This is a genomic window from Listeria aquatica, assembly GCF_014223975.1.
GTDB lineage: Bacteria > Bacillota > Bacilli > Lactobacillales > Listeriaceae > Listeria > Listeria aquatica.
This window is the reverse complement of sequence record NZ_JAARRM010000002.1, coordinates 285930-343600: the sequence shown is the minus strand read 5'-3', so window position 1 is coordinate 343600 and position 57671 is coordinate 285930. Positions and strand designations below refer to the sequence as shown.

The following is a 57671-nucleotide window of genomic DNA, read 5'->3' as shown; positions in this document are numbered from 1 at the left end:
GAGGAGCGAGAATGCTTAGAAAAGATGATGGATCACGGGGTTGACGGCTTAATTGTCGAACCAACGAAAAGTGCGCTTTATAATCCAAATCTTGCGCTTTACGTTCGTTTGCGAGAACGGGGGATTCCGCTTGTTATGATTAATGCGGTTTATGAGGAATTAAACGTTCCTTCAATTTGTGTGGATGACGTAAAAGGTGGCTATTTGGGAACGGAGTTTATGATTCAAAATGGGCATCGGAATTTACTTTTCGTGACGAAAACGGATGACTTGCAAGGAAAATATCGCTTGAAAGGGTTCATTGAGGCATGCGAAGAAAATGAAATTCAGTTTTCTGCAAATGATGTGATTACGTATACAACTGAATCATTTGGACAAGTCATTCAAGAGATTGTCGCACGCCTTCAAAAAGGAGATGTGACGGGGATTATTTGTTATAACGACCAAATTGCTAATTTGCTGACAGTTGAACTTGTGGGGCGTGGCTATAAAATTCCAGATGATTTCTCGATTATTGGGAACGATGATTCGGTGCTCAGCCGGATTGGGAGTGTCAAATTGACAACGCTCAGCCACCCCAAAGAACAAATGGGGACGGATGCGGCGAGTTGGATTGTTCGAACGATTGAAACGGGGAAAGCGGAAGAGGATATTCTTTATGAGCCGAAACTAATTGAGCGAGATTCGGTGAAGAAAATATAGAATGATTATAAAAAGCAAAAATGGGTCTAGCATGAACAAACTTGTTCACGCTAGACCCGTTTTTTTATTTATGAGATTTTGCAGCAGCTTGTTGTTCGATTTCTTCAAGCGTATGTCCACGTGTTTCGGGTACACAGAAACGGATGAACAGCACCCCAAGAAAACAAATAATCCCGAAGATGGCAAACACCATTTCTTGTGGCATGGATGCGGTCATGATGGGGAACAGAAGTCCAACAAGGAATGAGCCAATCCAGTTGAAGGAAGAAGCAAGACCAGATGCACGACCGCGAATTGCGAGTGGGAAGATTTCCCCGACGATTACCCAAGTAAGGGGTGCCCACGTACAAGAGTAAAAAGCAACGTAGATGCAAAGAAACACGATGATCAACATTGGATTTGCATCTGTCTTCATAAAGGTGTTTAAGATGGCAGGCAAGATGAAAGATAGCCCCATCACGGTTCCGCCAACGGTTAATAAGGTACGGCGGTTGAATTTATCCGCAATGATAAGGAAGAATAAGGCGCCGAGAACAAGGATGATCCCTTGGATGATTGGCCACATTAGGGCTTCGCTTGCGGCATGTCCGGTTGCTTTTTCCACGATGAGTGGAATGTAGTAGAAAATGGCGTTGGCACCTTGGAATTGCTGGAAGGCTGCGACGCCAATTCCGGCGATGACAAGGTGACGATAGCGACCGGTGAGGAGGGTTCCCCAATTTGTTGTATGCGCCACTTGCTTTTCTTGCTCAGCGGTTTTAAGAATTTGGTCGAGTTCTTTGTCCACTTCTTCGGGTTTACGGATATAGCTCAGTACTTTTTTCGCTTCGTCTAATTTTTTTGATTTAACGAGGAAGCGAGGAGATTCGGGTAGTGCTAGGACGCCAAAGAAGAGGATAAGTGCTGGTAATGCGGCCATGCCAAGCATTAAACGCCATGCCCATTCTTCTGGTAATCCTTTTAAGAGAAAGTCAACGATATAAGATAGTAACATCCCAGAAACAATCATTACTTGGTTAATACCAGATAAGCGGCCCCGAAGTTTAGCGGGCGCCATTTCTGACATGTAAGATGGAACAAGTGCTGATGCAGCACCGACAGCGAGTCCGAGTAAAACACGAACCGCGATTAAGTAGTATTGTCCATTATGTGGGGAGATCCCACAAAGAATGGAACCGATTACAAATATGATAGCAGAAATCAAGATCATTTTGCGACGCCCAAGTTTATCGGAAAGCATCCCAGCCATTGCTCCACCGAAAATCGCGCCAAGCATGACGGAAGAGGTGATCCAACCGATTAGACCAGCGTGTCCAGCTAGGTTCCAGTCGTTCTGTAAAAATGGTAATGCTCCTGTCATAACCCCGATGTCATAACCAAAAAGGATTCCCCCGAATGCTCCAAAGAAGTAAATGAATGAAGCGGAGATTTTCTTTTCTTTTTTCATTTTTTGCCAACCCCTTATTTTTGAGAATAGATTTGCAATAATTCGACCAGTATTTCTGTAAGCGCTTTTATTGTACAATATTTGTACGTACATAACAAGGCTTTTTTGATATTTTTTTCATTTTTGGTTGACATGTACGGACAAAAAAGTTAAATTAAGAATGTAAGCGCTACACATAAGCGATGATTTGATCACATGTTTTTAGGGAGGTTTTTCCGATTAAAACGACAGAAGAAGTAAAAGCTCAAGAAATGTTGGATGTAATAGACAACCGTACATCTTTAGGGATTGAATTTGGTTCGACTCGAATTAAAGCCGTGTTGATTGATTCAAAATTTAAACCTATCGCTTCCGGTAGCTATGAATGGGAAAATCAATTGGAAAATGGAATTTGGACGTATTCTCTAGATGATATTTGGAAGGGCTTACGCATGAGTTATCGAAAGCTCGCTTCTGAGGTGTTTGAAAAATATGGTGAAACGCTTCGATCGGTCGGTTCAATAGGATTTAGCGCAATGATGCATGGTTATATGGCTTTTAATCAAGAAGGACAATTACTCGTTCCTTTTAGAACTTGGCGAAATTCAATTACAGAAGAAGCTGAAAAAAAATTAACGCAAGCTTTTGAATATAATATTCCCCAGCGCTGGAGTATTGCTCATTTGTATCAGGCGATTTTGAATCAAGAAGCACACGTTGAACAAGTGGATTTTTTGACAACGCTCGCAGGATACGTGCACTGGCAGTTAACGGGCGAAAAAGTGATTGGAATTGGAGATGCTTCTGGCATGTTTCCAATTGATCTTGAGACAAAAAACTACCATCCGAAAAAGGTTGAATTATTTGATTCACTTGCAAAAGAATCAGGCATCTCACTTTCACTTAAAAAAATTCTACCTAAAGTTTTGCTAGCAGGAGAGCAAGCTGGAAAACTCACACAGGAAGGCGCCTATCTGCTCGATCCCACTGGAAATCTTGAAAAAGGGATTCCGTTTTGCCCTCCAGAAGGCGATGCCGGAACGGGGATGGTTGCGACGAATAGTGTGGCGAAGCGAACGGGAAATATATCCGTTGGCACATCGGCGTTTGCGATGATCGTGCTTTCTGAGGAATTAAAAAAAGTACATCCAGAAATTGACATGGTGACAACGCCATCCGGGGATTTAGTGGGGATGGTTCACACGAACAATTGCTCTTCGGACATTAATGCTTGGATGAAACTTTTTCAAGAAATGACAGAGGCGCTTGGCCTTGAAGTGCGTACGGAGCGACTATTTTCCGTGCTGTTTAAAGAAGCGCTTAAAGGCGATCCGGATTGTGGTGGGCTCCTTTCTTATGGCTACTATTCTGGTGAAAATATTACAGGAGTGAATGAAGGAAGACCTCTTTTTGTTCGCTCGCCAGAAAGCAAATTTAACTTGGCGAATTTTATGCGTGTTCATTTAGCAAGTGCGTTTGGAGCGATGCGTATCGGCCTAGATATCTTAAAAGAAGAGAACGTTCAAATTGATAAACTTGTCGGGCACGGTGGGATTTTCAAAACGCCAGAAGTTGGGCAACGAATTTTAGCAGCTGCGATGGAGGCTCCTGTTACGGTTATGGAAACAGCGAGTGAAGGCGGCGCTTGGGGAATTGCCCTTCTTGCTGCCTATTTAGAAAGTGGCGATGCGGATTTAAGCGACTTCCTTGAGCAAAAGGTGTTTGGCGAAGATGAAGGTGTAACGATTGCGCCAACAGAAGTAGACATGGAAGGATATCGTGTGTTCATGGAACGCTACCAGGAAGGAATCGAAATTGAAAAAATGGCCATCCAGAAATTGATTTAAGAAATGGGGAATGTGAAATGCTAGAACATTTGAAAGAAGAGGTTTTTCGAGCCAATCTAGAACTGCCAGAACGGGGCTTGATTCAATACACTTGGGGAAATGTTAGTGCATTTGATCCGGAGTCGGGTTACTTTGTTATCAAGCCAAGTGGGGTGAGCTACGAAGAAATGAAAGCTTCGGATATGGTTGTCGTTGATCTCGAAAATCACGTGATCGAAGGTGAATTAGATCCTTCTTCAGATACGCCGACACATGCAGTGCTGTATCAAACTTTTCCTGGCTTAGGGGGAATCGTACACACGCACTCACCTTGGGCAACTATTTGGGCGCAGGCTGGTCAAGAAGTTCCTGCGATGGGGACAACACATGCAGATACATTTTACGGAACAGTTCCATGCGCGCGTTTTCTGTCACAAAAAGAAATTGATGCAGGTTATGAGCACGAGACAGGAAATGTCATTGTGGAAACTTTTCAAGAACGAAATATCAAGCCGCTTGATGTACCGGGTGTACTTTTACATGGACATGGACCGTTTACTTGGGGAAAAGATGCGGCGAGTGCAGTCATGAATGCAGTCGTTTTGGAAGAGGTTTGTCGGATGAATTTCTATACGCGTCAGTTGAATAGTTATGCGGAAGAATTGCCAAAGCGCATTCTAGATAAACATTACTTAAGAAAACATGGTAAAGATGCTTATTATGGACAAGGAAAATAAAAGGAGCTGAAACAAATGATGAAATTAGCGGAAAAAGAATTTTGGTTTGTTGTAGGATCACAACACTTGTACGGAGAAGAAGCGTTGCGCAGTGTAAAAAAAGATGCAGAGGAAATGGTTGAGGCCTTAAATAATAGCGGGAAAATGCCTTACCCAATTGTCTTAAAAGAACTTGCAGTAACGGCCGACACGATTACGAACATCATGAAAGAAGTGAATTACCGGGATGAAGTGGCAGGTGTAATTACTTGGATGCATACTTTTTCACCAGCGAAAATGTGGATTCGTGGCACGAAATTGTTGCAAAAACCTTTGCTTCACTTAGCTACACAATTTAATGAAAGCATTCCGTGGAAAACGATTGATATGGATTTCATGAATTTAAATCAATCCGCACATGGCGACCGCGAATATGGGTTCATTAATGCGAGACTGGACAAACGAAACAAAATTGTTGTTGGTTACTGGAATTCAGAACCTGTGATGAAACAAGTAGCCGACTGGATGGACGTTGCCGCTTCTTACAATGAAAGTTTTGCAATCAAAGTGGCTCGCTTCGGGGATAACATGCGAAATGTAGGTGTGACAGAAGGCGACAAAGTAGAGGCGCAAATTCAATTTGGATGGGTTGTTGATTATTTTGGCATCGGAGAACTCGTTCAAGTGGTGGATGCGGTTACGGATGCAGAAGTGGATGCGCTATTTGAAGAGTACCGGAAGCTTTATGAGTTTGATTATGGCGATTATGAACAGTCTAAGTGGGAAGCACATGTGAAAGTCCAAGCGCGTCAGGAAATTGGCATTCGGCGCTTCTTAGAGGAAGGTGGATATAATGCCTTCACATCGAACTTTGAAGATCTATACGGCATGCAGCAGCTTCCAGGTCTTGCGGTGCAACGTTTAATGGCAGATGGCTACGGTTTTGCTGGGGAAGGAGACTGGAAAACGGCGGCGATTGACCGGTTGATGAAAGTGATGGCTCATAACGAAAATACTGGATTTATGGAAGATTATACGTACGAGCTAGCGGCAGGGAAGGAAGCGATTTTGGAATCCCATATGATGGAAGTGGATCCAACGCTTGCAGTGAACAAGCCGAAAATTGTTGTTTCGCCACTTTCGATGGGAGACCGTGAAGATCCGGCAAGACTTGTTTTTGACGGGAAAGCAGGGGAAGGCGTAGTCGTCTCGATGGCGGACTTTGGCACGCATTATAAGCTTTTGATCAATGAAGTGACGGCGTTTGAGCCAACAGAACCCGCGCCGAATTTACCAGTAGCACGTGTTTTATGGGAAGTGAAACCAGGCTTCCATGAAGGAGTTCATGCATGGATTGAAGCTGGCGGAGGCCACCACACGGTTGTATCGCTGAACTTAACGACGGATCAAATTTTGACTTGGGCGAAGTTAGTAGACCTTGAAACAGTGGTTATTAAATGATAAGTGGGGCGGTGGCGTAGCCACCGCCTAATTTTGACTGGTAGGAGGGAGAGAGATGGAAAAGCAACACTTCGGGTTCTTGCCAAATGGTCGTGAAGTGTATTTGTATTCGTTTGAAAATAAATCTCGGATGAAGCTTGTCGTTAGTAATTTAGGGGCGGTAATCACGAATTTGTGGGTTCGGGACGGCTCTAAGAGGTTACGGGATGTGGTGCTTGGGTATCCGGATTTTGATGGATATGTGACAAATGTAGATAAGTTTGGAGCGACGATTGGGCGGAGCGCGAACCGAATTGTTGGGGCTCGATTTGGGCTTTCGGGGAAGTCGTATTTGCTGCAAGCGAATGAAGGGGAAAACAGTTTGCACAGTGGACCAAATGGCTATGAGTTTCGGTGTTTTGATGTTGCGGAACTGGATGAGGCGAACAATCGAATTGTTTTTCAGTTGATTAGTCCAGATGGGGATCAGGGTTTTCCGGGCACTTTGAAGTTTGTCGTGACGTATCAATTGCTTGAGAATAATACGGTGCGAATATCTTATCGTGGCAAAAGCGACCAGACGACGGTTTTTAATCCAACGAATCACAGTTATTTTAATTTGAATGGGCATGCAAGTGGTCAAATTCATAAACATTGGCTACAAATTGAGGCTGCACATTATACACCGGTTGCAAAACGTGACTTGATTCCAACGGGGGAAGTGGTTCCTGTCGCTCATACGCCGATGGATTTTCGGACGATGCGAGAAATTGGGACGATTCCAGAGTTTGAACAATTGATACAAGCGGGCGGCTACGATCATAATTATGCGCTCGATAAAGCGAAGGATGTTTTTGCAAAAGTAGCAAGCGTTAAAGGAGACGAAAGTGGGATTTTGATGGAAGTAGCCACTAATTTACCTGGATTGCAACTTTATACGGGAAATGGTTTGGATGGTGTTTGTGGCAAAGAAAAGGCGACTTATGAAAAAAATGCTGCTCTTTGTCTCGAAACACAATTTTATCCAAATGCGGTGAATCAAGCGAATTTTGCAAGTCCAATCTTGGAAAAAGGGGAAACTGTAAATTATGTCACGACATTTCGGTTTAGCCAAGCTGACTGAGTTGGAAAAGCGGAACACGAGTAAGAATTTCTTGCTCGTGTTCTGCTTTTTATAAGAGGAATTAATTTTTTTAAAGGAGGCTTGCGGGTTCTAGAAAATCAGTAAAAGTATTCAATATTTTAGAAAAACGTGGCATTACCTACCTGATTTAGGGTAGTGGAGTTTTTGTTCGGCGCAAAAAAAGACTCCTCAGTAAGAAGAGTCTTGTCTTTTTAAAAAGCCTTCAAAAAGATGCCTTCCAGAATTTAGCTCAAGTTTCCGGAAAAATAAAATAAATTTGCTATAATCTTCAAGGGAAAAGTCTGCTTTCCCCGTTTGGATTTGAACATCCATAAATTCAATCGCTGCTGTATAAACGGCGTGGTAATTTGTATACACATCTTTAAAACTCGTATTCATGTCACGCCGATCTTCTCCAATTTCTTCAAAAACCGGAACTGCGCAAGACCCTTTGCGAATGTTCTCAAATGCTGTTAGAAATAAAGCGAGTGTTTCTTTGCGCTGGGCATCTAAAAAGCCATCGACATTTTTACGCAATTCGTATTCATCCGATTTTACATAATAAGTAGATAACCAGTAATCGATGAGCGGTTCAATATGGCTCTCAAGATAATTGATTATTTGTTTCAAATGATGCCCCTCCTTTACCTTCCAGTCTAGCATTAGTATAACATGGATTAGTACTTGATTAGAACTAAAAAAATGGGGTATAAGCATAAAAAATGAAGGAAGAAGTGATGCGGATGTTTCTAAAAGCAACTGCAAAATTTAAAAAATAGGAAGCTAGCGGAGAACAAACTCGACAACGCTAGCTTCCTGTTTTTTATTTATCTTTTTTTAAAACGATGCTCTTATAAAGCCAAACGGTGATGAAGTAGTAAATGCCATAAATCGCTAAGAATAGTAAAACCGGAATAAAGAAACGGTAATACGGATCTATAAGCAAGAAGCCAAACATTTTCATCCCGATTGCAACATGAACAAAGCCGATAATGCCTGGGAAAAGGAAAATAAGAAACATTTCTTTTTGGATGGACTGAACCAGAAGTTTCCGTTTTACGCCAATTTTTTCAAGCATTTGATAGCGTCTGATGTCTTGTGTTGCTCCTGTCAAAATCTTGAACATAAGCGAGCTTGCCATCATTGTTAGGAAAGCAAAACCGAGGAAGAATCCCATGAAGACAGTCCCGTTTGCGAAAATTTTGTACTGCGCATATGAGGCATATTTGCTCATCACTTGAGCATCTTCTCCGTGGCGGTCTTTTTCAAGTTGATCCAGCTTTTTAAGGGGATCTAAGCTGTTTTCAAAGTCAGGTACTTTTCCGATGAAAAGCGTATTTTCTTTGAGATTTTGAGTAGCGAATGCCATATTATCGACAAACTTGATTTGGCGAGTGCCAATAAATGAATCTGGAACGGAAAATTGAATAAAGTTGTTCCAAGCAGTACTCTCGTTTCTTGGTGCTTCTTTCAAACGATAAGTTTTTGATTTTTCAGTGGCCGAAAAGCTAGTTGTAAGTGGCGGATTCTGTTTCAACTCTTGGGTGTTGAAGTAAATCGTTTTGCTGTCTGTTTTAAAGTGGTAGCTGAAATCTTCGTTAAAATCCATGGAGCGGATCACTTTTTGCTCTGCTTTTGTCGGATTTGCTAGCACAACGTCATAAGGGGACATTTTTTCTGCAAGAAGAACGCCGTTATTTTGGAAAGCGAAACCAACCGCAATGGCTCCCATTCCAAGTGCGATGAGCATCGCTACTGTCGCAAGAACGCGTGAGAGTTGGCTGATTCGGAAGCTTAACTGGGCGTAAGTGAATGAATTAAGCCGCTTGCTTTTCTTTATTTGTTTGTCACGCATTTTTTGAATAATGAGTGGCAGGAATGTCGCAAAAAACAAGTAAGTTCCAAAGGTGATGGTAAAGAGCGCAACGATGATGCCCATAAATTGGGTAGTTTCGATGTCGATCATTGCGTAATAGCCGATTGCGAGTAAAATAATCGAGAGAATTGCTTTAAAAACAATTGCTTTCTTGCGAATGACAATGCGTTCTGCTTTTGAATCGGCGTGAATCAAATTTAAAATGGAAACATTTGATAGTCGGAATAAGTTGAACAAAGCGGCTAACAAGAACAAAATGGCAAAGAAAATGATAGTGACAACCATGGATGGCACGTAAAATGGTGCATAAGTAGTTGAAGTGAATTCTAGCTGTTTCATAAGAAGATTGCCGACAACGGAAGCGAGCACAGTTCCAAGAATGAGCCCGATGACAAGGGAACAAAATCCGATAAACATCGTTTCAATGAACATGATAAGCGAGATTTTGCGTTTTTTTGCACCGAGTGTCATGTACATTCCGAATTCTTGTTGGCGTAAAGAAAATAGAAAAGAAGTTGCGTACATCGTATAGGCTACTGTAATAATTGCAAGTAAGATTGAACCGGCATGGAAAACGAAGCCAACAGCCGAAATCATCGAGTTTTCATCAATAAAGGAAGAATTTAAGGCTAGTGTTTCGAACATGTAAAATATTGAAATGGCCATTACAAGACCAATAAGAAGGACGATATAGTCTTTGAGACGCGTTTTAATACTTGAGAGAGCAAGTTTTAACAGCATATAATCACTCCCCGTCCTGATCGGCACCAAGTGTTGCCAGTACATCCAGAATTTCTTGGTAGAAAGCTTTACGTTCGCCCGTTCGTTTGAGTTCTTTGTAAAGTATGCCGTCTTGGATGAAAAGGATGCGCTCACAGTAGCTTGCGCTTTGAGGATCATGCGTTACCATCAAAATCGAAACGTCTTGTTCGCGGTTTAGTTCTGTCATCGCTTCAAGTAAGCCTTGCGCGTTTTTGGAATCAAGTGCTCCGGTTGGTTCGTCGCCAAGAATGATGGCTGGTTCGTGGACGAGTGCACGAGCGGCCGCTGTTCGTTGTTTTTGCCCGCCAGAAACCTCAGCAGGAAACTTCATTAAAATATCTTGAATACCAAGTTGTTTGGCGACTGTTTCTACGCGTTCTTTGATTTTTTTCGCTTTCACATCTTGCAGGGAAAGCGGCAAAGCGATGTTTTCATAGAGAGTTAAATTTTCGAGTAAGTTAAAGTCTTGGAAGATGAAACCAAGTGAATTTGCCCGAAAGTCAGCGAGTTCATTGTTTTTCATTTGTGTAATATCGCGACCTGCAATGCTAATTTCGCCATTTGTTGGGCGATCTAGCGTTGATAGGACGTTTAAGAGAGTCGTTTTCCCAGAACCGGAAGGACCCATAATACCAATAAATTCACCTTCCGCCATCGAGAAAGAAATATCTTTTAATGCAATAGATTGATTTTCATTTTTCTTACCATAAATTTTTTCTACATGTTCAACTTTTACAACTTGATTTGTCAAATTTAAAACCTCCTTAGTTTTACTCTATGTACTATCTTAAAGGAATTTCTGAAACTAATCCTGCGAATTAAGTGACAAAAAATAGTGATGAAGCTTACATTTTTGTCATTTGATAAAATATTTTATGATTGTTAAAGCTTGAAAAGCTGGGGCTTGTGCGATTGTATCAATCAGTGAGTAAAAGATAATCAGTCTAGAGACTGATTTTTAAACTTTATCCAATTAAAGCTTGAAAATCATTTTAAATTCGAGTAGAATAGGTGTTCGTCTGATTTTTTTCGAAATGGGAGGGAAACAATGAAAATATTACTACAGCATTTGAAGAAGTATCGTGTCGAGACTATTTTTTCAACAATCTTTGTTGCAATCATGGTTATTTCTCAACTGTGGCAACCAAAATTACTGCAGCAAGTTTTGGATGCCATTGTGAAGGACAAGATGGATGAGATTTCGTCGATCGGGATTTTGCTGATCGTAATCGCGGTGATTGGTTTAGTAGCCGGAATTTTAAATACGATTTTATCAGCCAAAATTGCGCAGGGGGTAGGCGCAGACATTCGCGAAAGCAGTTTCCGCAAAGTCCAAACCTTTTCATTTAGCAACATTGAACGGTTTAGCACCGGGAACCTCGTCGTGCGACAAACGAATGACATTACACAAGTGCAAAACCTTGTGATGTTGTCACTTCAATCTTTAACAAGGATTCCGATCATGTTTATCGGAAGTTTTATACTTGCGATGGTGACGCTACCAGCACTTTGGTGGGTAATCATCCTTCTTGTTGTGCTTGTCGTTTTAATTGTCATGCTGACGTTTGGTGCAATGGGAAAACACTTCGCAAAAATTCAAACTTTCCTTGATAAAGTGAATGCAATCGCGAAAGAAAACCTTGCCGGAATGCGAGTAGTCAAAAGTTTTGTTCAAGAAGATAATGAAATTAATCGTTTTACTGAAACCAGTGATAAATTAACAGCACATACAATTCGCGTGGGCGTCTTGTTTTCTGTAATGATTCCAGCTTTCATGTTTGTTTCAAATCTTGCGATTGTCGTTTCTATTTATTTTGTAGGCGATATGGTGAAGGATGATCCAACTGTGATTGGTGCTGTGGCTTCGTTTATGAACTACTTGATGCAGATCATGATGGCGATCATTATTGGTGGAATGCTCACGATGATGGCTTCACGTGCCTTTGTTTCACTTGGACGGATTAGTGAAGTTTTAAATACAGATGCGGATATCACCTATGATCCAAATGCGAAAGAAGAAGATTTGGATGGTAGTGTGGAATTCAAAGATGTAAGTTTTCGCTACGAAGGGGATGACGAGAATGCATTATCTCACATTTCCTTTAAAGCCGATCCAGGTGAGACAGTCGGGATCGTCGGTGCAACAGGATCTGGGAAGTCGACGCTTGCCCAGCTTATTCCGCGACTTTATGATCCGCAAGAAGGAGAAGTTTTGATCGGCGGAGAGAATCTGAAGAAGGTCAACAAGAAAACGCTTCGTCAAACAGTTTCTCTTGTTTTACAACGAGCTGTCCTTTTCTCCGGAACAATTTCGGATAATTTGCGTCACGGGAAGCAAAATGCTTCTGAAACAGAAATGGAAAATGCCACGACGATTGCGCAGGCGAAAGAGTTTATTGAACGACAAGATAAACGTTATGAAGCGATTGTTGAAGAGCGAGGAAACAACTATTCTGGCGGTCAGAAGCAACGACTTTCGATTTCGCGTGGTGTAATTGGAACACCGAAAATTTTGATTCTTGATGATTCGACGAGTGCGCTCGATGCCAAATCTGAAAAGTTAGTCAAAGAGGCGCTCGCAAATGAATTAAATGACACGACCACCTTTATTATCGCGCAAAAGATTTCTTCTGTTATTCAAGCAGACAAAATCCTTGTTCTTGATAAAGGAAAGCTCGTTTCAGTTGGAAGCCATCATGAACTGCTTCAAACAAGCTCGGTTTACCAAGAAATCTATGAAACACAAAAAGGGAAGGATGTGTTCGAAAATGAGTGAGTTTAGACAAATCACGAAGTTCTTCTGGCACTACCTTCGCGCCTATAAACTTCAACTATCTGTGATTATTCTTGCGATTGTCGGGGCTACTTTCTTACAAGTAAAAGCACCACAATATGTCGGGAAAGCGGTACAGGAATTAGCGGATTATGCAGTGAAACTTATAACAACTGGTGTGGATGACAAATCCGATTTTCACCATATTCTGCTTATGTTGCTTTTATTCTATGTTTTAACGTCTGTTGCGATGTTTATCCAAAATATCATCATGGCGGGTGTTTCAGGGAAAGCAACGAACCGGATGCGGATTGGACTTTTCAAGAAAATGGAAAAACTATCGATTCGCTTCTTTGATAGCCACAATGATGGCGAGATGTTGAGTCGCTTTACGAGTGACATGGATAACATTTCGAACACGCTCAACCAAGCGCTTGTTCAAGTGCTTTCGAATTTGGCGCTCATGATCGGGGTTATCATCATGATGTTCACGCAAAATGTAGAACTTGCTTTTGTTACACTGATCGCGGCACCATTTGCGGTGATTATCGCAGGGATCATCATTCGGAAAGCGCGCCGATATGTGGACTTGCAACAAGATAGCTTAGGTCGCTTAAATGCCTATATTGATGAAAAAATCTCTGGCCAAAAAGTGGTCATCACAAATGGTCTTGAAGAAGAAACCATTAGCGGTTTCTTAAAACACAATGAAATCGTTAAAAATGCAACGTATAAAGGTCAAGTTTATTCTGGCTTGTTGTTCCCGGTGATGCAGGGGATTTCGCTTGTTAATACGGCGATTGTTATTTTCTTCGGTGGTTATCTTGCTTTAAATGGAAGTCTTGACCGGACGGTAGCACTTGGCCTCATCGTGATGTTCGTTCAGTATTCGCAACAATTTTATATGCCACTTACACAGATTTCTTCGCAGTACAGCATGCTTCAACTGGCAATTACTGGTGCGCGTCGTGTGAGTGAAGTCTTTAAAGAACAAGATGAAGTGGAACGTCCAAATGTTCAAACGATTGATGGCGTTCATAAAAAAGTAGAATTGAATCATGTGAAATTTGGTTACACACCAGATAAACCAGTTCTAAAAGATGTGACGATCGGTCTTGAAAAAGGTCAGATGGTTGCGGTGGTTGGACCAACAGGTTCTGGGAAGACAACGATCATGAACTTGCTGAATCGTTTCTACAATGTTGATAGTGGTGAGATTCTTTTTGATGGAAAAGATATCCGGGACATTGAACTGCATTCACTCAGGAAACAGGTGGGAATAGTCTTACAAGATTCTGTGCTCTTTTCTGGAACTATCCACGATAATATTGCGTTTGGGAAACCGGATGCAACGCGTGAAGAAGTTATCGCAGCTGCGGAACAAGCGCATATTCATGAGTTTATTATGTCGCTTGATAAAGGCTATGATACAGAAATTAGCGATGAGAATAGTATTTTCAGTGTCGGACAGAAACAATTGATCAGTATTGCAAGGACGATTTTAACCAATCCAAGCCTGCTTATTCTAGATGAAGCAACAAGTAATGTGGATACAGTTACGGAAAGTAAGATTCAAACGGCGATGGATAATGTGATTTCAGGACGAACAAGTTTTGTTATCGCGCACCGTTTGAAGACGATTTTAGGTGCTGATCATATTGTTGTACTTCGAAATGGTGAAGTGATTGAGGAAGGAACGCATGAATCACTTCTTAAACAACAAGGTTTCTATGCAGAACTTTATCACAATCAATTTGTACTAGAATAAACCTGAAACACAGCTTTTTCTTTGAAGAAGCTGTGTTTTTTTCATATGATAAAAGAAAAAGTTGTTTAAAGGAGAAAAGGAATGAAAAAGCATTTACTTGTTATACTAGGTGTCTGCCTTTTGATTTTATCAGCCTGCGGGCAAAAGCAACAAATGAAAGATCCTTATGTAATATACACGGGAATGATCAGTCAAAATGGAACAAGTGATGCTAAAAGTATCTTTGTGGATCAACTTGAGTCAGAAGAAGGGAAGGTAATTAAAGGTCCAATTGAACTAGCTTCGATTAGTAAAATCACCAATCAGAAGGATGAGCGACCGGTAAATGTGGCGGATCTAGTAGCTGGTGATAAAGTGGAAGTCTATTTAAAAAGCGGTTCCTCGTTTCAAGACGCAACACCTAAAAAAGTTCGTTATCAGGATATCCTAAAAATTATTAAAGAATAAAAAACGTTTTTAGTTGCAAAAGATAACAAAAAAAAGGTGAAATAATGCGCATTTTTGTTTATGAATTTGTACAATCTGTGAACTTTTGGAAAAATAGGTTTGAAAATTTTATTTTAGCGTAAAATAATGAGTAAGAAAGGGGTTACATTTAGGAGGTATAAACAATGCAAAACAGAAGGGATGGTCTTAAAGCAACAGCAGAAGATTTTAAACAGTTAGAGCAATTATTCATAGAGATGCAGGATTTGCTAGTTATGAAAGAGGAAAAAAATAGCTTTGAGGTATTGGTGGAAATTGAACAACTCTTGGAAAATTATCGGTTACGACAATCTTTTTCAAGCCAAGAAATGGAAACGCATTACGCTGCGAAACTTGAAAGTTTGTCGTGAGAGAACAAAATATGGGGAAGACAGTTAAAAGGATTTGAACTTGACGTTCAAATCCTTTTTTAGTTAGTTATAAAATCAATTTAGATTTAATGTTTTGCATTTTTTCTTTTAAAAATCATGCCAAAAGCACCAAGTACAAGTAGGCTTCCAAGTAAAATAAGAATCGGATTTGTTGTATCTCCTGTTGTTGGAAGTTCTTCTTTAGCAACCTTTGTTTGGGCGTTTTCGCCTGTTTGTTGTGGAGTAGTTGTTAATGAAGTCGAGTATGAATTAGGATTTTGTACAGGTTTTACAGTTTGGTTCGTAGGGTTTTGGGGAGTATTTTCATTATTTGTAGAAGGTTTTTCTCCATTACTATTCCGAGAATTGTTTCCATCCTCGTTACCAGAGTTATTTCCGTCTCCATTACCAGAGTTATTTCCATCGTTATTTTCAGAAGAATTTTTTTCGTAAACATAGCTGACTGTTTGTGCAGTTTCCGAAAAAGTTCCAGTCGCATTTTCAGGTGTTTCTGTCAGGGTATAGCCATCAATAGGTTTAGCTTCAGTTGTGTAGTCCTCACCGATGTTCCCAGAAAGGGTTTCAGAAGGAGCAAGTTCATTTCCGTCAGAATCTACAAATTTAACAGTAATATCTTTTGCTACAGGGCTCTCTTTTTCGTAAACATAGCTGACTGTTTGTGCAGTATCTGAAAAAGTTCCAGTTGCATTTTCAGGTGTTTTTGTTAGGGTATAGCCATCAATAGTTTTAGCCTCTGTTGTGTAGTCGTCGCCGATATTCCCAGAAAGGGTTTCAGAAGGAGCAAGTTCATTTCCTTCTGTGTCTACGTAGCGGACATTAATGTTTTCAGCAGGCACTTGTTTTTCTGTTTTTTTATAATAAAGTGTAACGATGGGCATACTTTCTCCGGGATAGACAGCAGGCAAAGTATCAGGAATCTCAGGACTTGCTTTTACGAAATCATAACTTCCCCCTGTCCCAACTGTCCCATCTGGCCATTCATGACCTTCATCCATTGCAACATAATGTTTTTGAAATGTAAAATCAACTGGATCGTTAGGCAATCCAGAAGCAAATTCAAATGCTTTAGGACCCTGTTCTTGTTGAGTAGGATCAAAAGGGTTGTGTACATAAATATTTCCATTCGTATCAATATCTCGATATAAAAACATGATTCTGTTAGTAGCAATAGTGGTGTAGTTATAAGTGACAGTTTGTGGTTCTGAAGTGAATGTGCCGGAAGCGTTACTTGGTGCAGTATGAACAAACCAAGAGCCACTACTGTCAAGTTTTTGAGTTGTATAAGAGTCACCAATTTCTCCTGTAAGTGTTTCTGACTTAAATACAGTTCCGTTATACACGTGGTTTACTGTTACTGGTGCTGCAGTTGTTTCTGCGGATACCTGTCCGTTTGTTGATACTGTTGTTTCAGTTTTATTAACTCCTGCTGCATTTACTTGTAAAGGAAATTGTACAATTAAAGCGGTTGCTAGCGTTAATAAACCCAATCGGTTAAAATTCATCTTTTTATTCCTCGTTTCATCTTTTTTTAAGCTAGTTGAAGATTAGCTGTTTTATTCAATATTTTTAATTCGCTATTGAGTCAAAATTACATACTTTTTAATCCCCTTTACTAGAATTTAAGTTTTTGATACGGGATACTCATAAACCCATATATATCAACTAATTTATAAATTAGTGATTGGAATTTAAGTGTCTTTAAGAAAAAAAGATTGGTGAATAAAAAACTGGTTGTTTTCTATTTTTATGCTTTCTCTTTTTTGAAGCTTTTTGATTTCTAACTGGAGAGTTTTTCTTGAAACTTGACAGTAATTCGCTAAATCTGTTCGCGTTATAAATTTAGGAAGGAATAACCATTCGGGCATAAATAGAACAGGTTTGATAATATTTGCTTTGGCTAATGTTATTAAGCTATCTTGAATTTTATAAAAAGGACTTTCATGTTTTTTGGAAAATTCAGTGATCATTTTCGCAGATATTTCTGCATTTGAAGTGAGTAGCCATTCAATAAAAGATGGCTTCTCTTTTATTAATAGATGAAAATCCTTTTGACTTAATAGAATTACTCTAATAGAAGTATCACTGATAAGAGCATATTTAGTTGCATGACCATATAAGAAATGTTCCAAATTTAAAAGGTATTGGGCATTCAAATAAGTGATAATTTTCTTGTTATTGGAGATGGTTTCAAGATGCATCGTTCCTGATATTAAAAATAGTATTTTATTGTTAGGAAATTGGAAAGAAGTCCTAGGTGGGAAAACTTCAACGGTGGCGCTTAAACCGCATAATTCTAGCCATTGTAAGAGTTTTTTTTGCATCTTTATGTCCAACTCCATTCTATAGATAATGCTCTAGAAGGCCGGAATTTTTAAGGCTCTTAAATTCATTATTAAAAGTTGACCGTGAAACTTGACAATAAGAAGTGAGCATTTGTTTTGAAAATAAGCTGAAAATTTTTTTCTTAGGAAGAAGTTGATCTTCTTTTTTTAAGATTTGATGGAGGTGTTCGATATTAGTCATGATCCCCCGCTTATTATTCAGTTTTGTCATTTCATAAGAAATCTTATGGAAGTTTTTGCTTAATTTCTCTAGAAGCCACTCCATATATTTAGGTTCTATCGTTCCGTAGTTAAGAAAATATTCTTGGTTAAAAAAGATAATTTCAACTGGAGTATCTGCGACAATACGCCAATTGATATGTTCTAAATTAAAATAGTTTGGATAGATAACTTCTTCAGACTGAAAAAAAGTAAGGATGTGAAAAGTTCCTTTGATTTCAATTTCAAGGTGTAAGATGCCATCTTGAATGAATAGAATATTGTCTAACAATTGCAGAGTTGGAATGTTTTCTTTTTTGATGAAAAAGTCCCGTTGCACCCAGTTTTCTTTTAATTTGTGTTGATTGAGTTGCGATAGCATATCTTTCTCTAGAACATTCATTTTTTTCATCCTTTCTATGTGTTTAAAGAGATGTGCTTAAACAGTTTTCTATGGGAGCATCTTGGTTAGATTGGTTTTTTAAGAACTGTAGCAAGTCGTGTCCTTTTTCGTTAAGGAAATAACGTTTTGCACCTTTTGGAATATTTTTTCTTCTCGAGATAAAATCGTGCATCTCTAGCCAGTAGAGACCTAAAAAGAGGATGTCTCTTGGCAATAGTTCTCTATATTCCTGATGAATCTCTAATCCCATAAATGAGAAGTTGTGATCTTCAACTAGTTCTAAGATTTGTAAAATAATTTTTGTTGTTAATTTATCATTCAATGATCATTTCCTCCAATTTTATTCAACTGAATGGGAACAAATTATTTGTGTTTGAATGGTTAGAAAGGCAACGAATCCCTGATTTATTTGTAAATTATAGCAGAACAAAAGACTATACATATGTGTAATTTATACATATAAAAAACTTTATTGTGACAAATTTTTGAAAGACAAAGACTTATGAAAATGTAAAATTTTTAATGAAACTCACCGAAGAGATTTAGTTAATATACCAGAGAATCTTATTTGCCTATGAAATAATTTATACAAGAAATATCGAAGGAGGTCTTGGTGATGAAAAAAGTTGACCTATTAAAAATGATTCGTGATTTAGATGAAAATAAAGTGAGTAAATCAGATGTGAAATTTGAAAGTATAAAACAAAATGAAGTGCTTGATGTGGAAAAATTAACCCATCACTTGTTAATTATTGAATCAGGGACACTACATCTGGAAAATAAGAATTTCCAAATTCTACACTTTTTCTCAAAAGAAAATGTGATTCATCAATCTCCCTTTGAATTAGGTTTACAAGATAAACTCCGACTTGTAACAGATACTCCTGTTAAAATTATTTTAATTAATCGCGAATATTTCTTGAATTTTGCAGCGAATAAGATGAGTTATATGGAATGGCTTCTAGAGGCGATAATGAAGAATTCTTCGGGATTATGTTTCGAATTAATGAAATACGATCTACCAACGGAATCACGAATTACTTATACAATGCAAAAATTATGTGATAAAGATGACGTGACTGTGAATAACAGAGGATTTCGGGAAATGCCCAGCTATATGAATAAGATGAAATTGGCAAAATATGGAGGGGTTTCTCGCAAAAATTTAGATTTAAAGTTGGAAATTCTAAAAGAAAAAAAACATGTAGAGATTGAAGAAGGTCACTTTTTAATTAGTCAGATGTCATAGAAATAAGCAGAGCTCTTTAGAAAGGGGTTCCGCTTATTTCTATTTTTCACTATATTCATGGTAAGATAAGGCTAATTAATCACAGAGGAGTTTTGTTCATGCGGCTAGATAAACTATTGGCAAATATGGGGATTGGAACGCGTAAAGAGGTAAAGGGGATATTAAAAAAAGGCAATGTCTGGGTGAATGGAAAGCAAGTTAAAGATGGTGGGTTACAGGTAACTCCTGAATCGGATGAAGTTGTAGTAAATGGGAATATGGTTCAATTTTCTGAGTTCTCGTACTGGATGTTAAACAAACCACAAGGAGTTGTTAGTGCAACGGAAGATAAGGTTGACCGGACGGTAATGGATCTCTTTAAACCGGAGGATAGGCGTAAAGGGCTTTTTCCTGTGGGACGACTTGACAAAGATACGGAAGGATTACTTTTGATAACGAATGACGGTGCGCTTTCGCATCAGTTGTTATCCCCAAAGAAACATGTTGATAAGGTATATTTTGTAAAAGTAACAGGTGAACTCACGAAGGAAGATCAAATCGCTTTTGAAAACGGAGTTGTTTTTCTTGATGGGTACAAAGCGCTTCCAGCAAAACTAGAGATTCTTGCTGCTGGTGAGGCACTTGTGACGATTCGTGAGGGAAAATTTCATCAGGTGAAAAAGATGTTTGAGGCATGTGGAAAAAAAGTGACCTATTTAAAACGGGAAAAGATGGCGAGTTTGGAACTTGATGAATCCTTGCCCCTTGGTGCATATCGGCCGCTTACAAAGCAGGAACTTGACCTGCTATTTGCGAGTCAAATTTAAAATGAAATAGAGCTGTTCAGACATATAGTGAGGTGAAAACTGGAAGTCTGTTTCTGCCCAGTAGACTATCATCCCAAAGATTGCATGAGCTTGGTAACTTGCGAGCAGTTCGAGATTGGCATTTCCAGTTGGATAATGGGAATGAAGTGCATCTCTTAAGGCTAACTCTTTGATGACCTCACAAATTTAATTTTGAAAGCCTGGACTGATTTTGGCGTGGATGACTTGACGATAAAAATCACGGTTTTTATAGACGTGTTCAAAAATTTTAATCATTTCTGGGCGAAGTCGGCTGAGTGAGAAATCCGTTTCTTTTTGGTAAGGGTCATCATAAGCGGTGCGCAAATCTTGGAGGACAAAGTGAATCAATTCATCAAGTAAATCTTGTATTTCTTGGTAGTGTCTGTAAAAAGTTGAACGATTTACATCAGCTTTACGAACAAGGTCGGATACGGTGATTTGTGCAGGAGTTTTGTTTTCAAGTAGTTGAAGAAAAGCGGTATGAAAAGCTTTTTTGGTTTTTTGTGTACGGCGATCTGACATGGATTTTAGCTCCTTTCAAGAGGATATGCTACATATACCATAAAAAGTGTTGCTTATGCAACACTTTATCACTGTTTTACTGATTGAATCCGTTTACAAGTAGGAATATACTTAGATTAGGAGTGAGATGAGTCTCGCGACAAAAGCAATCAAGGGGGAATAAATAATGGATAAATTGGTGGGTAAAGTAGCAGTCGTAACTGGTGCGGCTTCTGGAATGGGGAAACAAATTTCCATCTTATATGCCAAGGAAGGCGCAAAAGTTATTGTTGCGGATTTAAATTTAGAAGCTGCAGAAAAGACAGTTGAGGAAATAAAGGCTGCTGGCGGTGAAGGAAGAGCCATTGTGGCAAATGTGATGAAACAAGAAGATGTAGAAAATATGATCGATCAGGCGATAGAAGTTTATGGGGGACTAGACATTCTGGTTAATAATGCAGGAATCATGGATAATTTTGTTCCGGTTGCCGAATTGACAGACGAGCTTTGGGACCGAGTGCTTGCGATTAATACAACAGGTGTCATGCGAGCGATTCGAAAAGCCGTTCCTATTTTTGAAAAAGCAGGCGGTGGCGTAATTGTGAATATTGCTTCAGCGGGTGGACTTTACGGTTCTCGTGCAGGTGCGGCATATACAGCATCGAAACATGCAGTTGTAGGACTGACGAAAAATGTAGGATTCCAATATGCAACAAAAAATATTCGATGTAATGCAATTGCGCCGGGAGCGGTCAATACAAATATTGGGAATACCATCACTACACCAAGTGAATTCGGTCAAGCTCGGGCAATGACTGGAATGGGAGTGAGTCCACGGACGGGCGAGCCGGAAGAGATTGCTAAAGTTGCCCTGTTTCTTGCCTCTGATGATGCGAGCTTTGTTAATGGGGTAGTTGTTCAAGTAGATGGTGGCTGGACAGCTTACTAAAGCATATGATATGAAAAAAAGAGGGGCGAGATTTTTCGCCCCTCTTTTTTATATTATTTTTTTAGATCTTCAATCGAATTTATGTTTTTCATATAGGTAGGAACGGCTAGACCAACACGCGCTCCTTTTAAGTTCACACCTAGATTTTCGACATCTTTTTTGTAATCCTTGTAGTAAACACCAGATGTGTTTGGCAACCAAGCAGCGACCATACCATCAGCTGCACCAGTTGCAATGGATGCCCACATAGGCTGGATTTCCATGGCTTGAATCGTTGGTTTGTAGCCAATATCACTTAGCACTTCTGCTACAACGTTTGTCGAAGCAATTTCAGAGTCCCAAGCCACATAGGTTAACTTGATTTTATCACCATTTACCTTTTTAACACCATCTGTCCATTTTTTGACTTTATCTGGATTGTCTTTGATCCATTTTCGAGCTGCTTTTTTCGGGTCAGTTCCATCGTTAACTTGCAACATCACATCAGACATTTCTTCGGCTGTCCAGTTAAAGCGGTCTAATACTGTATAAGCAGAAGGCATATCCTTTTTCAGCCCTTTACGGACCATTGTATTGATATTTTCAGCGTCCCCATAAACATTTTTAGGATCCTTCAAGAATTTCAAGTCAAATTTTGTGAACATCCAGTGAGGTGTCCAGCCAGTTACGACGATTGGACGTTTGTCTTTAATAGCTTTTTCAAGTGTTGAAGTCATTGCTGCTGTCGAACTTGTCTGAAGCTGCCAATTATAATCATCGAGCTTGTAGTCCTTAATGGCATTTTGAGTGGACAGCATAATACCAGCACCAGCATCAATTCCAGTAATTGTATAATTGATTTGTTCGCCAAGTGGTTTATCTGGATCGTACTCAGCAAGCTCCGTTCCACAAGCGGATAAGATGAGGAAAAGAGCACTAAGCAAGGCTAAAATTGAAAGCTTTTTGCGCATCTTACTTCCTCCTTAATTTTCCGTTGTATTCTTTTTGTTAAAGCTTTGCGTCAAGCGGTCGAGGATGATCGCGACGATAACAATTGCAATTCCGGCTACGAAACCGCCACCAGCATCATTACGTCCTACAGCGAAGTAAACACGTGTTCCTAGACCCATTGCACCGATCATCGAAGCAATAACGACCATCGATAGAGCAAGCATGATACTTTGGTTAATTCCAGCCATCATGGTCGACTTCGCCATCGGAAGCTCTACTTTAATCAATTTTTGCCAACCAGTTGAACCGAACGAATCCGCTGCTTCGACGAGTTCAGTCGAAACTTGACGAATACCGAGGTTCGTCATCCGCACAGTTGGCGGCATTGCGAAAATAACAGAAGCGACAACCCCTGGAACCATTCCAATTCCAAAGAAGGCAACTGCCGGAATCAAGTAAACGAAAGCCGGCATCGTTTGCATGAAGTCAAGGATAGGTTTAAAGATGGCCTCTACAACATTGCTTTTGGACATCCAAATCCCAAGTGGTACCCCAATAACAAGTGCAATTAAACTACTTGTTAAAACGAGAGTAAGTGTTTGGGTCATATCGCGCCAAAAGTCGAGGTTCCAGATGAGCAGCAGCCCAACTAATTCGAAAATAAGCAAACCCCATTTTTGTTTCTTGCGATTAATCCAAAAAGTAAGAGCGAGGATTAAAAGAATAAATAGCCATGGTGGCAAGAGGTCGAACACCCACTGAAAGGCATCTACAACTCCACCGATAATATTTGTAATTACATTAAAGAAACCTTCAAATTTTGTTAAGCTATCGACGAGCTTATCAATCCAATCCGCAAGCGGAAGACTTGGAATATTAGGCATCTTGGTTCACCTCATTTCCCGAAAGTGCCGCGAGAACAGAGCCACGAACGATAATTCCACGAAGCTTACCATCCTCAGTAACAGCTATTGGAATCGAAGTCGTTGAAACCTGATCCATGAGTTCAACAAGTGGGGTATCCGGGCTTGTTGTTGGCACATCCGTTTTAATCACAGAATCCAGTGATTTCACTTGTTCTTTAACGAGTCTAGATACATCTGATGCGTGGGCAATCCCGACAAGTTCCCGTCCTTTTTTCACGACGAAAATACTGGAAGTCCCCGCTTCACGCATCCGCTGTAAAGCAACACGTGGGCCATCTTTTTCAAAGTTGATGATTTCTGGACGAATCATCACGTTACTTGCTGTATAAACTTTCGAGCGATCCACATCTTCAATGAATTTTTCCACGTATTCATTAGCTGGGTGCGCTAGAATGTCTTCCGGTGTCCCTGTTTGAACGACAGAGCCATCGCGCATGATCATGATGTGATCTCCAATTCGAAGGGCTTCATCTAGGTCATGGGTAATGAAAATAATCGTTTTTTGCATTTTGTCTTGCAAATCAAGCAATTGATCTTGCATATCTTTTCGGTTTAATGGGTCAAGCGCAGAAAAGGCTTCATCCATTAATAGAATATCTGGATTATTAGCAAGTGCACGGGCAAGCCCAACACGTTGCTGCATTCCTCCAGAAAGTTGTGAAGGATATTGTTCCCCGTAACCTGCAAGTCCAACTAAATCAAGGGCATCTGAGGCTTTCTTTTCTCGTTCTGTTTTTGGCATTTTTTGTACTTCAAGCCCGTATTCTACGTTGCTTAAAATGGAGCGGTTTGGAAACAACCCGAAGCTTTGAAAAACCATACTCATGCTTTTTCGACGGACTTCGCGTAATTCTTTCTTATCAAGTTTAGAAAGTTCGCGACCATCTAACCAAATTTCACCACTCGTTGGCTCAATTAGCCGGTTTAAAAGCCGTACAAGTGTGGATTTCCCACTTCCAGAAAGCCCCATAATTACGAAAATCTCGCCTTCTTCGACTGCAAAAGAAGCTTGGTTAACCCCAATGGTTGCGCCTGTTTCTTTTAGAATCTCTGTTTTAGATTTTCCTTGAGACAATAATGAAGAAGCTTTGGAAATTTTCTTGCCGAAAATTTTTGTCAAATTCTTAACTTCTATTTTACTCAAAATGATTCTCCTTTCTCACGTCCCATCGCTTCATTTCAAAACTTAAAAATAAAGCGAACATCCTCCATTGTATCGAAGTTTTGGGGATAATTCACCCGATACACTCAAAAATGTAGAATTTATAACTTTTAATTATGGCTCTCAGCCGCATGAGCTTAAGGGTTACCATAATTTTAAAAAAATTTTATTTTTTTCTTGTGTAATGCTAGATTTATGCTACAATAAACATAAGTTTAATAAATAAACATTTGTTTAGATAGGAGGGAGGAACAATGAAACAAGATCAGCAAAAAATGAACGAAAATGAAGAGTTGATTTATCGCTCGATTCAGAATGATCCTTATATTTCGCAGCAAGATTTAGCGGAGATCATTGGTTTGTCGCGTCCAGCAGTTGCGAATTTAATTTCTGGTTTGATGCGAAAAGGATGGATTTTAGGTAAAGGTTACATTTTAAATGAGGAAAATCGCATTATTTGCATCGGCGGAGCCAATGTGGATCGTAAATTTTACTTGAAGGAAGCGGTACAACTGGGAACTTCCAATCCGGTTCGTTCCACACAAGGTGCCGGGGGAGTTGCACGAAATGTGGCAGAAAACCTTGGGCGACTTGGACGAAAAACAGTGCTTATGACTGTTGCGGGAATGGATGCTGACTGGGAAGCGATTAAGCGAGCTAGCGAGCGGTACATGGATTTGGATTACGTGGTCACTTTTCCTGGGATGGCAACGGGTTCTTATACGGCAGTTTTGGAAGAAAATGGCAACTTGCATGTGGCACTCGCAGACATGGATGCTTATGATGAATTAACGCCAGATGTCCTTGCGAAAAACGAAGCGCTATTTGTGAATGCTGGGACAATAGTTGCGGACTTAAATTGTCCCAAAGAAACTATTCGTTATTTGAAAGGGATATCAAACGAAGCAGGCGTTCCTTTGATCCTTGTTCCGGTTTCGTCTCCAAAGATGGGGCGCTTGCCCGTGGAATTGGATGGGGTTTCTTGGCTGATTTGTAACCGCGATGAGTCGGAAGCCTACCTTAAAATGGCGATCGAAACAAACGCAGATTGGAAGCTAGCTGTTCAGAAGTGGCTTGATCTTGGGATTCAAAACGTAGTTGTAACAAATGGAAAAGACGGGGCGATTGCAGGAAACGCGGAAGAGGGAATTTTGTATGAGCCCGCGATTGTAGTTAGCGATATTCAGGACGTAACAGGAGCTGGGGACGCGTTTTGTTCTGCTGTGATCCATGCTTGGCTTTCAGGGCGTAGTCTTCGCGACATTGTTCGCGCTGGAAGTATTAATGCAGCTAAAACGCTGATGTCAAACTCAACAGTACGAAAAGATTTATCGGCGGCAAGACTAAAACAGGAATTGGAGGAATTAAAATGAAACAATATCTTTCGTTTTCAGAAGAAGTAAAAGAAGCTAAACTTGCAGGGAAACCGATTGTAGCCCTCGAATCCACAATTATTTCACACGGCATGCCTTATCCGCAAAATGTGGAAACGGCTCGCATTGTTGAAGACATCATTCGCGAAAATGGTGCTGTGCCTGCAACAATTGCAATTATTGATGGCAAAATCAAGATCGGGCTTTCGGATGAAGAATTGGAACTTTTTGGAAAAAGCTCAGGGGTAGCTAAAGTTTCGAGACGGGATATCGGCTATTTGATTGCGACGAAGCAACTTGGAGCGACGACCGTGGCCGCAACGATGATTTGTGCAGAGCTTGCTGAGATTCCGATTTTTGTGACGGGCGGAATTGGCGGGGTTCACCGCGGGGCAGAGGCGACAATGGATATTTCGGCTGACCTTGAGGAACTGGCGAAAACAAATGTGGCTGTAGTTTGTGCGGGAGCAAAATCCATTTTGGACCTCGGACTTACGATGGAATATTTGGAAACCAAAGGAGTTCCTGTGATCGGCTATGAAACAGACGTGCTTCCGGCTTTCTATACGCGGACTAGTGATGTTGAGCTAACGATTCGAGCAGATGAGCCGGGCGTTATTGCAGAAAGTTTGAAAGCGAAATGGGATCTGAAGATTGATGGCGGCGCTGTGATTGCTAATCCAATTCCAGAAGAGCATGCGATGCCAGCAAGTGAGATAAGTGCTGTGATCGCAAAAGCGCTCCAAGAAGCAGACGAAAAAGAAATCCACGGGAAAGATGTCACGCCATTCTTGCTTGGCAAAGTGAAAGAGTTGACCGCGGGTAAGAGCTTAGAAGCGAATATTGAGCTAGTTAAACATAATGCGCGCGTAGGCACAGCGATTGCGAAAGCCTACCAAAATCTATAAAAAGGACGCTGTGGCTTCGAAATTGAAGTCATGGCGTTTTTTTGATAGAGTAAAAAAGAAGAAGAAAAGGGGGAGCGTCTTGTGAAAATGGTGAGCGCGTGTCTAGCGGGAATTCCTTGCAGATATGACGGAAATCACAAAGAAAATCGCGTTTTAAAGGAAATGGTGATTAAAGGGGAGGCATTAGCGCTTTGCCCGGAAGTGATCGGTGGACTTACGACGCCGCGAAACCCTGCGGAAATTGTAGGTGGCGACGGCTTTGATGTGTGGAACGGGACGGCAAAAGTGATGGACGACCATGGGCAGGACGTGACGGAAGCTTATAAAGCAGGAGCAAAACGAGCTTTTGCGAGGCTAGAAACTTTGGGGATAACAACGGTCATTTTGAAGGAGAAAAGCCCTTCATGCGGGGCTTGCCAAATTTACGACGGTTCGTTCGGCGGAAAAACAAAAGCTGGGATGGGCGTTACGGCGGCATATATGAAACTGAAAGGGTTAGAAGTTTTATCCGATCAGCAAATTTGAATAGGAACTTAAAAACAAGGTCTTGCGCGGGGCGCAAGACCTTGTTTTAGTGTTCGGCCTCCCTTAGTCGGGATTAAAACGATGTGTTTATAAAATTCAAGCGCGGCTCGTTCAGCTTCTGTATAAAAGCTGTATTCGCGCCAAGCGCTAACGCAATAAAGTCGTTGTTTGCTATCCCCTGCGTTTCTTGCTTTCTGAAATTATTTTCAAGGTGCTCTGAAATACTGAAAACACTTCAAATATAACGCTTTCATATTCCAATTTCACTTGCGCGTTGCTATACTTATTTTGTACTAAAAAAGGAGGGAGAAAGGTTATGAAAAATATTGTTGCTGTTACAGCGTGTGCAGCAGGGATAGCGCATACATATATGGCCGCGGAATCGCTTGAAAAAACGGCCAAGGAACTCGGGTATAACATAAAGGTAGAAACGAATGGTGCGATTGGCGCGGAAAATGAACTAGTGTCAGAAGAAATTGAACAAGCAGATCTCGTGATTATTGCTGCGGATATTCGTGTGGATATGGTTCGTTTTACGGGGAAGAAGCTTTATCAAACGAATTCAATTGCTGCGATTGAAGATGCGGCAGGATTAATTGAAACAGCTATTCAAAAAGGCGAAATATTCGGGGAAAAAGGGACTAAAGTTGGTAAAGTTCAAATCGGGAATGATAAAGGGAAAACGAATTTCTTTACGCATATTATGAGCGGGATTTCGTATATGGTTCCGATGGTCATTGCGGCTGGTTTAATTTTGACGATCGCTAATTTGTATGCGTTTCAACGTGATGATATGGGGCGGATTGTCGAATGGGGCTTTGATACGAAAACAACGATGGGGCTACTCATGTCACACTTGTTCCAAGTTGGGCAGGTAGGATTCAAATTGATGATCCCACTTTTTGCGGGCTTCGTTGCTAAATCCATTGCGGATAAGCCTGCTATCGCTCCTGCAATGATTGGAGCTTATATCGCGAATGATCCTGAACTGCTTGGAACGAAGGCGGGCGGTGGCTTTATTGCTGCCATTATTGTTGCTTTTATTGTGGGATACATGGTGAAGTTGCTTAAGAAAATCAAATGGCCGAAAATTGTACAACCGATTGTGCCGATTATGATTATTCCGTTTATCTCCACGTTGATTATTTCGTTGATCGTCTTCTATGTGATCGGGGAACCGATTGCTTTTGGAATGGACAAGATGTACGCAGGTCTTACTTGGCTGAACGATAATTATAGCAGCGCACCACTTTTAATTGGCATGATTTGTGGAGCAATGATTGGCTTTGACCTTGGTGGTCCGGTGAATAAAACTGCACTTGTATTTGCAACAGCGATTTTCACGGATACGCTTGCGAAATATGGGGTCAATGATGCTAACTTTGTTCCGCAAACGGCAGTTCAAGCAGCGATTTCAGTTGCGCCACTTGGTGTTTGGGTGGCGACGCGCTTCTTTAAAAATAAATTTTCGAAAGATGAAAAAGTTGCCGCAAGTGCGGCGCTTGGGATGGGACTTGTTGGCGTTACGGAAGGAGCTATTCCATTTGTAGCGGCGGATCCAGTGCGGATGATTATTGCCAATGTGACAGGTTCAGCGGTTGCTGGAGGGCTTGCAGCGGCTTCTGGGGCGCGCTTCTTTGGGGGAATCGGTTCTCCGCTTGGGACGTTTATCGGGTACATTGATCATCAGCCGATCCCGTTTTTATCTTGGATTCTTTGTATAACGGCTGGGATCGCGGTCACGGCGCTGATTATTGGTTTCTCAAGGAAGCCGGTTCCGGTTGCACCGCCAAATGAGGAAGAGATTAGGAGTGAAGGAAATGAACAACCAAATTTTTAATAAAGCCAATATTGTTTTTGACGAAACGGCAACAACGCAAACGGAAGCGTTTGAAACGATTGCTAGGGTGGCCTATCAAAATGGTTACGTGAAGTCCGCCAAGGATTTTGTTGAAGCTTTAAAATTAAGAGAACAAGAATCAACAACGGGATTTAAGGATGGGATTGCAATTCCACACGGGAAAAGTGAAACGGTTGTGAGGCCGGGACTCATACTCGTGAAATATAAGTCTGCGATTGAATGGCAAGCGCTCGATCAAAAGCCAGTTCAAGTTGCGCTCGCCCTGACGATTCCAGTAGAAGGAGCAAGTGAGCACTTGAAGATTTTGAGTTTGATTGCGCGGAAGCTGATTGATGACGGTTTTCGTGAGACGTTGATTACGGCGGAGAACCCGGCAGAACTTGTGCGTTTGATGGATGAAATTGAAGTTTAAGAGGTGATGGAGATGGCAAAAAAGGTGCACGTGATTGCCCACACGCATTGGGATTTTGAATGGTATTTTACGGTGAATGAGTCTTCGGTTCAGTTTGTTTATCATATGGATGAGGTGCTTCGTGCACTTGAGGAGGGAGTGCTCCAGTATTATTTGCTGGACGGACAGATGAGCATTGTCGATGATTATTTGCGTTTTTGTCCGGAAAATCGGGAGCGGATTCACGCGCTTGTTCGGGCAAGAAAGCTGTTTATTGGACCGTGGTACACACAAACGGATGAACTCGTGATCAGTGGCGAGTCGATTGTGCGGAATTTACAAATTGGGATGGCTCGTGCGAAACAACTGGGTGGTGCGATGAAAATTGGGTATTTGCCAGATTCGTTTGGTCAAGGAAAGGATATGCCGAAGATTTACCGCGGAATGGGGATCAGTGATACGGTCTTCTGGCGTGGTGTGCCAAATGAAAAAGTGCAGTCACGCGATTTTATTTGGATGAGTGAGGATGGCTCAGAAGTAGTGGCTGCCAATATTAAAAATGGCTATTTTGTCGGGGTGGATTTAATTGAAAAAGAAAACCCGGAAGAGCTTATCACACGTGTTTCGGAGGGAGCTGAAATGGAGCAGGTGCTACTTCCAGTCGGTGGGGATCAGCGTTTCGTTGATTTCAATCTTAAGGAACGGATTGCTGCTTATAATGCGAAACTTTCTGGGGTGGAGCTTTTGGAAAGCACTTATGAAGATTATTTGAAATCTATTCAAGGCGAGGTGCTAAAAAGAGTTTCAGGAGAGTTCATTTCAAGTTCTGTTTCGAAAATTCACCGCTCGATTTATTCGTCACGCTACGACCAGAAATATATGAACGATAAGCTGGAGCGCCGACTTATTTATCAATTGGAACCGCTCATGCTCATGGCAGAGTCGCTCGGGATTCCTTATAAAAAAGAATTGTTAGAAGAAATTTGGAAGCTTGTTCTCCGCAACCATGCGCACGATAGTGCTGGGGGATGTAATAGTGATGCAACCAATCAAATCATCAATGAGCGCTTTAAAGAAGCAGATGAACTTTCCTACTCCGCTGTCGATTATTTAACAAGGAAAATCGCCGAGTCCCGCAAAAATACGAAGCCCAATGACCTTGTTTTTTACAATACCTTGCCTTATAGCGTCCGAAAAACCGTTCGTTTTGAAGTTTCTGTGACATCGCCTAGCATTCGACTATGGCAAGAAGGAAGGGAACAGGCTTGTCAGATTTTGAACTCGGAAAAACGCTACCGCGGCGAAATTAAGCGTGATGAGTCACTGTATGACCCTGAAAAATATTACTATCTGCATACAGTTTCGGCCGAGGTGGAAATCCCAGGGCTTAGCTTTACGACTTATGAAATTGAAGAAGTGGCTGAGGAGGTAGAAACTGGGCAGACGGCCGGAAATAGCATCGAAAACGAGCGCTATCGCTTCACGCTTCAAAGCGGCCAAGCAATGCTCGTAGATAAAGCCTCGGGAAACGAATATGTCGATTTTCTTTGGCTAGAAGATGGCGGCGACGAAGGTGATACCTATGATTATTCGCCAGCTTATCACGATGACATCTATCGCCTGGATTTTGCGGATGCAGAAGTGAGCATCCAGACGGGTGAATTAGAAAGCCGCTTACTTGTATCCGGAAACTTTGCCGTTGCACGCGATTTAGCGGACCGCAAAGCAGGGAAGCGAAGTGCGCATATTCCTTACCAAATGGAAGTGCGGCTTGCGAGGGAGACCGAACGAATTGAATTTAATTTAAAAATGGATAACCAGGCGCAGGATCACAGAATGCGGCTAATCGTCCAAACGGATATCCAAGCGAAGCACTCGTATACGGATACGCCATTTGGAACCATTAGCCGACCGGTGATTGATCCGCATCTACATGACTGGAAAGAGCTAAATTGGCGCGAGGAACCGACGGCGATTTTCCCAATGCTGCATTATCTGAACGTGCATAATAACAAAAGTAGCTGGACAATTTTAGTTAAAGGAATGAAAGAGTATCAAATTGTGGGCGAAACGTTCAATCAAATGGCAGTGACACTTTTCAGAAGCGTAGGTTACCTTGGCCGTCCTGACTTGATTCGCCGACCGGGAGATGCATCGGGCAATCAGTATCGTTACGTAGAAACGCCGGATAGTCAACTTGAAAAAGAGTTGCACTTCAAATTTGCACTCGTACTTGACCCAGCCTATGACCCGGCGAAGTTCATGCGCGACTATCAGCATTACGCCGTGAGTCAACCTTATTACCAAATTCAAAACTTGAATGCCTTTACGACCGCGCTCAAATATTTTGTCTCGAACCCGCTTCCAGAAAAAATCACCGAGCCGCCGTTAAATTGGCAACTTAAACCTGAAAAACTGGTGTTCAGTTCGTTTTCTCGAGCTAATGACGGCGGGATCGCGATTCGCTTCTATAATCCAAGTACGACTGAAGAAGTGCCAGAAGAAAAAATTCAATTACCAAGAAAAATGGATGTGGCATTCACTAGTTTAAACGGCGAAGCGCTTACCGAGAAAGTCTTTACAGAAGAAGTTTCGCTTGGACACTTTAAACCGGGAGAAATCAAAACCATTGTGGTTTATCCTAACTAAGAAAGTGAGGAGAAAGCTTTGCAAGATAATTTGTTTTTGTTGATCGAATCGCATCGCATGGATTTCACCGCTGTGGAACAAGTAATTGCGGATTATTTGGTCTCAAAAAAACCAATTTTGCGGATTGAAGAACTGGCTAAAGCCATTGCCGTTTCCCCTTCTTCAATCACGCGTTTTTGCAAGAAACTCAACTTGAATAACTACAAAGAATTGATTTTTCTTTACAATTTGTCGCTTGAAGACAGTGAAGAAAGCGTCCCCGTTTCCTCAAGTGTAACGGCGAGCTACCACGCGCTTGCGACACAAAGTGATACTAATTTTGCGGAAAATGTGATTGAGCATTTTTGTAAGGCGATCTACAGCAAGAAAACGATTAATTTTTGGGGAATGGGATTTAATTCTTTTGCAGGCGGGGACTTTCAATTTAAGTTTTCCCGCCTCGGCAAATTTGTCCGCGTCGCAAGCGACCAGCATACCATTTTGATGACCGCGCATTTTGCCGACCAAAGTGATTTGATTATTATTTCCACGTTACGCGGAGAAGATGAAACGCTCTATGAAGCGGCCAAGATTGCGCAACAAAAAGGCGTTGAAATTTTGCTCATTACGGCAAACAGGGAAGCGAAGATTATTCAATTTGCGACGGAAACTCTTTTTGCGGCTTCGCTTTTGGCGGAGGATACGCTGGGAAATATTTCGCCACAAATTCCGATTTTAATCGAACTGGATATGATCTACAGGCAGTATCAAAATATGTACCAATCCACTATCCGACAATGGGTCATGTCTGAACAAATTTTAACGGATAAATTTAAAGGCGGGTTTTTAGATTGAAAAGAGGGAAATAAGCTCGATTTCAACGTACTATCGCTAGGTGTGAGTTTCTTGCTTAAAAAAGGTTTTAAAGGTGAGAAATTAGGAGAAAAATAGATTTTCGATTAACTATAGAAAAGGGTAGAGAGGTGAAGAAATATGAAACTCGATAAGCTGCAAAATAATATGATTAAAATTGCCAGCAAAATCGAAGCGAATACCATTTTACAAGTCATTAAAAATGCCTTTGTTGCAGCTATTCCGTTCACAGTCGTCGGTTCGTTTTCCAATTTGATCAAAATGCAATTAGAAGCTCTCGCGAAACACTTGAAAGTGACATCTGGCTTTCTTCCCAAACTGATTGACTTGTTTGGCTCGATTGGACAAGCAACGCTCGGGATGGTCGCAATTATCATCGTTCTCGCTGTATCTTATAACTATGCCAAGGAACTCAAGAAAACAAATGATAAAATGAATGTCGTCTTGGTTGTTTTGTTAGCGTTTGCATCTTATATGGTGATGGTTCCAAATCTTGTCTCCTCACCGGAGATTAAGCAAGATATCGCTGGCTATGCGAACAACTTTTTTAGCTTTGAAGGTATGTTTACAGGTCTTATTACTAGTTTCTTATCCGTGTATCTTTATTCCAAGTTAGCCAAAAGTAAGTTCACCATCAAGATGCCGCCTGGTGTTCCACCGAACGTATTCAATTCTTTTTTCTCGCTAATTCCGATTTCAATGGTGCTCTTATTGTTCGGCATTGTACGGGTTCTCATTGAAACACTTGGATACACATCGTTACTTGATTTAATTAACCAAGTCATCATCACACCGCTAACGGATGTTGGAACTGGTCTTCCTGCAATCATCGTCGTTATCATCTTGATGCAAGTTTTATGGTTTTTCGGCTTGCATGGTTTTAATATCGTTTGGGGTGTCGTTTCGGCTTTTTGGTTACCGCTGTTTCTTAAAAATGTTTCTGAATTTGCGGAGCATCACGATTTTTCTCAGATCAGCATTGCGCCTAATACCATGACAAATGTCTACGCTATGATTGGCGGCTCCGGAGCTACATTTGGTTTAATTCTTGCCATCCTGCTTTTTACTCCTAAAAATTATAGTGGACGGTCAGTCGCGAAACTCGGCTTTATTCCAGGGTTATTTGGCATTAATGAGCCGATCATTTTTGGGTTACCGATCGTGCTGAATCCGATTTTCTTCATTCCGTGGGTGGGAGTTCCCGTAATTAACGCGATCATTGCTTATGTGGTGACGAAAATGGGTTGGGTTGTACCGCTTGTTGTCCTTAACTCAGGAAATGAACCTATCTTTGTCAGCACGTGGATTTTGGGAGCGTTTCATTTTAGTCCTGTTGTGCTCACGCTTGCGCTTGTGATTCTTGATATTTTCCTTTACTTGCCATTTATTAAGATGAATCAAAAACTCGATATGGCGGGAGCAAGTGCAAACGGTGCTAAAACTGAAAAATAGTCAAGAAGAGAGTCTGGGAAAAGCATTTCCTAGGCTCTTTGTTTAAGTGTTAAAGCTTTTTTTATGTTATGTCAAAAAGTATGATAATACAATTAAAAATATGAAATAGTGAATATATTGAGTATTTTATAGTAAAAAACTATAATGAAATAGGATGGTGGGCTTATCCAGAGTGTAAATAAAAATAGAAAAAAGGATGGGATTAAGAAAATGAAAAAAAATTTGTGGAAAATGTTGTTGTCTGCGTTTATTCTATTGTTTGCTGTAGCGGGGTTTGCAAGCGCTGCAAATGCGCATGGTTATGTAACAAAGCCGGGAAGTCGAGCTTATCTTGGTAGTACACAATTTACAAATGATACTGGACTTGCTCCGTTAAATAAAAATGTTGGGGCTGTTCAATATGAACCACAAAGTATTGAAGCACCTAAAAATACTTTTATTACAGGTAAAATTGCAAGCGCTGCTATTGATCGCTTTAGTGCAATTGATGAACAGACAGCAACACGGTGGTATAAAACAGATATTACAACGGGAACATTAACAGTCAACTGGGAACTAACAGCACAACATCGGACATCAACATGGGATTACTACATGACAAAATCTAATTGGGATCCGAATGCGCCCCTTAATAAGCAGGATTTTGAAAAAATTGCAAGTATTGATGATGGGGGCAGTCTTCCTGATAAGGATGTTGAACAAAAAATCAACATTCCAAGTGATCGAAAAGGTTATAACGTGATTTTAGCAGTTTGGAATATTGCTGATACAGGTAATGCTTTCTACCAAGCAATTGATGTTAATGTAAAATAAAAAAAGAAATAAAAAATAAATCTATTTTTATTTGCACGCAAACACATTTTAATTTGAAAGCCTAAACTGTCGACAAATGGTATCAGCCATTTGTCGACAGTTTTTTTATCGTCCCAAAGCTTAACAATTTGCTCACAGTAATCTAAATAATCCTTATCAATTAATGTATATTTTGGTAACAGAATTTAAGCCAAAGTAATGCCCATTTCAGAGAACACCATAAAAAGTCATGTGGGTTTTCCCACATGACTTTTTATAATAATCGATTGGATGGTTGAAAAAAGTGTGTTTAGGATTGTTTTGCGGGTAAAATGGTAATTTCATTTACACCAACATCTTTAGGTTGCGATAATGCATAAAGAACGGATTCAGCAACGGACTTTGGAGAAATAGCAATTTGATAAAAACGATCCCAATTAGCTCGGTCATCTTTAGAAGAAATCGTTTCTAGTAATTCTGTTTGAATGGCACCTGGATATAAAAGGGTTGTTTTTATATTTGTTCGTTCCGCAATGGATTCCTGCCTTAAGCCCTCGACTATTGCTTTTACCGCAAATTTTGTCCCACAATAAACAGAGTTTCCGGGGAAAATTTTCTTACCTGCGATCGAGCTTGTTACAACGACATGCCCGCTTTTTTGTGCTATGAATTTCGGTAAAACACTGGCGATACAATTTAGAACGCCTTTTATATTGATATTAATCATTTCATTCCATTCATCAAGTTTTAGGTCGCTAATGCTCGATGCTGGCATAATTCCGGCATTAGCAAAAAGAACATCGATTTTCTCGAAACGACGGATTGTTTCTTGAACTAATTTTTCAACTTGACTTGGCAGACGGACATCCCCTGTTACATAGCCACAATTTTCCTCACCTAATTCTTTTGTTAATTGCTGTAGCTTTTCTTCACGTCGCGCAAATAACATCACTTTAGCTCCATTTGCTACAAGTAACCGGGCGCTTTCCATCCCGATTCCAGACGATGCTCCTGTAATAATAATTACTTTGTCTTGAATACTTTCCATTTTGTCTGACACTCCTTAATTGTTGTATTCATCTGCATGTGTGAGAGAAAGAAGGATTGTCCCGTTAGCAAAACCATCTTCCATCCTACAGACAATTTGTGAAATACTTTATTTATTTCACAGGAGTATATAGCACAAATTTGTGAATTTAAACACATTATACCTGAAAAGTCTGTTTTAGGTCGCAAACGATCAGTGAAAACCTTTTCTTGAATGATTTTGAAATACTATTTATTTTTTTCTAACTAATTATCATTTAAGACTCAACTACAAAATTAATGAACGATTTCGGTCAAAAAAGAATCAAAAAACGTAAAAAAATGAGCTTTATGCATATTTAACTCATAGCATTGAATAATTCTGGTCATCATGCTATTCTTAAGACAAATAAAGGAAAGCGCTTACTTTGTTGGGAGGTTTTTAGCTTGAGTATCATGGAATTATTAAATGAAAATCGTATTATTTTTGATGAAACAATAACTACAAAAAATGAGCTATTTGCAAAAGTAGCGGAACGTCTTGAAGCAGAAGGATCCATTTTGAATGGCAAAAAATTTGTAAAAGATCTTTATAAGCGGGAAGCAGAAACTTCAACTGGCATTGAATCTGGGTTTGGCATTCCTCATGCCAAAAGTAAACAAGTAACAAAACCTTTGATTGCTTTTGTTCATTCCGGGAAAATGACGGATTATTTTGGTCTCGATGAATCACCCGTTGAATGGTCTTTCATCATTGCCGTTCCGAAAAAAGCCGCGGATACACATTTGGAGATTTTAAGCGAGCTTTCTCGGAAATTAATGGATCCAGTATTTCAAGAAGAATTAAAAAATAAAAAAGATTATGAAAGTATTAGTGAAGTATTAACTTAAAGGAGGCGTCTCGCATGAAAATTGTCGGTGTAACAGCTTGTCCGACTGGAATTGCACATACTTACATGGCAGCAGAAAAGCTGACGAATACAGCGGAAGATTTGGGTTATCAAATCAAGATGGAAACACAAGGTGCAAAAGTTGAAAATGTTTTAACAGCTGAAGAAATTGAACAGGCAGATTATGTGATTCTAGCTGTTGATAAAGACATTGATTTAAGTCGCTTTTCCGGCAAAAAAATAAAACGTGTGTCCACTTCAAGAGCGATTAAAGAAGCAGATCGTGTACTTGAAGAAACACTGGCAGAAAAAGGATTAACGAAAGCAGAATCAAGCAAAATAGATGGAAATACAAGTGATGGCAAGAAAGCAGGGATATATAATCATTTTATGAATGGTGTCAACTATATGTTGCCATTTGTCATTGCAGGCGGAATTTTGATTGCTATTAGTTTCGCATTTGGAATTGATGCATCCAATCCAGATTCTAGCAGTTATAATGCGATTGCCGGCGCCTTTTCGAAAATTGGGGGAGATACAGCCTTTGCGCTAATGGTACCCGCGCTTGCAGCAGGAATCGCAAGTTCTATTGCCGGGCGCGCTGGTTTTGCACCAGGACTTGTTGCAGGGACTCTTGCGACAGCGGGCGGATCCGGTTTCCTTGGCGGTATGATCGGTGGGATTTTAGCCGGTTACTTGGCACATTTCTTTGCAAATAAAATTAAAGTAGCTAAATCCATTGCTTCCATTTACCAGTTGATTGTCGTTCCACTTGCAAGCATTGCGATTGTTGGCTTTGCGATGGTGTTTATCATTGATACCCCGATTTCCTGGTTGCTTGAGGCGCTAACTGGTTGGTTAAATGGATTAGGTGAAACTTCAGGCGTGCTATTTGGATTACTGATAGGTATCATGATGGCAGCAGATATGGGAGGACCGATCAATAAATCCATTTCGACCTTTTCGATTGGCTTGATGACAGCAGGTGTTAACGCACCCATTGCAGCATGTATGGCAGCAGGAATGGTTCCACCACTTGGACTAGCGCTTGCCACCTTATTATTTAAAAACAAATTTACTACGGAGGAAAAAACAGCAGGAAAGTCTTGCTGGGTTTTAGGAGCATCCTATATTACAGAAGGCGCGATTCCGTTTGCCGTAGCCGATCCACTGAGAGTCATTCCGAGTCTAATGGCAGGCTCCGCAACAGCCGCTGCTATTTCAATGGGGGCAGGAGTAACGTCACTTGCTCCACATGGTGGTATTTGGGTGATGTTTATCCCAAGCGTCATCAATCATGTCTTTATCTACTTGCTCGCCATTATTCTAGGAAGCATTGTGACAGCAGTGATGGTTGGGCTGCTTAAGCGTCCCGTTAAAAAAGAAGAACAAATAAAACAAGAGGTGAATGTGTAATGTTAATGACTATGAAAGAACTATTAAAAGTAGCGAATGAAAATGAATTTGCCGTTCCTGCCTTCAACATTTGCAGTTACGACATGTTAAAGGCTATCATGGAAGAAATAGAAGCAAACGAGGCTCCCGTTATCCTTGAAATCCATCCAGATGAAATTGCCTATCTAGGAGATGAATTCATTGCAACCGTCAAAGAATATGCCTTAAGAAGTCGCGTTCCAGTTGTCATTCATATGGACCACGGGGGAACGATTCAAGATGTTATGCGCGCCATTCGAAACGGCTATACGTCCGTTATGATCGATGCTTCGACTGTGCCATATGAAGAAAATGTTGCCTTAACAAAAGAAGTTGTAAAACTCGCGCACAAAGTAGGGGTTTCTGTCGAAGCAGAACTTGGCACAATTGGCAATAACGGTTCAGCAGAAGGTGGAGCAGATTCGATCATTTATACAGATCCCGATCAAGCTGAAGAATTTGTAAAGGAAACCGGGATCGACACGCTTGCGGTTGCGATTGGAACGGCTCATGGACTTTATCCGAAAGACAAGAAACCAGAGCTTAATATAGGCCTTTTAAAAACGCTACATGAGCGCCTAGATATCCCGTTTGTTTTACACGGAGGGTCAGGGAATCCTGATGCAGAAGTGAGCGAATCTGTCCATTATGGCGTTGGCAAAGTGAATTTAAGTTCGGATTTGAAAAGTGTCTTTTTTGCAGAAATCCATCGTGTGTTAAATGAAAACAAAGGAATGTATGAGCCAAACCAAGTTTACCCAGCCGCAAATGAAAAAGTAAAAGAAGTCGTTCGCCATAAACTTAAAATTTTAAACACAATAGGACAAAGCAAGCGATATTAATTTTAGGCAAGAAAACGAGTAAGAGGTGAGGACGATGTTGAGCGTTGCAGAAGAAAGGCAACAGCAGATTGTCAATTATTTAAAAGTGGAACAATTTGCTCGGATTCAAGATTTGATAAAGCTTGTTAATTATAGTGAAGCGACCGTGAAGCGTGATTTAGTTCATTTAGAAAATAAAGGACTAGTGAGGCGAACAAGAGGCGGGGCTATGATTATCGACAATCAAAAAATTGATATCCCATACTTGATGAAGATGAACGAACTTAACAATGAAGAAAATAAAAAGTATATTGCTGAAGTGGCAAAAACGCTCATTCGTGATGATATGGTCATTTTTCTTGATTCAAGTTCAACCTCACTTTATCTAGTGGGTGTACTCAGTCGATTTGAGGGACTTCAAATCATTACAAATGGTGTGATGACAGCCTCAATGCTATCCGAATTCACGAGCGCACGCGTGAGCATTTTAGGTGGTTCAATTTTGCCTAAGCGTTACACAGTTAACGGAGCCAAAGCCTATAATGATGCATTAACTTATAACGCAGACATCGCCTTTGTTTCTTGTCGAGGGATTGATTATGATAAAGGTGCGACAGAAACGCATGAAGGCGAGGCGCTCATCAAACAGGCGTATCGCAGACAATCGAACTTGCTCGTCTTACTTGCAACACAAGAAAAAATGAATCATAAATTTATGCACCAAAGTCTCGCATGTCACGATATTGATTATTTAATTACTGATTTTAAACTAGATGAAGAAACAGAAGCGCGATTTAATGCGCATCATATTACCTGCCTGTACTAAAAAGGTATGAAGTGATCATAAGTTGCGAAAGTTAAGATTTAGATAGGCTATCTGTCTTCGGTATTCAGCTGAAAATGGATAGCCTGTTTTTCTGTTGGATAAAAAGAAGGATCTGATTTTAAATGGAAGCTTCATTTTATCTTGTAGGTAGAATATCTCATAAAATTTTTGCGAAAGTGTGTCATCTAGTTCTAAAAAAGAATTATTTACCCAAAAAAATCCAATTTGGATAATTTTATGTCAAAATGTTCAAAGTCTTTTTTGCATTTCTGTAATATACTTTAAGATAGAGTTGTCCATTAGATAAATAATGACTAGGGCAAACATTTTTTTCATAAAAATGAGGAAGATCATTTTTAGAATATTAAAGTATAGGGAGGTATTTCTATGAAAAAAGTGATTACATATGGAACATTTGATTTGTTACATTGGGGACATATTCGTTTGCTCGAACGTGCTCGACAATTAGGGAATCATTTAACGGTTGTTTTGTCTACGGATGAATTTAATCAATCAAAGGGGAAACAAGCATTTCATAACTATGAACAGCGCAAGTATTTACTTGAGGCCATCAAACATGTGGATCTAGTAATTCCTGAAACAAATTGGGACCAAAAAATAACAGATATTCAGACAAATCAGATTGATATTTTTGTAATGGGGAATGATTGGGAAGGCCAATTTGATTTTTTGAGCGATTACTGCGAGGTTTGTTATTTGATGCGCACAAAAAACATCTCAACCACATATATCAAACAACAACTTGCGGGAAGCGTTCAAGCTTAATGCCACGGTATTCCTCTTCCGAAATTGGTGGCTGAGACCAAGCTGGAGAGAGATTTTTGAGTTTGGGGAGTTAGCATGATGAAAGTCGCAATTATTGGATTTAATATTTTTTCACCAGGGGGAACGTGTCGCAGCAATATAAATTTGACTAAAGAATTTAATCGAGAAGGAATTGATGTTGTTATTTACAATTCACGCTCCTTTTCACAAACAGATATTCTGAGTCTCCGACATATGGAATCATTAAGTGAACAGGTGGATTTTCGACCAATTTTAGATTTAGGCAAAGATGACTCAATTGATTTATATATCATCACTCGAGAAAGCTTTTTTCCACTAGCCCAGATCATCAAGTTTTATTGTCCTTATTCACTGGTGATTGGGGAAATACATGCACCACTTGGGATATTGCCAGAAAATTTAGCCGAAGATTTATACGCGCTCGACTATGTGCGTGTCTCGACAGCGTCTATCAAAAGAGAGTTTCAAGCAAGGTATGGATATGATGCTATTCTCGTTCATCATGTTAGTACCTATCATGTTAGCTTGCCTGAGGATAATGTGCAAAAATCAACGAATAATCTTTATGTGCTTTCTCGATTTGAGGACGATGTGAAGGATATATCTTATGCCATTCGTCTCTTAGATTATCTGGTTCATTATCTTCAGGCGCCTCATGTCAAAATGTACATTGAGGGGTACGGGCCTTCTGAAATGTTGTATCGCAACCTGATTAATTATTATGGACTGCATGCGAATGTTTTTTTAAATCAAGGAACACCAATTGATTATATCTACTTTTCGACTTCACGCTACGAAACATTTGGTTATTCGATTCTAGAAGCACTTGCTAAAGGGAAGCGAGTGATCTTATTTCCAGGGGAAGACAATGTGTTACGGGAAGTTTACGGTAACCCTAATAATATTCAATGGATTTCGAAAGATATACAAAAAGACGGGATACGTGTTTTAAATTTTCTTAAATCTATAAAAGAAGTTAATTATAGACAAGCATTTCCGATTATTGCAGCATCTGAGAGTTATGTGCCTCTTTATCTGGAATGTTATCGCACGTCACGAATGAAAAAAAATAAGAAATTTACATTGAGAAAAAACATAGAGGAAATCTGGGAAGAAGTGCTGACAAATCCGATAGAACAATTACCCAAGCTTTACCTGATGTATAGTTTTTTTAAAGATAAGCCAATTATTGGAAGGTTTTTGACGAGCCTTCCAACTAAAATAATGTTGCAAACTTTGGTGGAGCGAATAAATGCGTGGAAAGAAAGGAAACAACAAACAATAAATGTTCATGAAAATATGTATTTTATCGAATCTTTTCATGGAAAGTCATTTTCTGGAGATCCAAAGTATATCGCACTTTGGATTAAGAAAAACATCCCCAATGCAAAAATTTTTGTTAGCTCTGTGAATCAACTAGTAGATATGGAAATTCGATATTTTGGTTTTGAGGCACTTCGGCTTGGTAGTGCTAGCTATCAGCGGACTTTTCGCATGTGCAAGTATATTATTGTGAATGGGAATCCGCTTGATAAAGCTGGAAAAGCACCTAATCAAGTTGTCATCCAGACATGGCATGGTTTACCCTTGAAAAAAATGGTTGCAGATTTAGAAAATACGAAGCAACGACAGCAAGAATTGAACGCTTTTTTGCCTAGAATGAAAAAATGGGATTATCTATTGACATCATCTGCTTTTAACACAAAGTTATTTCGTTCGGCATTTGCATTAGAAGAAAATCCAAAGTTGAAAATCCTTGAGATGGGAGCACCTAGGAACGCCTACTTGATCGAGAATAGTAACAAACAAGGAGAAAAATCTCGTATTCACCTGAAATATTTTAATCGGCCGTTCGATGGGACAAAAAAATATATTTTATTTTGTCCAACATGGCGTAAACAAGAACGGGACGAAATTATAGGAATTGACTTGAAGAAATTGATTGAGCTTTTGCCAGCAGAATATGAAATTATTGTGAAGCTTCATCCTTTAGAAACATCACTGCGCCGATTTTATAAAGCGTTAGATCCACGGATTCATTGTTTTTTCAATGAGGTTGTGGATATTCAAGAATTATTTTTATTAGTGGACGTTTTAATTTCTGATTATTCTTCTGCTATTTTTGACTATGCACATTTAAATAAGAAAATCATTATTTTACAAGAGGACTCAGAAACCTATCAGAAAAAAATTGGATGGTATTTTGATATGAAGAAAACTTGCTTATTAGAAGGAAAATCCTATACAACAGAGAGCCTTGTAGAAGCGATTCTTGAAGAGGAACTCAATGTATTCCAATATTGTAGTGCAATACAGAAAAAATTACTTAATTTAGATAATGCATTTACAAATGAAAAACTAATGAAGTTATTATTTTTGAATGGGAGGGCCTAATGGATGGTGGCAGATAAGGATATGGAGTTTACAGATATTTATAACTTTCAGTGTGAATATGAAAAAAAGAAACTGGTTGTAAAAACTTTTTCGAATAAGAACATTTTAGAGTTGTCACGAGAAACACAGCCCATTTTAGAAATGTATAAAGCAATTTTGGCACATGATTATATTTTATATATGCATTCTGGACAATCTTCCTATTTTATTCGACGTAAAGATGTGCATACGATTTGGCAACGGAAAGATTTAATCCAGCATGGTGATTTATTTTACTCTTTAGAACGGGTACCTGCCGAAAAAGAGAATAAGCTTGCTCCTAAACGTCTGGTTGTCATTTTTTCACCAATGCCTCCAAAAGAGCATTATTATAGTGCGAATATCGCTCATCGTTGTTTTACGACTTCGTTTGCAAGCATGCAGAAACATTTGCTGAAAAACACGGTTATTATGCGACTGATGGATTTAAATCTATCTTACGGAAGCCATTATATCAATACCTTTAATTATATGGAGATGGAGTCAGATGTCCAAAGTGCCATTCGATTTGTGATGGATTCTCAACATATTGTAAAAGAAGATGTTGTATTATATGGCGGATCAAAAGGTGGAACGGGCGCATTATATCATAGCCTACTTGGTGATTATAATTCTGTCACAGTAGATCCAATTATCAGCACTGAGCAATATAACCGAGAAAATGATCTGCATTATCTACGTGATTTTCGTAAAAGAAGCATTTTAAATGATTTAGTAAAATTAGCGAATAAAGAAACAACTAGAAGAAGACTCATTTTTGGCTACCCTCTAATTTCATTTAATTATAATTTATATTCGCAAATTCCATCTGAATCTGTTGAAATTCATGATGTATTTGACTCATCCGTTCATAAACATGCGGATATTTCAAAGAATACAATTGTAGAACAAATTACAGCTATTAATGAGCTTTTGCTGTCATCAAGTAATTTGCATAAAATTGTAGAGCAAATAAGTGCCTTAACAGAGTAGGGAAGGGAATGAGTGGAATTACACCTAAAAAAATCGCTATTGTAGGCTCCTGCTTAGTTAGAGATAATTTCAATACTAATTTTAATCCAGGGTATAAACATTTTTTTGAATGTATATTACATCAGCATCAATCTAGTTTTTTGAGTCTTATGTCGCCTGAGTTACCTTTTATAGAGAATGAAGAGACAAAAAAGATGAATGCTTTTACAAAGTGGCATTATCGCACAGAGCATACAAAAGAGTTCTTCAAGTTACTTCAATCAAATCAGCCCGAGTACTTACTTATCGATACTTATGCTGACCTTTATTTGGGAGTTGTAAGACTGGATAATGGCTTTTTTACGTATAATCCTAAATTTAAAAATGTATCTCCAGTAAAGGGAGAAGCTGTATGGAGAATAGAAGCAGATTTCGATTCTTATTTTGATACATGGGTGCAGCATCTAGATGCATTTTTTCAGTTTATGCAAAACAAAGTTCCTTCTTGCGGAATCATTTTAGTAAAGGCGCAATTTGAAGATTTATTTACAGACGGTAGTTCGCTTAACGAATGGAGGAAGAAACGCAAGTATCCAGTAGTAGACATTGAGCGATTAAATTGTATTTGGAATAAAATGAATGACTATATAGAGACACATTTTAATGTTCAAATTTTAGATATGACACAAAAAAAGTATAGACTTGAAAAAGAACATCCGTGGGGTAACTTTTATGTACACTTCACGAAGGATTTCTATCATGATTTTTTGCAGCAATTAGGAGAATTAATTGGTGATAATAGCATCGAAAGAGGATTGGGATGATAGCGAGTTTATTAACTTAATGAAAGCTCATAGCAGGAAAAAGCTTTTGAGAATCGTGTTTAAACAAAAGATAAGTAGATATTTTAAAACAAAATAGCTTTATCTACACGAAAAAAGTCTATTAATAGAGCTTATGTGAATAATGGAGCACAGCAAAGTGATGAAGTATAACGCCTTAAATCATAGGCTTAAAAATTCCTAGAAGCAAAATGTAAGTACTTGCCAAAGATGGGAAAAAAGACTTCAGAAAATGTAAACTAATGGGCAAATGAGTTCAACGGGAGACTTTTATGTGATTCATATTTTTAGGTTTCTCAATAATGCTTTTGCCTTTGAACAATTCTTGTTAAAAAGGAGCTATTGAAGTATACGCCTAAATGAAAAACATCATGAAAAAAGCTTTTCATGATGTTTTAAAATAAATTGTATTCGCGTTTTAAGCGTTCCGCGTGCTTTTTAAATTGATAAATTCGCCATGGTTTGGGCGACAAAGCAAGGATTCCTTCTTCTTCAAGCTTCCGTAAATTCGTCGCCACATAAGCACGAGCTAAATTCAAGTAATTTCCGAGAATTTTCTGCGTGAAAAAATAAGGAATAAGACAAGAATCATCTTCCTCAAGACGTCCGAATTTCTTCCCAATAATGATGAGACCCGCTAAAATTTTTTCGTCTGACGGAAGGTGAACCTTGGCTTCGCGCTCAAATGCCGGGAAAGCTGCCTGATTTGCAAGTTGTAAAAAAAGATCTGGTTTTTCTTGTGCCAGTTTTTCACGAACGTAACTGCTTTCAAAACGGTAGGCGCTGACTTCGCTAACAGCTTCATAAGAAACGGGTGAAAGGCTGCCATCGACCAGATGAAAAAAACCTAATTGTTCTCCCTTCCCAAGAAAGGATAAAATAATATCTTCTCTGCAAGTGCCTTTGTTCATTGAAACGGCTCCATCTAAAATGATGTAAAAATACTGGTTTTGCTCTCCCTCTGTAATAATGGTTTCTCCCCGCTTGAAATGGACTCTTGAATACGGCAGAACAGATTCTCGTTTTGATTGCAACAGCGTAAGCAAGTCAAAGTCTGTTTCTTCCAATTCTTTTTCAAGTGACATATAAATTCGTACCCCTTTTTCCGATATTTACTTTTTTATTATAAGCAAGAAAAAGCAATTTGGGTACTATTTGAATTGTGTAATAATGCACGTTTAGGGCTATTATTCGCGAATTAAATTACTTTTGATTAAGCGGTTTCGGATCATGATTCCTAAAACACCGGCAAGAATGGCCTTGATAATACCAGGAATGAGGAAAGGAACAAACCCAGTGTAGAAAGATTGTGAAAGCGACATACCTGCGCCAATTTTGAGCCACAACATCCCGAAAAGTAAGGTAAACATAGCTCCGACAATATTGGCGATGATGGCCATTTTAGTTGTGTAACGCGTTTTATCCAAAATGAGCCCCGTTAAATAAGTATTTGCTAGGAAACCAATAATATAACCACCCGTGATGCCGACAATAATTCCAAGACCAGCAGTCATACCTTGGAAGACGGGAATACCAATTGCACCAAGTAATATGTAAACAAAAACAGAAATTGTTGCGTGGCGAGCTCCTAAAATGGTAGCAGCAAGTCCGACGGCAAAAGTTTGTCCTGTGAAAGGGATTGGGCCGATCGGAATGGCAACTTGGGCTAGAATCGCTATGATAACCGCAAATAGCGCATCTAAGATTAAAAACTTTAATTTTTCATTTCGCAAATGGAAACACTCCTTAATGTAAACCTATAATTAAAAAGGTTAACATTAATTACGTTTTTTTTCAAGTAAAAAAGGGTAAAGAGCTGAATAAAATAGAATTTTGAATCAGGGGGGTTCATGATGGACATAAATATTAGAAAAGCCGAAACAAAAGATGCAGAAAAAATTCGCGAAGTAGCAACTTCATCCTTTCATGATACGTACGAAACGATTATTCCAAGAGAAACGCAAGACGGTTTTTTAGAAAAATTTTACAATCTGGCGACGCTTGAAAATCGAATTAGCGCAACCCCATTTGTTGTTCTAGAAAAAGAGGGCGAGCTTATTGGGTTTGCTAATTTTATCGAACTCGATAAGGGAAAAAGTGAATTATCTGCTTTCTATATTCTTCCGAGCGAAAAAGAAAAAGGCTACGGGACGCAAGTTTTAGAAGAAGCAATTCATTTGTTTAACTTACCACTCCCGATGTTTGTGAATGTAGAAAAAGGAAATGATTATGCGCATCAGTTTTACTTACAAAGAGGGTTTGTTGAAACAGAGCGCTTTGTTGATGATTTTTATGGATATAAATTAGATACGATTCGGATGCATTTAACGCATAATGTTGAAGAAGAGTCGTGATAGACTGAAAGTGTCAAGTGGGGCCGTGCGGGAAAGGCAGTTTTGGTAAAGCGTTAACTTGTATTTTGAGTAGTAACATATTATGATGTTAGTGAGACTAAGTTGAGTCGGGCAAGAAAAAGGAACTATCAGGATTGAAGTCCTTGCTATGGACGAGTACCGCGATCACGAAATGTCGAAAAAACTTTCCGAGGTTTTAGAGGTATGTTATTCTGACTGGTTCCAAAACGTAAACGTAAAACGCAAAATATCAGAAACAGTTTTAGAGGTGTGTTATTTTGAATGCTTTAGCAATATGACTAAAAAGCGAAACCCCTTGTCTTTGAGGCAAGGGGCTTTCTATGTTGTGTTAAGCTGAAAGAAATATTCGTTAAAGAAATGATTTAAGAAAACTGTTATTCTGACATTTTTCAATCAGATGGATATGATGGATATAGTCTTGTAAAACATCTGGATATCCCCCATTAATCACTTAATGCAGGAACATGCTTATAAAGTAAATAAAAAACGTAAACAGAAGCGCCGAGACATTTGCTCGGCGCTTCTTATTTGGCATCAAAAATGGACTTTGCGGAACTTGCCTGGCGTTGTGCCAGCATTTTCACTGGCGAAAGCTTTGATAAAATGCGTGCTTGAAGAAAAGCCGCATTGTGTGCTTATTTGTTCGACCGTTAAGTTGGTTTCAAGGAGCATTCGCTTGGCTTGTTTAAGCCTATGGGTAAGCAAATATTGATGGGGACTTTCCCCAGTATGCTTTTTGAAAAGTCTAGAAAAATGATACGAGCTGAGGCTTGCTTCACGACTTAATCTTTGGATGGTTATTTTTTCAGAATAGTGATTGTGAATGAGAGTAAGGGTCGCTTGGATTTCTGGTGGATACTTATCTGATGGGGCACTGCGCACTTCAAGTGGCAAACGGGTACTCTCAAACAAGCGCCCCAAAAGCTCGTGAAAGCAAGCTGCGATTTCAAAGTCATGCTCATCCCCAGATTCCATTAAATGAACAAAAAAAGTTAACAAGTAAAATCGGAAAAAATTCTTTCAATTTTACTAGATGATCTTTAGAATATCATCAACAAATAGATTTAATTCAATTAGTTTCGATTAGAATGAATGCTTTTAATGACAGAGAAATAGAGTTTTATATGTCAAAAAGTGCGTTGCGATTTTGTGCTCCACTAAGGGAAATATTGAAAGGAAATTGGATGAATTTATACGTGTATGTATTGAGGAGAGTTATGAAAAGCAAATCTTAGATGAATAATAGAATAGAAAAAACGGAATTCAAAGCTAAAACTTTTAGCTTTGAATTCCGTTTTTCATTAATCGTTTGATTTCACAGCTTTGCCGCTACTTTTTTTGCCGCCTCGGAAGGTAAAGAAAATGAGGGCTAATATGGCTGCGATGATGCCGCTTAAGATGGAGATTAAGGTGACGACAAGCATCGATGCTACTTGCATGACACCAGTAATGATGATGACGGCAAAAAGGCCATAAAGAAAGCCAAAGAAGGCAAAGCGTAGCCAAGTCGCATTTTTACTGAATCCGTAATAGATTTCCGCGATCGTTGCGCCAACGAGGATGAGCGGTGCCGCAATCAGGATGGCTGCGAAGATGAGCTCCGCGTTTAGCTTTCCAAAAAGGATCGCTTCTACACCAATGCAAGAAAAAATGCCTAGGATAAATACGGTTAAATAAGCGAAAATAAAGCGCATGTATGTCACACTCCCTGTTCTTGTTCCAGTTTTAGTATATCAAAAAAGAGCCGAATTTGCTGTTTCGACTCTTTTTAATCTTTATTCGGTTATATAGTAGCCTTCTGTTTCATCGTGTACGAGCATTTTAACGCCGCGAATGATGTTGAAAAAGAAAAGCAAAATCGAAACAATGATGAAGGAAACAACGGCTGTAAAGGCAATGAATCCAGTTGTATTTGCGCTATCTGTACTAATTTGCACGAGTGAAAAAATCGCGAAAGATAAAAATAAACTGATGGCAGGAAGCACGTGTGTGGCAAGCGCCGTTTTGGCGTGATGCTGAACTTCCTTATCGTCTGCGAATACCCAGATGAAAAGTGGGACTACAATCGGCGCAAAAAGTATACTGAAATAACTGAGCGATTTCGCAACTTTATGGCTGTTCATAAAAATCATCCTTTCCTTTATCGTAATTTCATTATAAAGGAAGAATGATTTTGGTTCATTCGAATGAAGTGACAATTTGTCAGATTCGGATGACAGTTTTGTAAGATTAGAGAACAGATTTGAGTGTCCAAACTTTACTACGCCACCTCTTGAACATTAAAGCGGAGCGAATTCCTTCGTCGATGAGGTAAGCAAGCCAAACGCCAACAAGGCCAAGCCCGGCTGTGATGCCGAGTAAGTAAGAAAACGGCAAGCTGACAATCCACATGACGATGAGCCCAACAATAAATGGAAAGCGCACGTCTCCAGTTGCATTCAAACTGCTGATTAAAATAATATTGGTTGCACGGAACAATTCCAGTCCGATGGAAAGCAAGAAGAGTTGTTTGACCATATGAATGACAATCGCGTTGCTTGTGAAAAGACTCATCACTGGTTCTGCGAATACATAAAGTAAGATGCTTACGACAAGTGCAATTCCAAGTCCGATTTTCCAGCTCCGCAAGCCCTGCTCGTAAGCTCGGTCAAGTTCCTTTGCACCAACGGCACGACCGATGATGATTTGAGAGGCTTGACCAATCGCGATGGCAAACAAAGCTACAAACTGGCTAACGCTCGATGCGTAAACTTTTGTCGTGAGCGCTTCTGTTCCAAGTAAGGCAATGATCGCTGTAACAACAAGTTGTGAACCAGCATAAGACATGTTTTCTCCAGCAGACGGGAGCCCTAGTTTTAAGATGGCAAACAACAATTTCTTGGAACAAAGCTTTATTTTTTTGAACGTAAAGAGGTAACCGATATGTTTTTTTAGCATCCAAATGGCAAGGATCATACCGACAAAGTTGGCAATCATTGTTGCTATTCCAACTCCGGCAACCCCTAAATCAAGGAAGCTCAGTGAACCATAGAGGAAGAGATAGTTTCCAACCACGTTGATAATGCTGATCGTGATGGGAACAAGCATAGCTTGGCGGACGTATCCATGAACTCGCAAAATCGGTAAGATGGAAGAATGAATGGCAATGATGATCGAGCTTCCACCGATGATTTCAAGAAACGGAGAGCCGACTTGAATGAGTTCTTCGCTTAAACCAAGCCATCGCAAGAAGGTATCGCTTAGAAAGATAAAAACAATGCTCATTGCGATGCCAATGAAAAAGGCAACGATGAGTCCGTTTGTGATGATTTTTTCGATCATATCATGCTTTCTTGCTCCGAGCATTTGGGCTACTAAAATTTGAACGCCAACGCTGATGAAGCCATACATGATGACGGAAATCACAAGGATTTGATTGGCTACACCTGTCGCAGCGACGGCTTCGTCCGAATAATGACCAAGCATGAACACATCGACATAGTTAATCATAATTCGTAAAAATTGTTCTAAAAAAATAGGCCAAGCTAGTGCATAAAGCCCCATGTGTTTATGGATCCCTTCCCCCATAAGTATCCTCCCTTAATAGATATTTTCAGTAATAAAGAATTATTATAAGGGAAATGAGTTTGAATGTATAGAGCGATTTAGAAAAAATTATCAAAATGATAATTTTTCTCTTGACTTTTTATTCAAAATCCATATAATTAGTTAAGCAAACTAATTAAAAGGAGGGTCAGTTAGATGCAATCAGAAGAGCGGGAATTGGGATATTCGGTCATTCGGGCGTTTATGAACTTTAAGCGAGCAGAGATGATGAACTTCCACATCGATGGTTTTACGAAGGCAGAAATTCGCTTCATGTTTACTTTGTTTCGGGGAATACGAATTAGCGACTCGGAACTTGGCGTGAGCGTAAGCGAAATTGGCAAACGGCTGGGTGTTTCTCGACCGAGTGTGACGCAGCAAATCAATGCCCTCGAAGGAAAAGGTCTTATAACGCGCATTCAAAATCCGGAAGACAAGCGCGCGGCTTATCTGAATTTTACGGAAAAAGGGAAAAAATTGACGGATCAGATCATTCATTACTTTCATGAAAGTTTTATCGACATGAAGAGTTATCTGGGCGAAGAGGATATGCGAACTTTAATCCGACTTTTGAGCAAGTTGACGGATTATCTGAACAGCAAAGCAAATCATGAAGAAGGAGGTGGCATGCCTAAGTGATACGTTTATTGAAACGGCTGAAATCCTACTGGCTTGGGATTACGGTCGTACTACTACTTACTTTTATTCAGGTTTTAGGACAGCTTTATTTGCCTACTTTGATGTCCAATATTATTGATAAAGGCATTGTGCAAGGTGATAAGAGCTATATTTGGAAAACGGGTTCGTTCATGCTGCTTATTTCAGCGGGAGCGGTACTGCTTTCTGTGATCATCGTTTACATCGCTTCGAGAACTTCGATGGGATTTGGGCGTGAGTTACGGGATAAAATTTTTAATAAAGTTGAAAACTTTTCTTTGCAGGAATTTAATAAGGTTGGAACGGCTTCACTTATTACGAGAACAACAAATGATGTAGTCCAAATTCAAAATGTACTCTATATGATGTTACGGATGATGGTGATGGCACCGATCATGCTGATTGGTGGGATCATTATGGCGGTGAGTCATGATGCCAAACTGTCACTGATTTTCGTTGTCGTCTTGCCAGTGCTTCTTTTACTTGTAATTGGACTTGGCGGGAAAGCCATGCCGATGTTTAAAAAATTGCAAAAGAAAATGGATAAACTAAATCGAGTGATTCGGGAAGGTCTTACGGGGATTCGTGTTATTCGTGCGTTTAACCGCAATGAGGATGAGCTTACGAAATTTGAAGAAGCGAACAATGATTATGCGGTCACAGCGATTGGTGTTAACAGGTTACTTGCGCTTATGAGTCCAATCATGATGTTAATCATGAATTTAACGAGTATTGCAGTCATTTGGATTGGCTCGCATTTTATCAGCGACGGCAGTATGATGGTTGGGGACTTAATGGCGTTCATTCAATATGCGATGCAAATTATGATGAGTTTCATGATGCTTTCAGCCGTGTTTATTTTCATTCCACGTGCAGGGGCTTCAGCTGAAAGGATTAACGAGGTGCTCGAAATGCAAGCTGAGATCGTCGATCCTGCCTCTCCTAAAAACGGTGAAAAACCAACTCGTCTGGAATTTAATCAAGCAACTTTTCGCTATGAGGGAGCTGAAAAACCGGTTATTGAAAACATTTCTTTTAAGGCGAAAGCCGGGGAAACGGTTGCGATTATCGGAAGTACTGGTTCAGGAAAATCTACGCTAATCAACATGATTCCGCGGTTTTATGATGTCGAGACGGGCAGTGTCAAAGTGGATGGCGTGGATGTGCGTGAAATGAGCCAAGCTGTTTTACGAGAAAAAATTGGTTTAGTGCCACAAAAAGCTGTTTTATTTACTGGCGATATTGAATCAAATATGCGATATGGGAAAGAAAATGCGACAGAAGAAGAAATTTGGGAAGCACTTGAAATTGCCCAAGCTAAAAACTTTGTCGAACGTGGCTCAAAAGGACTTCAAGCACGCGTTGAGCAAGGCGGGAATAATTTTTCTGGCGGGCAAAAACAACGACTGGCGATTGCGAGGGCCCTTATTCGTAAACCAGATATTTATATTTTTGATGACAGTTTTTCAGCGCTCGATTTTAAAACAGATGCCAAACTGCGCAAACGATTAAAATCTGAAACAGAAGATGCTGTGACATTGATTGTGGCGCAGCGAATTACCTCGGTAGTCGATGCCGATCAAATCATCGTACTAAATGAAGGTAAAATAGCGGGCATCGGTACACACGAAGAACTTAAAGAATCGAACGAGATTTATCAAGAAATTATGCGTTCGCAACTTTCAGAGGAGGAGATAGCATGAGTCCAGGACACGGTCATGGTGGAGGCATGGGAATGACTTCAAAACCGAAAAACTTTGGTAAAACTTTATCGCGTCTACTTGGTTATATGAAGCCAAGAACGATTGCTATTTCAGTAGTTTTCCTTTTTGCGATTCTCTCAACGATTTTTAATATTTTTAGTCCACGAGAACTCGGGAAGGCAACAACAGAGATTTTTAAAGGTGTTATGAGTCCAGCTGGAATTAATGACGACAAGATTTTTGATATTTTGTTTGTGGTTTTCCTGCTTTATCTAGGAAGCTCGATTTTCAACTTTATTCAACAATTTGTCATGTCAAGCGTAGCCCAGCGAACGGTTTACGATATGCGGAAAGATTTAAAAGAAAAAATGGCACGTTTGCCGCTACGTTACTATGATACGCGTTCAAATGGCGATATTTTAAGTCGAGCTGTAAACGATATGGATAATATCGCTAATACTTTGCAACAGTCGCTTACACAAGCGATTACGGCAGTAGTCCAACTTGTCGGTGTGCTCATTATGATGCTCACGATTAGCTGGCAAATGACGTTGATTGTTGTTGCAACAGTACCCCTAAGCATTATCATTGTTGCAATTATCGCTGGTAAGTCACAAGCATTCTTTGCCGCTCAACAACGAAATCTTGGAATTTTAAATGACACGGTAGAAGAAACTTACGGCGGGCAAACGATTGTTAAAGCATTTGGGCAAGAAAAAGCCACGCTAGGTACATTTGAAACGGTCAACGATGATTACTACAAGGCTGCTAAAAAAGCACAATTCATTTCGGGAATCATGATGCCGATGATGCAATTTGTTGGAAATCTTGGTTATGTAGCTGTCTGCGTTGGGGGCGGGATTTTTGTCACAAACGGAACGCTTCAAGTTGGGGATATCCAAGCCTTTACACAATACGTTCAATTGTTCTCACAACCCATTTCGAGCGTTGCGAATATCGCGAATGTCATTCAGTCGACCATCGCTTCAGCAGAACGGGTATTTGAAATTATGGATGAACCAGAAGAAACAGATACTATCCCAGAACAAATTCCAGTTGTCGAATCAGAAAAGAATAGCATTGTGTTTGACCACGTAGAATTTGGCTATACACCAGATAAACCACTGATGAATGATTTGAACATTAAAGTGAATGAAGGTCAGATGGTAGCGATTGTCGGGCCAACAGGTGCTGGGAAGACGACGATTATCAACTTACTGATGCGCTTTTATGATGTGAACGGGGGCGCGATTCGTATCGAAGGTGTGGATACGCGCGATATGACGAAAGAAGATGTTCGCTCGAAATTTGGCATGGTTTTACAAGATACTTGGCTCTTTAATGGTACGATTGCTGAAAACATTGCTTATGGTCGTGACGGGGCAACAAAAGAAGAAGTCGTTCAAGCCGCAAAAGCTGCTTATGCGGATGACTTTATTCGCCGCTTGCCAGATGGCTATGACACGATGCTAAATGAAGAAGGTTCGAATATTTCGCAAGGACAAAAACAACTCTTGACGATTGCGAGAGCGATTTTATCAGATCCATCGATTCTCATTTTAGATGAAGCAACATCAAGTGTAGATACGCGTACGGAACTAAACATTCAACTTGCAATGGGGAACTTGATGGAAGGGCGGACAAGTTTTGTGATTGCACACCGGCTGTCAACGATTCGCGATGCTGATTTGATACTCGTTATGAATCATGGTGATGTTATTGAACAGGGTACTCACCAAGAACTATTAGCTGAAAATGGCTTTTACGCCGATCTTTATAATAGTCAATTTACAGGCGCTCAAGCCGTCTAAGTAAAAGCAGATAGAAAATCATTCGTGATTTCCTATCTGCTTTTTTAATTATTCTATTTACTTATTATACCCCATGGGGTATAATAAGCGGCGAAGGAGTGAATCCAATGTTTCAAAAAATACCATCCATTCATGTCACTGAACTTGCAGAACTGAAAGAACCTATTATTGTTGATGTTAGAGAAAATCATGAATTTCAAGCAGGGCATATTCCGAGAGCTAAAAATATTCCTCTTGTTAAAATTGCTAGTTATGAGCCGCAGGGAAAAATTTATCTCATTTGCGCAACCGGAATGAGAAGTAAACGAGCTGCGAAAATTCTTTTGAAAAAAGGTTATGAAGTAATAAATGTTCGTGGTGGTATGAGCCACTGGCAGGGAGCAATTAAAGGAGGAGCAAAATGAAAATAGTAATTATTGGAGGCGTAGCAGGTGGCATGTCTGCGGCGACACGTTTAAGAAGGTTAAATGAAGAAGCAGAGATTATTGTCCTGGAAAAAGGACCTTATGTTTCTTTTGCAAATTGTGGACTCCCTTATTACATTTCAGGGGAAATTAGCGAACGTGAAGATTTACTTATTCAAACCCCGGAAAGTTTACAGTCGCGATTTCGGATTGATGTGAAGCCGTTTCATGAAGTTCTAGAGATACGACCAGAGCAAAAGCATATTCTAGTTAAAAATCAAAATGAGACATTTGAAATGGAATATGACAAACTAATTTTATCTCCAGGAGCAAAGCCGATAAGACCAAGCATTTCAGGATTGGAGGATGCGGAAAACTTATATACAGTGAGGTCGGTTCCAGATGTTGATGCGATCGAGCATTTTATCCAAGAGAAAAGTCCTCAAAAGGCTGTTGTGATTGGTGCTGGGTTCATTGGAATAGAAATGGCAGAAAGTCTTGCGAAGCGAGGTATGCAAGTAACCATCGTTGAAAAAGCCTCTCATATCTTGCCCCCTCTAGACGAGGAAATGGCTGTTCGAATTGAACAAGAGTTTGAAAAAAACAAAGTTAAACTTGAGCTTGGAAAAAGCGTAACGGCATTTCGCGAGGAAGGCAAGCGGATTGAACTCGAGGACGGGGAAATACTTGTTAGTGATTTAACTATTTTTTCAGTTGGTGTTACTCCTGAGTCAAACCTTGCACAAACGGCAGGTATCAAAACAGGGCTTCGTGGCGGCATTATTGTAGATGAGAATTATGAAACAAGTGCGGCAGATGTTTATGCAATTGGGGATGCGATTGTGGTTAAGCAAGAAGTGAATCAGCAAGATACACTGATTTCGCTTGCTTCTCCAGCAAATCGACAAGGCCGAATGGTTGCAGATATTATTTTTGGAAAGGCTCGACCAAATAAAGGCTTCCTTGGAACGGCAATTGTTCGGGTATTTGCGCTTGTAGCGGCAGCGACAGGACTAAATGAAAAGGCACTTCAGGAGGAGGGAATCTCCTATACGGCACTGCATATCCAAGGGAAAAGCCATGCTAGCTATTTCCCGGGAAATACCCCCCTTTTTTTGAAAGTGTTATTTGCAAATGAAGACGGTCGAATTCTTGGAGCGCAAGCAATTGGTGAAAACGGTGTTGATAAACGGATTGATATCCTAGCGACTGCAATCAAAGCAGGTATGTCAGTTGCAGATCTCCCGGAACTTGAACTTACTTATGCGCCGCCATTTGGTTCAGCAAAAGATCCAGTCAATATGGCTGGCTATGTTGGATTGAACCTGCTTGAGGGTTTATCTGAAAGCATCCAGTGGCATCAATTAAATGAAGAAAAAGCGAATGGAGCAATCTTGCTAGATGTTCGGAATCAAGTTGAACTTGAAAATGGTAAAATCAAAGATTCCATTCATATCCCACTTGATGAGTTGCGCAATCGAATTTCCGAACTTAAAAAAGAAATTCCAATTATTGTTACCTGCCAAGTGGGATTACGAGGCTATTTG

53 protein-coding genes and 1 pseudogene (2 of these 54 cut by a window edge) are annotated in these 57671 nt (G+C 39.9%); 35 read left to right on the top strand and 19 right to left on the bottom strand.

Translation table 11 applies throughout. The features are described from left to right. On the top strand, window positions 1-702 hold the 3' portion of the coding sequence (locus HB912_RS07555; RefSeq protein ID WP_185373460.1) for a GntR family transcriptional regulator. It extends 381 nt beyond the left edge of the window; the window shows 702 of its 1083 coding nt (coding positions 382-1083); its start codon lies beyond the left edge, outside the window; the stop codon is at window positions 700-702. Between the two features lie 64 nt (window positions 703-766). On the opposite strand, the gene HB912_RS07550 is transcribed toward HB912_RS07555, so the two are convergent. Continuing rightward, on the bottom strand, window positions 767-2149 hold the full coding sequence (locus tag HB912_RS07550; protein WP_185373458.1) for a sugar porter family MFS transporter: 1383 nt from the start codon (window positions 2147-2149) through the stop codon (window positions 767-769). Between the two features lie 251 nt (window positions 2150-2400). On the opposite strand from HB912_RS07550, the gene HB912_RS07545 reads away from it, so the two are divergent. The 4 genes from HB912_RS07545 to HB912_RS07530 are packed head-to-tail and all read left to right on the top strand — an operon-like array spanning window position 2401 to window position 7233. Beyond that, on the top strand, window positions 2401-3975 hold the full coding sequence (locus tag HB912_RS07545; protein ID WP_185373456.1) for a xylulokinase: 1575 nt from the start codon (window positions 2401-2403) through the stop codon (window positions 3973-3975). A gap of 17 nt (window positions 3976-3992) precedes the next feature. Continuing rightward, the gene (locus HB912_RS07540) at window positions 3993-4691 is read left to right on the top strand and encodes an L-ribulose-5-phosphate 4-epimerase (RefSeq protein WP_185373454.1); all 699 of its coding nucleotides are present in this window, start codon (window positions 3993-3995) and stop codon (window positions 4689-4691) included. Window positions 4692-4706: 15 nt separating this feature from the next. Then, window positions 4707-6131 (top strand): L-arabinose isomerase, encoded by a 1425-nt coding sequence (gene araA / locus HB912_RS07535; RefSeq protein WP_185373452.1) that lies wholly within the window; start codon window positions 4707-4709, stop codon window positions 6129-6131. A 55-nt stretch (window positions 6132-6186) separates the two neighbouring features. Further along, the gene (locus HB912_RS07530; protein WP_185373450.1) at window positions 6187-7233 is read left to right on the top strand and encodes an aldose epimerase family protein; all 1047 of its coding nucleotides are present in this window, start codon (window positions 6187-6189) and stop codon (window positions 7231-7233) included. 189 nt (window positions 7234-7422) lie between these two features. Here the strand turns inward: HB912_RS07530 and HB912_RS07525 are convergent, their stop codons facing one another. From HB912_RS07525 to HB912_RS07515, 3 genes are all read right to left on the bottom strand, one after another. Next, a complete protein-coding gene (locus tag HB912_RS07525; protein WP_185373448.1) occupies window positions 7423-7863 on the bottom strand; it encodes a hypothetical protein in 441 nt (146 codons plus the stop codon). A 193-nt stretch (window positions 7864-8056) separates the two neighbouring features. Further along, complete coding sequence (locus HB912_RS07520; RefSeq protein WP_185373447.1) at window positions 8057-9850, bottom strand: ABC transporter permease; 1794 nt, start codon at window positions 9848-9850, stop codon at window positions 8057-8059. Window positions 9851-9854: 4 nt separating this feature from the next. Beyond that, entirely contained in the window at window positions 9855-10622 is a 768-nt protein-coding gene (locus tag HB912_RS07515) for an ABC transporter ATP-binding protein (RefSeq protein ID WP_185373445.1), read from the bottom strand. Between the two features lie 297 nt (window positions 10623-10919). Here HB912_RS07515 and HB912_RS07510 point away from each other — a divergent pair, with 297 nt between their 5' ends. The 4 genes from HB912_RS07510 (at window position 10920) to HB912_RS07495 (ending at window position 15248) form a co-directional block, all read left to right on the top strand. Continuing rightward, complete coding sequence (locus tag HB912_RS07510) at window positions 10920-12647, top strand: ABC transporter ATP-binding protein (RefSeq protein ID WP_185373443.1); 1728 nt, start codon at window positions 10920-10922, stop codon at window positions 12645-12647. Further along, window positions 12640-14412, top strand: a complete 1773-nt coding sequence (locus HB912_RS07505) for an ABC transporter ATP-binding protein (protein WP_185373441.1) — start codon at window positions 12640-12642, stop codon at window positions 14410-14412. Before HB912_RS07510 ends, HB912_RS07505 begins: the two co-directional genes overlap by 8 nt. An 81-nt stretch (window positions 14413-14493) precedes the next feature. Next, on the top strand, window positions 14494-14859 hold the full coding sequence (locus HB912_RS07500) for a hypothetical protein (protein ID WP_185373439.1): 366 nt from the start codon (window positions 14494-14496) through the stop codon (window positions 14857-14859). A gap of 164 nt (window positions 14860-15023) precedes the next feature. Next, entirely contained in the window at window positions 15024-15248 is a 225-nt protein-coding gene (locus HB912_RS07495; RefSeq protein ID WP_036070327.1) for a hypothetical protein, read from the top strand. Between the two features lie 86 nt (window positions 15249-15334). Here the strand turns inward: HB912_RS07495 and HB912_RS07490 are convergent, their stop codons facing one another. The 4 genes from HB912_RS07490 to HB912_RS07475 all read right to left on the bottom strand — a co-directional run bounded on the left by HB912_RS07490 (window position 15335) and on the right by HB912_RS07475 (window position 18534). Next, the gene (locus HB912_RS07490; protein ID WP_185373437.1) at window positions 15335-16771 is read right to left on the bottom strand and encodes a MucBP domain-containing protein; all 1437 of its coding nucleotides are present in this window, start codon (window positions 16769-16771) and stop codon (window positions 15335-15337) included. Window positions 16772-16957: 186 nt separating this feature from the next. Beyond that, window positions 16958-17590, bottom strand: coding sequence for a Crp/Fnr family transcriptional regulator (locus HB912_RS07485; RefSeq protein WP_185373435.1), 633 nt, complete (start codon window positions 17588-17590; stop codon window positions 16958-16960). Window positions 17591-17609: 19 nt separating this feature from the next. Further along, the gene (locus tag HB912_RS07480) at window positions 17610-18212 is read right to left on the bottom strand and encodes a cyclic nucleotide-binding domain-containing protein (protein ID WP_185373433.1); all 603 of its coding nucleotides are present in this window, start codon (window positions 18210-18212) and stop codon (window positions 17610-17612) included. A gap of 22 nt (window positions 18213-18234) precedes the next feature. Continuing rightward, window positions 18235-18534 carry a DUF3116 family protein gene (locus HB912_RS07475; protein WP_185373431.1) on the bottom strand — a complete coding sequence of 100 codons (300 nt, stop codon included), beginning with the start codon at window positions 18532-18534 and terminating at the stop codon, window positions 18235-18237. 294 nt (window positions 18535-18828) lie between these two features. Between HB912_RS07475 and HB912_RS07470 the strand changes: the two genes are divergently transcribed. Next, a complete protein-coding gene (locus tag HB912_RS07470) occupies window positions 18829-19461 on the top strand; it encodes a cyclic nucleotide-binding domain-containing protein (protein WP_185373429.1) in 633 nt (210 codons plus the stop codon). A gap of 98 nt (window positions 19462-19559) precedes the next feature. Continuing rightward, entirely contained in the window at window positions 19560-20267 is a 708-nt protein-coding gene (locus tag HB912_RS07465; RefSeq protein WP_185373427.1) for a pseudouridine synthase, read from the top strand. On the opposite strand, the pseudogene HB912_RS07460 reads toward HB912_RS07465, so the two are convergent. Further along, window positions 20247-20810: pseudogene (locus HB912_RS07460) on the bottom strand (TetR/AcrR family transcriptional regulator). The gene HB912_RS07465 and the pseudogene HB912_RS07460 overlap by 21 nt on opposite strands. A gap of 166 nt (window positions 20811-20976) precedes the next feature. On the opposite strand from HB912_RS07460, the gene HB912_RS07455 reads away from it, so the two are divergent. Then, window positions 20977-21738: an SDR family oxidoreductase gene (locus HB912_RS07455; RefSeq protein ID WP_185373426.1), complete on the top strand. Its 762-nt coding sequence runs from the start codon at window positions 20977-20979 to the stop codon at window positions 21736-21738. A 53-nt stretch (window positions 21739-21791) separates the two neighbouring features. Here HB912_RS07455 and HB912_RS07450 read toward each other — a convergent pair whose 3' ends face one another. Genes HB912_RS07450 through HB912_RS07440 form a run of 3 tightly spaced genes read right to left on the bottom strand, consistent with a single transcriptional unit; the run spans window position 21792 to window position 24738 of the window. Next, window positions 21792-22688: a glycine betaine ABC transporter substrate-binding protein gene (locus tag HB912_RS07450; RefSeq protein ID WP_185373425.1), complete on the bottom strand. Its 897-nt coding sequence runs from the start codon at window positions 22686-22688 to the stop codon at window positions 21792-21794. A 12-nt stretch (window positions 22689-22700) separates the two neighbouring features. Further along, a complete protein-coding gene (locus tag HB912_RS07445; RefSeq protein ID WP_036070331.1) occupies window positions 22701-23552 on the bottom strand; it encodes an ABC transporter permease in 852 nt (283 codons plus the stop codon). Beyond that, window positions 23545-24738: a quaternary amine ABC transporter ATP-binding protein gene (locus HB912_RS07440; protein WP_185373424.1), complete on the bottom strand. Its 1194-nt coding sequence runs from the start codon at window positions 24736-24738 to the stop codon at window positions 23545-23547. Before HB912_RS07440 ends, HB912_RS07445 begins: the two co-directional genes overlap by 8 nt. Window positions 24739-25010: 272 nt before the next feature. On the opposite strand from HB912_RS07440, the gene HB912_RS07435 reads away from it, so the two are divergent. From HB912_RS07435 to HB912_RS07395, 9 genes are all read left to right on the top strand, one after another. Then, window positions 25011-26129, top strand: a complete 1119-nt coding sequence (locus HB912_RS07435; RefSeq protein WP_185373423.1) for a carbohydrate kinase — start codon at window positions 25011-25013, stop codon at window positions 26127-26129. Next, window positions 26126-27037 carry a pseudouridine-5'-phosphate glycosidase gene (locus tag HB912_RS07430; protein WP_185373422.1) on the top strand — a complete coding sequence of 304 codons (912 nt, stop codon included), beginning with the start codon at window positions 26126-26128 and terminating at the stop codon, window positions 27035-27037. Before HB912_RS07435 ends, HB912_RS07430 begins: the two co-directional genes overlap by 4 nt. A gap of 81 nt (window positions 27038-27118) precedes the next feature. Then, on the top strand, window positions 27119-27562 hold the full coding sequence (locus tag HB912_RS07425; RefSeq protein ID WP_185373420.1) for a 2-thiouracil desulfurase family protein: 444 nt from the start codon (window positions 27119-27121) through the stop codon (window positions 27560-27562). A 316-nt stretch (window positions 27563-27878) separates the two neighbouring features. Continuing rightward, window positions 27879-29402 carry a PTS fructose transporter subunit IIC gene (locus tag HB912_RS07420; protein WP_185373418.1) on the top strand — a complete coding sequence of 508 codons (1524 nt, stop codon included), beginning with the start codon at window positions 27879-27881 and terminating at the stop codon, window positions 29400-29402. Continuing rightward, entirely contained in the window at window positions 29383-29835 is a 453-nt protein-coding gene (locus HB912_RS07415) for a PTS sugar transporter subunit IIA (RefSeq protein ID WP_185373416.1), read from the top strand. Before HB912_RS07420 ends, HB912_RS07415 begins: the two co-directional genes overlap by 20 nt. A 12-nt stretch (window positions 29836-29847) precedes the next feature. Beyond that, window positions 29848-32463 (top strand): glycoside hydrolase family 38 N-terminal domain-containing protein, encoded by a 2616-nt coding sequence (locus HB912_RS07410; protein ID WP_185373414.1) that lies wholly within the window; start codon window positions 29848-29850, stop codon window positions 32461-32463. 18 nt (window positions 32464-32481) lie between these two features. Continuing rightward, a complete protein-coding gene (locus HB912_RS07405) occupies window positions 32482-33297 on the top strand; it encodes a MurR/RpiR family transcriptional regulator (protein WP_185373412.1) in 816 nt (271 codons plus the stop codon). Between the two features lie 138 nt (window positions 33298-33435). After that, complete coding sequence (locus tag HB912_RS07400; RefSeq protein WP_185373410.1) at window positions 33436-34767, top strand: PTS sugar transporter subunit IIC; 1332 nt, start codon at window positions 33436-33438, stop codon at window positions 34765-34767. A 210-nt stretch (window positions 34768-34977) separates the two neighbouring features. After that, entirely contained in the window at window positions 34978-35580 is a 603-nt protein-coding gene (locus HB912_RS07395) for a lytic polysaccharide monooxygenase (protein ID WP_185373408.1), read from the top strand. A gap of 289 nt (window positions 35581-35869) precedes the next feature. On the opposite strand, the gene HB912_RS07390 is transcribed toward HB912_RS07395, so the two are convergent. After that, the gene (locus HB912_RS07390) at window positions 35870-36607 is read right to left on the bottom strand and encodes an SDR family oxidoreductase (RefSeq protein WP_185373407.1); all 738 of its coding nucleotides are present in this window, start codon (window positions 36605-36607) and stop codon (window positions 35870-35872) included. Between the two features lie 434 nt (window positions 36608-37041). On the opposite strand from HB912_RS07390, the gene HB912_RS07385 reads away from it, so the two are divergent. From HB912_RS07385 to HB912_RS07350, 8 genes are all read left to right on the top strand, one after another. Beyond that, window positions 37042-37476, top strand: coding sequence for a PTS sugar transporter subunit IIA (locus tag HB912_RS07385; protein WP_425324769.1), 435 nt, complete (start codon window positions 37042-37044; stop codon window positions 37474-37476). A 14-nt stretch (window positions 37477-37490) separates the two neighbouring features. Next, window positions 37491-38891: a PTS fructose transporter subunit IIC gene (locus HB912_RS07380; protein WP_185373403.1), complete on the top strand. Its 1401-nt coding sequence runs from the start codon at window positions 37491-37493 to the stop codon at window positions 38889-38891. After that, window positions 38891-39751, top strand: a complete 861-nt coding sequence (locus HB912_RS07375) for a ketose-bisphosphate aldolase (protein WP_185373401.1) — start codon at window positions 38891-38893, stop codon at window positions 39749-39751. Before HB912_RS07380 ends, HB912_RS07375 begins: the two co-directional genes overlap by 1 nt. A 34-nt stretch (window positions 39752-39785) precedes the next feature. Continuing rightward, entirely contained in the window at window positions 39786-40556 is a 771-nt protein-coding gene (locus HB912_RS07370; protein WP_185373399.1) for a DeoR/GlpR family DNA-binding transcription regulator, read from the top strand. Window positions 40557-40943: 387 nt separating this feature from the next. After that, window positions 40944-41342 carry a glycerol-3-phosphate cytidylyltransferase gene (gene tagD, locus HB912_RS07365; RefSeq protein WP_185373397.1) on the top strand — a complete coding sequence of 133 codons (399 nt, stop codon included), beginning with the start codon at window positions 40944-40946 and terminating at the stop codon, window positions 41340-41342. A 78-nt stretch (window positions 41343-41420) separates the two neighbouring features. Next, a complete protein-coding gene (locus tag HB912_RS07360) occupies window positions 41421-43757 on the top strand; it encodes a CDP-glycerol glycerophosphotransferase family protein (protein WP_185373395.1) in 2337 nt (778 codons plus the stop codon). A gap of 3 nt (window positions 43758-43760) precedes the next feature. Continuing rightward, entirely contained in the window at window positions 43761-44768 is a 1008-nt protein-coding gene (locus HB912_RS07355; RefSeq protein ID WP_036071331.1) for an XcbB/CpsF family capsular polysaccharide biosynthesis protein, read from the top strand. Window positions 44769-44776: 8 nt separating this feature from the next. Beyond that, window positions 44777-45571, top strand: coding sequence for a DUF6270 domain-containing protein (locus HB912_RS07350; RefSeq protein WP_185373393.1), 795 nt, complete (start codon window positions 44777-44779; stop codon window positions 45569-45571). A 413-nt stretch (window positions 45572-45984) separates the two neighbouring features. Here HB912_RS07350 and HB912_RS07345 read toward each other — a convergent pair whose 3' ends face one another. Next, entirely contained in the window at window positions 45985-46674 is a 690-nt protein-coding gene (locus tag HB912_RS07345) for a Crp/Fnr family transcriptional regulator (RefSeq protein WP_185373391.1), read from the bottom strand. Window positions 46675-46776: 102 nt separating this feature from the next. Further along, window positions 46777-47322, bottom strand: coding sequence for a biotin transporter BioY (locus tag HB912_RS07340; RefSeq protein WP_185373389.1), 546 nt, complete (start codon window positions 47320-47322; stop codon window positions 46777-46779). Window positions 47323-47442: 120 nt separating this feature from the next. Here HB912_RS07340 and HB912_RS07335 point away from each other — a divergent pair, with 120 nt between their 5' ends. After that, window positions 47443-47943, top strand: coding sequence for a GNAT family N-acetyltransferase (locus HB912_RS07335; protein ID WP_185373387.1), 501 nt, complete (start codon window positions 47443-47445; stop codon window positions 47941-47943). A 555-nt stretch (window positions 47944-48498) separates the two neighbouring features. Here HB912_RS07335 and HB912_RS07330 read toward each other — a convergent pair. The 4 genes from HB912_RS07330 to HB912_RS07315 form a co-directional block, all read right to left on the bottom strand. Next, on the bottom strand, window positions 48499-48963 hold the full coding sequence (locus tag HB912_RS07330) for a helix-turn-helix domain-containing protein (RefSeq protein ID WP_185373385.1): 465 nt from the start codon (window positions 48961-48963) through the stop codon (window positions 48499-48501). Between the two features lie 302 nt (window positions 48964-49265). Continuing rightward, a complete protein-coding gene (locus HB912_RS07325) occupies window positions 49266-49658 on the bottom strand; it encodes a hypothetical protein (RefSeq protein WP_036071291.1) in 393 nt (130 codons plus the stop codon). An 81-nt stretch (window positions 49659-49739) separates the two neighbouring features. Further along, window positions 49740-50087 carry a magnetosome magnetite crystal formation protein family gene (locus tag HB912_RS07320; RefSeq protein ID WP_185373383.1) on the bottom strand — a complete coding sequence of 116 codons (348 nt, stop codon included), beginning with the start codon at window positions 50085-50087 and terminating at the stop codon, window positions 49740-49742. 106 nt (window positions 50088-50193) lie between these two features. Continuing rightward, entirely contained in the window at window positions 50194-51531 is a 1338-nt protein-coding gene (locus tag HB912_RS07315) for an MATE family efflux transporter (protein ID WP_185373381.1), read from the bottom strand. 174 nt (window positions 51532-51705) lie between these two features. Between HB912_RS07315 and HB912_RS07310 the strand changes: the two genes are divergently transcribed. The 5 genes from HB912_RS07310 to HB912_RS07290 all read left to right on the top strand — a co-directional run. Next, a complete protein-coding gene (locus HB912_RS07310; RefSeq protein WP_036071283.1) occupies window positions 51706-52188 on the top strand; it encodes a MarR family winged helix-turn-helix transcriptional regulator in 483 nt (160 codons plus the stop codon). Next, window positions 52185-53909, top strand: a complete 1725-nt coding sequence (locus tag HB912_RS07305; RefSeq protein ID WP_185373380.1) for an ABC transporter transmembrane domain-containing protein — start codon at window positions 52185-52187, stop codon at window positions 53907-53909. Before HB912_RS07310 ends, HB912_RS07305 begins: the two co-directional genes overlap by 4 nt. Next, complete coding sequence (locus tag HB912_RS07300; RefSeq protein WP_185373378.1) at window positions 53906-55720, top strand: ABC transporter ATP-binding protein; 1815 nt, start codon at window positions 53906-53908, stop codon at window positions 55718-55720. The genes HB912_RS07305 and HB912_RS07300 overlap by 4 nt, the downstream gene beginning before the upstream one ends. 107 nt (window positions 55721-55827) lie before the next feature. Then, window positions 55828-56124 (top strand): rhodanese-like domain-containing protein, encoded by a 297-nt coding sequence (locus HB912_RS07295; RefSeq protein WP_185373376.1) that lies wholly within the window; start codon window positions 55828-55830, stop codon window positions 56122-56124. Next, window positions 56121-57671, top strand: the 5' portion of a protein-coding gene (locus tag HB912_RS07290; RefSeq protein WP_185373374.1) for an FAD-dependent oxidoreductase. The gene runs 96 nt beyond the window's last position; the window shows 1551 of its 1647 coding nt (coding positions 1-1551); the start codon lies at window positions 56121-56123; its stop codon lies beyond the right edge, outside the window. Before HB912_RS07295 ends, HB912_RS07290 begins: the two co-directional genes overlap by 4 nt.

Excerpts from the sequence above, each read along its gene's own strand:
- HB912_RS07450 (WP_185373425.1), bottom strand. The coding sequence starts at position 22,688 with ATGCGCAAAAAGCTTTCAATTTTAGCCTTGCTTAGTGCTCTTTTCCTC.
- HB912_RS07380 (WP_185373403.1), top strand. The coding sequence starts at position 37,491 with ATGAAAATTGTCGGTGTAACAGCTTGTCCGACTGGAATTGCACATACT.
- HB912_RS07550 (WP_185373458.1), bottom strand. The coding sequence starts at position 2,149 with ATGAAAAAAGAAAAGAAAATCTCCGCTTCATTCATTTACTTCTTTGGA.
- HB912_RS07360 (WP_185373395.1), top strand. The coding sequence starts at position 41,421 with ATGAAAGTCGCAATTATTGGATTTAATATTTTTTCACCAGGGGGAACG.
- HB912_RS07415 (WP_185373416.1), top strand. The coding sequence starts at position 29,383 with ATGAACAACCAAATTTTTAATAAAGCCAATATTGTTTTTGACGAAACG.
- HB912_RS07540 (WP_185373454.1), top strand. The coding sequence starts at position 3,993 with ATGCTAGAACATTTGAAAGAAGAGGTTTTTCGAGCCAATCTAGAACTG.
- HB912_RS07400 (WP_185373410.1), top strand. The coding sequence starts at position 33,436 with ATGAAACTCGATAAGCTGCAAAATAATATGATTAAAATTGCCAGCAAA.
- HB912_RS07325 (WP_036071291.1), bottom strand. The coding sequence starts at position 49,658 with ATGCGCTTTATTTTCGCTTATTTAACCGTATTTATCCTAGGCATTTTT.
- HB912_RS07445 (WP_036070331.1), bottom strand. The coding sequence starts at position 23,552 with ATGCCTAATATTCCAAGTCTTCCGCTTGCGGATTGGATTGATAAGCTC.
- HB912_RS07390 (WP_185373407.1), bottom strand. The coding sequence starts at position 36,607 with ATGGAAAGTATTCAAGACAAAGTAATTATTATTACAGGAGCATCGTCT.
- HB912_RS07485 (WP_185373435.1), bottom strand. The coding sequence starts at position 17,590 with ATGCAAAAAAAACTCTTACAATGGCTAGAATTATGCGGTTTAAGCGCC.
- HB912_RS07495 (WP_036070327.1), top strand. The coding sequence starts at position 15,024 with ATGCAAAACAGAAGGGATGGTCTTAAAGCAACAGCAGAAGATTTTAAA.
- araA (WP_185373452.1), top strand. The coding sequence starts at position 4,707 with ATGATGAAATTAGCGGAAAAAGAATTTTGGTTTGTTGTAGGATCACAA.
- HB912_RS07465 (WP_185373427.1), top strand. The coding sequence starts at position 19,560 with ATGCGGCTAGATAAACTATTGGCAAATATGGGGATTGGAACGCGTAAA.
- HB912_RS07345 (WP_185373391.1), bottom strand. The coding sequence starts at position 46,674 with ATGTCACTTGAAAAAGAATTGGAAGAAACAGACTTTGACTTGCTTACG.
- HB912_RS07350 (WP_185373393.1), top strand. The coding sequence starts at position 44,777 with ATGAGTGGAATTACACCTAAAAAAATCGCTATTGTAGGCTCCTGCTTA.
- HB912_RS07545 (WP_185373456.1), top strand. The coding sequence starts at position 2,401 with ATGTTGGATGTAATAGACAACCGTACATCTTTAGGGATTGAATTTGGT.
- HB912_RS07430 (WP_185373422.1), top strand. The coding sequence starts at position 26,126 with ATGAAACAATATCTTTCGTTTTCAGAAGAAGTAAAAGAAGCTAAACTT.
- HB912_RS07355 (WP_036071331.1), top strand. The coding sequence starts at position 43,761 with ATGGTGGCAGATAAGGATATGGAGTTTACAGATATTTATAACTTTCAG.
- HB912_RS07435 (WP_185373423.1), top strand. The coding sequence starts at position 25,011 with ATGAAACAAGATCAGCAAAAAATGAACGAAAATGAAGAGTTGATTTAT.
- HB912_RS07310 (WP_036071283.1), top strand. The coding sequence starts at position 51,706 with ATGCAATCAGAAGAGCGGGAATTGGGATATTCGGTCATTCGGGCGTTT.
- HB912_RS07410 (WP_185373414.1), top strand. The coding sequence starts at position 29,848 with ATGGCAAAAAAGGTGCACGTGATTGCCCACACGCATTGGGATTTTGAA.
- HB912_RS07315 (WP_185373381.1), bottom strand. The coding sequence starts at position 51,531 with ATGGGGGAAGGGATCCATAAACACATGGGGCTTTATGCACTAGCTTGG.
- HB912_RS07420 (WP_185373418.1), top strand. The coding sequence starts at position 27,879 with ATGAAAAATATTGTTGCTGTTACAGCGTGTGCAGCAGGGATAGCGCAT.
- HB912_RS07470 (WP_185373429.1), top strand. The coding sequence starts at position 18,829 with ATGAAAAAAGTTGACCTATTAAAAATGATTCGTGATTTAGATGAAAAT.
- HB912_RS07455 (WP_185373426.1), top strand. The coding sequence starts at position 20,977 with ATGGATAAATTGGTGGGTAAAGTAGCAGTCGTAACTGGTGCGGCTTCT.
- HB912_RS07295 (WP_185373376.1), top strand. The coding sequence starts at position 55,828 with ATGTTTCAAAAAATACCATCCATTCATGTCACTGAACTTGCAGAACTG.
- HB912_RS07370 (WP_185373399.1), top strand. The coding sequence starts at position 39,786 with ATGTTGAGCGTTGCAGAAGAAAGGCAACAGCAGATTGTCAATTATTTA.
- HB912_RS07520 (WP_185373447.1), bottom strand. The coding sequence starts at position 9,850 with ATGCTGTTAAAACTTGCTCTCTCAAGTATTAAAACGCGTCTCAAAGAC.
- HB912_RS07510 (WP_185373443.1), top strand. The coding sequence starts at position 10,920 with ATGAAAATATTACTACAGCATTTGAAGAAGTATCGTGTCGAGACTATT.
- HB912_RS07300 (WP_185373378.1), top strand. The coding sequence starts at position 53,906 with ATGAGTCCAGGACACGGTCATGGTGGAGGCATGGGAATGACTTCAAAA.
- tagD (WP_185373397.1), top strand. The coding sequence starts at position 40,944 with ATGAAAAAAGTGATTACATATGGAACATTTGATTTGTTACATTGGGGA.
- HB912_RS07490 (WP_185373437.1), bottom strand. The coding sequence starts at position 16,771 with ATGAATTTTAACCGATTGGGTTTATTAACGCTAGCAACCGCTTTAATT.
- HB912_RS07505 (WP_185373441.1), top strand. The coding sequence starts at position 12,640 with ATGAGTGAGTTTAGACAAATCACGAAGTTCTTCTGGCACTACCTTCGC.
- HB912_RS07530 (WP_185373450.1), top strand. The coding sequence starts at position 6,187 with ATGGAAAAGCAACACTTCGGGTTCTTGCCAAATGGTCGTGAAGTGTAT.
- HB912_RS07500 (WP_185373439.1), top strand. The coding sequence starts at position 14,494 with ATGAAAAAGCATTTACTTGTTATACTAGGTGTCTGCCTTTTGATTTTA.
- HB912_RS07480 (WP_185373433.1), bottom strand. The coding sequence starts at position 18,212 with ATGAATGTTCTAGAGAAAGATATGCTATCGCAACTCAATCAACACAAA.
- HB912_RS07375 (WP_185373401.1), top strand. The coding sequence starts at position 38,891 with ATGTTAATGACTATGAAAGAACTATTAAAAGTAGCGAATGAAAATGAA.
- HB912_RS07320 (WP_185373383.1), bottom strand. The coding sequence starts at position 50,087 with ATGAACAGCCATAAAGTTGCGAAATCGCTCAGTTATTTCAGTATACTT.
- HB912_RS07335 (WP_185373387.1), top strand. The coding sequence starts at position 47,443 with ATGGACATAAATATTAGAAAAGCCGAAACAAAAGATGCAGAAAAAATT.
- HB912_RS07385 (WP_425324769.1), top strand. The coding sequence starts at position 37,042 with ATGGAATTATTAAATGAAAATCGTATTATTTTTGATGAAACAATAACT.
- HB912_RS07395 (WP_185373408.1), top strand. The coding sequence starts at position 34,978 with ATGAAAAAAAATTTGTGGAAAATGTTGTTGTCTGCGTTTATTCTATTG.